Here is a 57,671-nt window from a genome sequence, read left to right on the forward strand (position 1 = left end):
CACCCGGGAGAGTAAGTCGTTGCCACCCTTTATTATAGTCCTTGAGTCCTCAAAAAACTTAAGGACTTTTTTTATGCCCTTTATTTTTTTGAAAATATTTAAAGAGATTAAGCTATTTTTTGACTTTCAGTATAAAGCCCTCTCATTTCATCTTGCTTATTCCAGTATTCAACTCTTTGCATGTATGATACATTGATGGCGAAGAAGTTGTACTCCTCTTCTACAATCCCTCTAATTAGATAGATTGCTTTGCCTTTAAAATTATGTTTTTTGATACTATTTGGAAAATGAATGGTGTCTATCCAATCGCCATGTTTGTCCATGAATGTCCCAAAGTACATTCGTTCATTTTTTACTGTACGGGTATTTTTATAGGTCACTAGATAGCCAATTATTTGAACTAGATTTCCTTTATTTTGAGGGATAGACTTAGCCTTTATTGATTTTAAGTGTTGATCCTTGGGTAACAGAAACGGTGAGTGGAGTGGGAATTCATAAGCTTCGAGTTGGTATAGGAGCTCTTCTCTCCTGTTAGCAGATGCTAGATCGGGTAAAACTTTATCTTCAAAGGTGTCTTTCTTGAAAAGTGCGTGATGTTTGACTATTGGGTCTTGAGGGAAGCTCAATCTATAGTTTGATTCCCATAGGAGTTGCTCTTTGGTTTTGCCAGTGAATCTGAATGCATCTATTTTTATCATGATTTTAAGTTGATCTGGTTGAATCTCAATACGCTTCATGAAGTCATGGAGTGAGGTAAATGAGCCATTGATGTTCCTTTCATGTAGAATCTGCTTCTTAAGTTCATCTCGGATAAACTTCAGATGTGCAAAGCCTAAGTAGATAGTTTTGTCTATAAGAAGGGTGTAGTATTGACTAATATTGATGTCTACTGATTGGATTTGTGCTCCTAGTCTTTTGGCTTCGTGTATATAGAGTTCGGTGTGATAGAAGCCGCCAAAATTATTAATCACTGCAACCATAAACTCAAGAGGGTAGTAAGCTTTAAGATACAGGCTTTGGTAGCTCTCTATAGCAAAAGAGGCAGAGTGTCCTTTGGCAAATGAATATCCAGCAAAACTCTCAATCTGTCTCCATACTTCAGTCGTCTGCTCTAGTGGACGCTTTTTCTTAGCGGCATTTGAAAAGAAACTGTTTTTTACACGCTCAAATTCTTCTCGTGATCTAAATTTACCACTCATACCTCTGCGCAGGATATCTGCAGCGTCTGGATCTATTCCTGCAAAGTGATGCGCTACTTTGATCACATCTTCTTGGTATACCATGACACCATAGGTATCTGGCATGAGTTCCCACATGATATCGTTTCCTTTAATGCCTGTTTTTTTGAATTCGCGATGTCGACTGATGTACTCTCTCATCATTCCAGATCTAGCGACTCCTGGTCTAATGATCGAGCTAGCAGCAACTAAGCCAAGGTAGCTGTCGTCTTGAAGTTTACTCAGGAGCATGCGCATGGCAGGAGATTCTACATAGAAGCAGCCGATTGTTTTTCCCTCTCTGAGAAGTTCTTTTATCTTTTCATCTTGTTTGAATCGATCTACATCATTGATGTCTATTTCAATATTTCGATTCTTCTGGATGATATCTAGTGATTCTTTGATATGGCCTAATCCGCGCTGACTTAAGATGTCAAACTTGTGTAGGTTGATCTCATCTGCCGTGATCATGTCAAAGTTAGATATAGGGAAACCCTTAGGAGGATAGTCCAATGCAGTATAATCATAAATGGGGTCTTCGGATATCAAAATACCTCCTGCGTGGATGCTCAGATGACTTGGCAGATCGGTGATGAACTGTGCATATTTGGCTACTGTGGTACTGATCTGATCAGGGAGTGGTTGGTTATCTTTATGTAGCTGAATGATATTCTCTATGTCCTCTTTGGGTAGACCAAATACTTTGGCTAACTCCCGAAAGGAAGAATTGGTCTGGAAAGTATTGTGCGTAGCCAGTAAGCATACATGCTGACTATGTGGGCTATTATACTTTTGAAAAATATATGAGATGACTTCATCTCGGTCTTTCCATGAAAAGTCAATGTCAAAATCTGGCGGACTATCTCGGAATAAGTTGATAAAACGCTCGAAGTATAGATCAAGCTCGATGGGATCCACATTGGTGATTTCTAGGCAGTATGCTATGACACTATTGGCACCGCTACCGCGTCCTACATGGTAAAATCCCCTGCTTTTGGCATATCGGACTATGTCGTAATTTATCAGGAAATAGGCGACAAAGTTTTTCTTAATGATCAGATCAAATTCTTTCTCTATTCTCTCACGTACTATGGGAGTGATGACCTTGTACCTTTTGAGTGCGCCTGCCTCTGTGAGCATTCTGAGTTGACTGACGTCTTCTTTTTCAGAGGCTGTGAAGTACTTCTTGTTTTTGAGTCCTTTGAAGTAAAATGAAAAATGGCATTGTTCTATGAGCTGCTGCGCATTAGTGAGTAAAAAGTGGTATTGGTCATATTTTTTGATCAGCTCTGGATAGCTCAGAAATTGATCAGAGATCTGTCCCTGATCCATTTTGTTAAGTTGGCTGAGTAGAATATTTCCATCGATGCATCTGAGTAGTCTGTGGGCATTGAAGTCCAGCTGGGAGGTAAAAGTGACTGGATGTAAGAGTACTAGTTTGTGCGTGTGGTGTTTCCACTGGGAGCGGTGTAGGTGATTGAGGTCTTTGAAGCTTACTCCAATATATTCATTTTCTCTGAGGTGAAATACGCTTTCAGAAAAGGGGTATATAATGAATGTGTCTTCCATCTCTGGCGCTCTATTAGGCACAGCTTGCTTGGTTTGATTGAGTAAGGAAAGGTGTTTGTTGAGTTGATGATATCCTCTAGGAGACTTGGCTATGCCGATATATTTTTGCTGTGAGCCATTTCTAAAATCTATACCGATGACAGGATGAATACCTGCAGCATAGGCTGCTTTGATGAAGGGGTATACGCCAGCGGTGCAGTTGATGTCGGTGAGTACTAGGGCATCTATTTTCTTTTTGACAGCTTCGTTGATGAGCTGTGGGATGCTCATGACACCATACTTGAAGCTAAACTGGCTATGACAATTGAGATACATATTGATTAAGCGCTTATTCCGTTGAATGGGTTGAAGTTTTTGCGAGGGATATGCATGCTTATAGCTCTGCAGATGGTTTTGTCACCATACTTTCCGTTGAGTTTATCCATAGCTTGATAAAGCCGTATCTGCTCTACAGTGTCTTCAAAGAGATTGATTTGGTAGTTGCCATGTGTCAAGCTACTAAATCTGACCCCGATGAGTCTGATGAGTAGTCGTCTGTTATGCAACTTGCGAAAGAGGTCTTTGACCACTGAAATGATAGTATGATCTGCCGATGAGAAGCCGATGCTACGCTGCTGACTATGTGTGCTAAAATCAGCATATTTGATCTTGACACTGATACATGAGGTGAGTAGGTTTTCTCTACGGAGTTTGCTAGTGAGCTGCTCGGTCATGGCTACAAGTACTGATTCTAGTAGCTTGATGTCGATGGTGTCTTGCTCGAAAGTTTCTTCTGTAGAGAGTGATTTTCGTTCTGTATATGGGACTACAGGACTGTCATCTATACCGTTGGCTCTTTCCCACATCATCAAACCATTTTTACCAAAGGCACTTTTCATCAAGTCGGGCTGTAGGTTTTGCATGGTATGGATGATTCTCACGCCCATGACATAGAGTGTATCAGCTGTTTTGGGTCCTATCATCGGGATTTTATCGACAGGAAGTGGTGCTAGAAATGTTTTTTCAGTGCCATAGGGTACATACCGTTCATTATTTGGCTTGGCTAGTCCTGTAGCGATCTTAGATACTGTTTTGTTTGCTGAGAGTCCCATGGATATGGGTAAACCACTTTCTTTGATGATACGCTGACGGAGTTCTTGGGCCATCTTCATGCTGCCAAAGAACTTGTCCATCCCGCTATAGTCTATGTAGAATTCATCAATGGATGACTTTTCAAAAAGAGGTACTTGCTCTGAGATGATCTGGGTGATTTCTTCAGACTTTTTAGCGTATTTATCAAAATCACCTCTGACAGAAACTAGCTGTGGACAGAGCTGTGAAGCCATACGCATAGACATAGCAGAGTGCACGCCAAATGCTCTGGCCTCATAACTGCAAGAGGCAACTACTCCTCGATCTCCTGTTCCTCCTATCGCTAGTGGCTTGCCTATGAGGGAGCGATCATGTAGTCGCTCCACAGACACGAAAAATGAATCCATGTCCATATGTACTATACTTCTCCCCTCTGCCATCTTTTTATTTGTTTATTATATTTACAAATATATGATAAAATAATTAACACAAATCTATAACTTTGGTTTTGAAAAGAAAAAGCTTTTTGTCAGTTGTTGACTCATATATATTTGCCATATGACCATGATACATGCTAATCTCAAGATCCTCAGAAAGCAAAAAGGCATCACACAAGCAGCTATAGCTGAGGCCGTGGGGGTGAGTCGCTCACAGTGGGCGGGCTATGAGCTGAATATCAATCCTCCCTTAGAGGTATTGGTGCGGATTTCGGACTTTCTCACGGTGTCTATTGATACACTAGTGCGAATAGATCTGAGTAAGTTTTCAGAGACTAGATTAGCAAGTATGCTCGATGATCAGTCGAAGATCAGTGGTGAACATATTAGAGTTTTAGCCACTACAGTAGATCATAGAGGGCATGAACAAATTGAGATGGTGCCTGTCAGAGCTAAGGCCAGCTATTTGGCGGGATTCGCTGATCCTGAGTATATCAGTGAGCTTCCTAGGTTGAGTATTCCGTTTTTACCCCAAGGAAAGAAATATCGAGTCTTTCAGGTAGATGGAGACTCTATGCTACCTATACCAGATGGCGCCTATATCGTGTGTGAGTATGTCGAAAACTGGCAGAGTATACAGGATGGAGAAAAGTATGTCATCATCGCGGCTAATGAGGGGATCACGTTTAAGATTGCATATAATCACATCAAGTCAAAAGAAGAGATTCTTCTGTGTTCCTCTAACCCGATTTTTGCGCCCTTTGTCGTGCCTATTCGATCAGTGTCTGAGGTATGGAAGTATAAGTTGGTGATGGCTGAGCATCTGGGATAATTGATTACTCACCTTCCTATATATAAATGGAGAGGTGAGTATTGTTTATCCTATATCAGTTCGCTTAGTGCCTGCATAGAGTTCGTATTTGAGCAGCCTACAGTCGATAGTACCGTTGAAAAACTCTATCCTGCGACTCGCTTTTAGACCTATTTTTTTAGCCAAATCCAGATTTCCTGTAAATATGGCACCTGTATAGCCTGCACATTTTTGCTTCATAAAATCCCCGATAGCCTTATAAGTAATCTCCAGCTCCTCGGTCTCTCCAAGTCGCTCTCCATACTCAGGGTTCATGAAGAGGATGCCTGCCTGTCCCTCAGGGATCTGTGTCTCGCTGAAGTCACAAACCTCGAAAGTGATCAAGTGATCTACACCTGCTACGAGTGCATTTTTCTCAGCATTTTCTACTGCTAGCGGATCGATATCAGAAGCGATGATGACAGGGCAGTTCTCCTCATTGATTTGCTTTCTGATGCGTTCTTTTTCTTTATAAAAAATCTCCTCATCATATCCGATCAAATGCATAAAAGCATAGTTGGATCGGTATAAGCCAGGGACTCTGATAGAAGCCAGCATGGCTGCTTCGATCGCCAGTGTACCTGATCCGCACATGGGATTGATGAAGGGAGACTTCATATCCCATCCTGATGCCATGACAGTAGCTGCGGCAAGTGCTTCTAGCATAGGGGCTTTGCCAGGGATCTTTCTGTAGCCATGCTTAGCGAGTGTTTCGCCTGACGTATCTAGGAAAAGTTCGGCAAAGTCATCCTTCCAGTATAAATGGATGACAGCTCCCAAGAGCTCAGATCCAGAGTCGGGTCTGCTACCAGTCTTGTCTCTAAAGTAGTCAGCTATGGCATCTTTGACTTTGACATTGACAAATAGCTCGTTGTTGATGCTGGGATGGTTGACATTAGAGGTTACAGAGAAGTAGCCATCTTCAGCGATGAGTTGTTCCCAAGAGATTTTCTTGAGGTCTTTGTATAGATCTTCTGGGCCATTGAGGCGAAGGGTTTTGATCGAATAGAGTACTTGACTAGCACATCTCAAGTTTAGGTTGAGTTTGATACAGTCGGTGACAGTTCCAGAGAGTTCTACTCCTGTAGGAAATACTCTCGTAGGAGTGAAGCCAAGTGCTAGGACTTCTTGCTCTAGAGATGGAGCTAGCCACCTATTGCAGGTGATGATGATTTTAGCTGCTTTTTCAAATACTTTCATAGGAGGCAAAGCTAAGAAATAATGCGGAGATGCTTGGCTTTTATGTGCTTTAGGGGAACAATTCACTCAATAAAGAGCTTGATATAAAGGATACTTTTTAAAAACAAATGAAGCAAATAGGCATTATTGGGCTAGGTTGGTATGGATTACCACTGGCAAAGCATTTATCACAAAATGGCTACGAGGTAAAAGGAACTGTCACTAGTGCAGAAAAACAAACACAACTTTTGGCTGATGGTATAGAGACTGTTTTACTCAAGATGGTCCCACATCCAGAAGGAGTAGCTTTTCATAGTGTATTTCAGTGTGAGACGATTATCATTAATATTCCTCCGAGATCGAGAACGGCTACGGAGACTTTCTATCCAGAGCAGATGAAGTACTTGAGGCAGTTGCTTGAAAATGGTCAGGCGAAGCATGTCATTTTTGTATCGGCTACTTCGGTCTATCCAGATGCGGGTCAGGTGGCTACAGAATCAGATCCGCTTTCGCTGGATAATACTGGTAATGAGCCCATGCTACAAGCTGAGCAGATCATCTCTTCCAGTGAAAGCTATCAGACGACTATCTTAAGATTTGGAGGCTTACTTGGCTATGATCGCATTCCTGGGAAGTATTTTGCTGGCAAGGAAGTGCAAAATACTCACCTCAAGGTCAATTACATTCATAGAGATGACGCTGTGGCTTTTACAGAGTGGGTTATCAAGCACAACTACTGGGCTGAGGTAGTGAACGTAGTATCTCCTCTCACACGCACACGTGCAGAAGTCTATCTACACAATGCGACTAATTTTGATTTTGCTGCTCCTATCATCAAATCAGGAGGCAATGAGTTAGGTAAATATATCTCTCCTGAAAAAATAAAATTATTGGATAATTTCCAATTTAAGTATCCAGATCCACTGCACTTTTATTTTGAACCAAAGAATTAATCGAATATAGATTACTGGTTTATCTTTTGTAAAACTTAGTTAATATATAATTGATAAAAGCTATCAATGATTCTGTTCTTATTTTATTAGGATTTCTGTTTGGTAATTAATTCAATATCAAATGAATTTGCTTAAACGGTTATACAATTTTCAATAATGTTAAGACTTTGTTAAATTTGACTTCCAAATAACACCTCAACACATAATGGATAAATACTCATATATCTCAAATGCTCATGGAGCTTATATAGACGAGCTCTACAAGTCGTACAAGGCTGATGCAGGCTCAGTAGACGAGACTTGGCAGAAGTTTTTCGATGGATTCGACTTTGCTATCGCTCAGTATGGAGAGGGTGGTGCACCAGTTTCTAATGGCTCGGTCAATGGTACTGTGTCAGATATAGGTGATCTGCCTAAAGAGATCAAAGTCAGAGCGCTGATTCATGCTTACAGAAGCAGGGGTCATCTAAAGTCTAAGACTAACCCTGTCAGAGAGAGAAGAGATAGAAGAGCTTTATTGGATATTTCAGACTTTGGTTTGTCAGAGGCAGATCTCAAGAGTGAATTTGAAGCGGGAAATGAGATCGGTATTGGCAAAGCTAGTTTGCAGAAAATCATAGATTCTCTTAAATACATTTATGAAGGTTCCATTGGCTTTGAGTATCTCTACATCAGAGAGCCTGAGATCTTGGATTGGTATAAAGAAAAAGTGGAGAAAGATTCACTTGCTTTCAAGCCAAGTACTGAGGGTAAAAAGAGGATATTATCTAAATTGAATGAAGCGGTAGTTTTTGAAAACTTCCTTCACACAAAATATTTGGGTCAGAAGCGCTTCTCGCTTGAGGGTGGAGAGAGTACGATCCCAGCACTTGATGCGATGATCAATAAAGGCGCAGAACTAGGCGTCAAAGAGGTGATGATCGGTATGGCTCACAGAGGTCGTCTAAACGTCTTGGCCAATATCATGGGTAAGACCTATGAGCAAATCTTCAATGAATTTGAGGGAACTGCCATCCCTGACTTGACTATGGGTGATGGAGATGTGAAGTATCACATGGGCTTCTCTAGTGAGGTTGAGACTCCTTCTGGCAATAAAGTGAATTTGAAGCTTGCTCCTAACCCTTCTCACTTGGAGGCAGTCAATCCTGTTGTTGAGGGATTTTTGAGAGCTAAGATGGATTCCCAGTATGATGGTGATGGCAAGAAAGTATTGCCTATCTTGATCCATGGTGATGCAGCTGTCGCAGGACAAGGTATCGTATATGAAGTCACGCAGTTTGCAGGCTTAAAAGGCTACAGAACGGGTGGTACGATCCACTTTGTGATCAACAACCAAGTTGGCTTCACCACTGATTTTGATGATGCGCGTACATCTATCTATTGTACAGATATCGCTAAGCTCATCGATGCACCAGTGATCCACGTCAATGGTGATGATCCAGAGGCAGTAGTGTTTAGTGTCAATCTAGCGATAGAGTTTCGTCAGAAGTTTGGTAGAGATATTTTTATTGACATGGTCTGCTACAGAAGACACGGCCATAATGAGTCAGATGAGCCTAAGTTCACTCAGCCATCATTGTACAATGTCATCTCTAAGCATCCAAATCCAAGAGAGGTATATAATAAGAAGCTGATCGACCGTGGTGATGTAGATGCCAAGCTTGCTGATCAGATGGATAAAGAATTCAGAGGCTTGCTTCAGGATAGATTGAATATGGTGAAGCAGAAGCCACTTCCTTACAACTATCAGCCATTAGAAAAAGAGTGGCAGTCACTTAGAAGAGCTAAGCCTGAGGATTTTGAAAAATCTCCAGAGACAGCCATCAGTGAAGCTGCAATCAAAAAGGTATCAGAAGCTTTGACTTCTATTCCAAAAGGGTTTAAGCCGATCAAACAAATAGATGCACAGATCAAGCAGCGTAAAGACATGTTCTTTAATACTAAAGAACTTAACTGGGCTGCGGCAGAGCTTTTAGCTTATGGCTCACTTTTATTAGAGGGCAAAACGGTAAGAATGTCTGGTCAAGACTGTCAGCGTGGTACTTTTTCACATAGACATGCTGTGATCCACGATGCGAATACTAATGAACCATACAACTTCCTTCAGAATCTAAAAGATAGCAAAGGTCAGTTCTATATTTATAACTCACTCTTGTCAGAGTTTGGGGTGATGGGCTTTGAGTATGGCTATGCCATGGCTAATCCTAACGCCTTAACGATCTGGGAAGCACAGTTTGGTGACTTTGCCAATGGTGCTCAAGTGATGATCGATCAGTTCATCTCTTCTGGAGAGTCTAAGTGGCAGCGTATGAACGGCATGGTGCTTCTGCTCCCACATGGCTATGAAGGTCAGGGTCCTGAGCACTCTAATGCCCGCCCAGAGCGATTCCTACAGCTATCTGCTGAGTATAATATGGTCGTGGCTAATATCACGGAGCCATCTAACTTCTTTCACTTACTGAGAAGACAGCTTACTTGGGAGTTTAGAAAACCATGTGTTGTGATGTCACCAAAGTCACTTTTGAGACATCCTAAGGTAGTTTCTCCAATGGAAGAGTTTACTAAAGGAGGCTTTAGAGAAGTGATTGGAGATACTTATGCTGATGCCAAGAAAGTAAAAAGAGTATTGCTTTGCTCAGGTAAAATCTACTATGACTTACAAGAAGAGCAAGAGAAGAATAAGCGTAAAGATGTTGCGATTGTAAGAGTGGAGCAATTGCATCCATTCCCTAAAACTCAGATCGAAGCTGAATTAAAGAAGTATAAAGGTGCTGAAGTCTATTGGGTACAAGAGGAGCCTGAGAACATGGGCTACTGGAGCTACATAGCGAGGGTATTTAGGTCTCAAGCGATGGATGTGATCTCTAGAAAAGCGAGTGCCTCTCCAGCTACAGGATATGGAAAGATGCACGCTAAAGAGCAAGAGGCTATTATCAATAAAGCATTTGATGTAAAGTAATTTCCCCTGAGACCATTCTAAGGGGTGGTCTGGGTTTCATTTTATAAATTCATGTAAAATAAACCTTGAGCAATAGCTCGGGGGTAAAAAGAAAAAATATGAGCTTAGAAATTAAAGTACCAACAGTAGGAGAATCGATCACAGAAGTTACGATCGGTCAGTGGTTTAAAAAAGATGGTGACCATGTAGAGATGGATGAGGTCATCTGTGAGTTAGAGTCAGACAAGGCTACTTTTGAACTCAACGCAGAAGCTGCAGGAACGCTTAAGATAATCGCAAAAGAAGGAGATACGCTAGAAATAGGTGCTGTCATCTGTGAAATCGATGAGAGCGGCTCTACTGATAAGTCTGCAGATAAAAAATCTGAAGAAAAGTCATCAGAGACTAAGTCATCTTCAGAAAGTAAGTCTGATAAAAAATCAGGGGGCGCTACTGGAGAGGTCAAAGAAATGGTCGTGCCTACTGTGGGGGAATCTATCACAGAAGTGACATTAGCTACTTGGCTCAAGAATGATGGCGATATGGTAGAACTTGATGAGATCATCGCTGAGGTAGACTCTGACAAGGCTACTTTCGAACTTCCTGCTGAGGGTAGAGGTATCTTGAGACATGTGGCTCAGGAAGGTGACACCCTAGAGATAGGAGCAACTATCTGTAAAATTGAACTAGTAGAAGGTGATGCGCCTGCTGAGAGTAAGTCTAGCGCTAGCAGTGAGTCTGCGAGTGCTTCTTCTTCAAAGAATAGCAAGGACACCTATGCTTCAGGCCATGCCTCTCCAGCTGCTGCTAAGATTTTGGCAGAAAAAGGGATAGATCCTAAAGAAGTCAAAGGTACTGGTGTAGATGGTCGCATCACTAAGGAAGATGCTGAGTCAGCTCAGAAATCAGCTCCTAAGTCAGCCACTAAGGCTGAAAGTAAGTCAACGGAATCTTCAGCTCCTCAGGTGTCAGGTGATAGAAATCAGCGCAGAGAAAAGATGACTAGCCTGAGAAAGACCATCTCTAAGCGTCTTGTTTCTGTCAAAAATGAGACGGCTATGTTGACTACATTTAATGAAGTCAATATGAAGCCTATCATGGACTTGAGAGCTAAACACAAAGATGCTTTCAAAGAAAAGAATCAAGTAGGTCTTGGCTTTATGTCATTCTTTACAAAGGCAGTATGTGTAGCTCTCCAAGAGTGGCCTGCTGTCAATGCGTCTATCGATGGAGATGAGATTGTTTATAATGATTTCTGTGACATTTCTATTGCTGTGTCAGCTCCTAAAGGTCTGGTAGTTCCAGTGATTAGAAATGCAGAGAAGCTTTCATTTGTAGAGATTGAAAAAGAAGTTGTCAGACTGGCTACAAAAGCGAGAGACAATAAATTGACGATTGATGAGATGACTGGAGGTACATTCACATTGACCAATGGAGGTATCTTCGGTTCTATGATGTCTACACCGATCATCAATGCTCCTCAGTCTGCTATCCTAGGTATGCACAATATCGTGGAACGTCCTGTTGTGGAGAATGGTGAGATCGTGATCAGACCGATGATGTATCTAGCGCTTTCTTATGATCATAGGATTATCGATGGTAGAGAGTCAGTGAGCTTCCTAGTTCGTGTAAAGCAGCTATTAGAAGATCCATCTAGACTACTTTTGGGTGTTTAAGCCTATCTAAATCAATGTTTCAAACGCCTCTTTAAAGGCATAAAATATAGAATATTATGACATATGATGTAATCGTAATAGGTTCAGGACCTGGGGGATATGTAGCCGCCATCAGAGCTGCTCAGCTTGGGATGAAGACGGCTATTGTAGAGAAATATCCAACTCTAGGTGGTACTTGTCTCAATGTGGGCTGTATTCCCTCGAAGGCACTTTTGGACTCTTCAGAGCATTATCACAATGCGGCTCATACTTTTGAAACGCATGGGATCAATCTTAAGGATCTTAAAGTCAATTTGAAGCAAATGATCGCTCGTAAGGACGATGTGGTCAAGCAAAATGTGGATGGTATTCAGTTTTTGATGAAAAAGAATAAGATCGATGTACATCAAGGTCTTGGTTCTTTTGTTGATAAAAACACCATCAAAGTGACTAAGGACGATGGTAAGTCAGAAGAGATCACTGGTAAAAATATCATCATTGCAACAGGTTCTAAACCAGCTAATCTGCCATTTATTGAGCTAGATAAGGATCGTATCATCACTTCTACTGAGGCTTTGAAACTAAAGGAAATCCCTAAGCACATGATCGTGATCGGTGGTGGGGTGATCGGTATGGAGCTAGGCTCTGTCTATGGTCGTCTAGGTGCCAAAGTGTCTGTAGTAGAGTACATGGATGGTATCATCCCTACTATGGATAAGACAATGGGTAAAGAACTTCAGAAGTCACTAAAAAAACTTGGTTTTGATTTTTACCTCAAACACAAAGTCACAGGCGTCACTAAGAAGGGGAAAGAAGTGACTGTAGTGGCAGAAGATAGCAAAGGTGAGAAAGTAGAGATCAAAGGAGACTATGTATTGGTATCTATCGGTAGAAGACCCTACACAGACGGACTCAACGCTGAGGCTGCTGGAGTGAAACTCACTGAAAGAGGTCAAGTAGAAGTGAATGATCACCTACAAACTAATGTATCTAATATCTATGCGATAGGTGATGTGGTCAAGGGTGCAATGCTTGCTCACAAAGCTGAGGAAGAAGGTGTCTTCGTAGCAGAGACTATTGCTGGTCAGAAGCCACATATCAATTACCTATTGATCCCAGGCGTAGTATATACTTGGCCTGAGGTAGCTTCTGTAGGTTATACTGAGGAGCAACTCAAAGAGAAAGGCATTAAATACAAGGCAGGTAAGTTTCCGTTTATGGCTTCAGGTAGAGCTAGGGCGTCTATGGATACTGATGGTCTGGTCAAAGTATTGGCAGATGCTAGTACAGATGAGATACTTGGGGTACATATGATCGGTCCACGAACTGCAGATATGATCGCTGAGGCAGTAGTTGCTATGGAGTATAGAGCGTCTGCTGAAGATATCGCTCGTATGTCTCATGCACACCCTACTTATACGGAAGCTTTCAAGGAGGCATGCTTAGCTGCTACAGATAATAGAGCGCTACACGTATAATTAGATTTTGATAAGCACTTTAATAAAAATGCTACCTATTATGAGGTAGCATTTTTTGTTAATACACTTTATGAAAAGTTTATTTTGCGGCTACAGCTTCTATCTCTATGAGTAGGTCTGGATTAGCCAATTTGTAAACACCTATAGTAGAGCGTGCTACTTTGTTAGGATTTTCTTCATTATTGAAGTAGCGACTGTAGACATCAAACCATGTTTGCCAGTCTATATTTCCTTCGGAATCGGGCGCTAAGTAGACTGTCAAGAAGATGACATCTTCTAAGTCAAAGTCTTTTTCAGCAAGTGTGGTTTTAATACGCTCTAGCGTGCTGATGGCTTGCTCTTCTAAGTTGCCATAGCGAGCTGGATCTCCTACCGCTGCTGTTGTATCTTTTACAGAAGCTACTAATCCACTGGTATAAAATAGTTCCTTATCTGTAGGAATGTATACACCTCTTAATATAGAGGAGCTTGGATTGTCAATTCTTTCTACTTCTGCAGTTGTTTTTTTATCTCCGAGTTTGTTGTGTTCGTACTTAAGTGAACATGCAGAAAATAATAAAGCGGAGATGGCTAAAAGTGTAATGTTTTTCATTTTTGATAGATTAGATGAAGTAAATTAAAAAGGGAGGATGTTCTTCCTCCCCTTTTAGGTAAATTAATTTCCAGTGTAGTCGTCCCAGTTTAGTTCAGACTGTGGATGAGGAAATTGTCTAAAGATAACACCATTGTCGTAGCTAGTTGGGATATCGGAAAGTCTATTATACCTTCTAGCATCTATCCATCTATGACCCCAAGGCTCAGCCCAAAGAGAGTATCTTCTTTGGAATAGAATCTCATCTATTAAGGCCTCTTGGCTAACGGTGCCAGTATAGTCCCCTAATCCTGCGGCATTTCTGATCACATTGATTGCTTCAACTGATTCAGTAAATTGATTTAATCTTGCATGTGCTTCTGCCTTGATTAGGATCAACTCTTCGTTTCTAATGAAAGGTATGGCCTCCGTGTTTGCTCCCCATCTATTGTCTTGGTGTGTAGCTGTAAGTGTACCACCATCTGAAGAAATTGTTACTGCTTCATCTCTTTCGAAGAATTTTTCAGCTACACGAGTGTCACCAGGAAGCGCATCATCTAGCATAGATGGATGTACTACGATGATTGTGTTTGTCGCAGCATTTCTTGGATAGAATAATGGGTTAAATGCATCTGGTGGAGCGCCATATGGGTGACTTGGGCCAGCATTGAGGTCACCATCTAAATCCATGAATGACTCATCTAATGCATCCAATGCATCCTGCCATTGCTCTCTATAGATAGAGATTCTAGCTGCAATGGCCCTATTGACTTGTCTCAAGGCAGCATTAGTTGTAAAACCAGTAAAGCCAGGAGTTAATCTAAAAGGGAAATCCCCAGAGGCAGCAGCTAAGTCAGCTGCACCATCATCTAATATTCCCTTAGCATATGTCAGTGCTTCTTGATAAGATACATAAGGACCTGGATTAAGTGGATCGTCTACATCTATACGGATGCCATTGTCGTAGACAAAGTTAGCAGGGATCATAAACTGATATCCTTGTATCGTCTTGGCAAAACCTGATACGGCACCTCTATCAGCAGTAGTTAATACAGATGCGTTTTCAGCAGCTGAAATAAGTACAGAGGCTTGTTTGATAGCTTGATAAGGAGCTGCATATGAACCTCCACCAGTAGCGCCAAATCCAAAGTAGGAATTGTCTGGTACACGGCCATTTTGACCAAGCCAGTCTGTCTGGAATCTTGGGTCAGAGCCATTAAAATACCACACTTCTCTACCAAAGGTATTCCAAGCTTGACTGACATTGGTGACATAACCACGGTGGCGTGCCTCAAGACCAGTTATGAGAAATTGTATTTGTTCTCTAGAGGCGTTGTTACTGACACTTTCTACCGATGGGTTATTAGGGTCACTGATGTCATCTAGATCTAAAGGATTACAGGCCAGCACTGCTGCTGAAGCGAATAAGCCTATGAGTAATTTATTGATGTTATTTTTCATGATTTTTTTCTTTAGGATCTATTAAAAATCAATGTTGATATGGAAGAATATCCTTCTTGGCGTTGGATAAGGGGCGATATCTACGTTATTAGCTAGTGCTGCAGCACCAAAAGTAGAAGTCTCTGGGTCGTATCCTTCATAATCTGTGATGAGTAGTAGATTATTTGCAGAGGCACCTACTCTGATTTTCTGTACTGCTCCATCAAATAGGCCAGAAGTGAAGCTATTAGGAAGTGTATAATACACACCCACTTCTCTTAGCTTAATGAAAGAGGCATCTTGTACCCATCTACCAGCATTGTTGTATGGGGCAGGTTCTCTTTGTCTTCCGTTTGGCACACCATCATTGTTGTCATCACCAAACCAGCCAGCAGTAGTACCACCGCCATCAGTGAGGAAGTTAGTTAAGTTGATGTTATCGCCACCTTTTTTCCAGTCAAACAACCAAGTAATATCTAGGTTCTTAGCAATATTGATAGAGTTGAACCAAGATAGGTTGAAGTCTGGCTGTGCGTCTCCCCAGATTGTAAATCCACCTGGCACGCTAGTATCTACTGGCGTTCCTACGATCGTTGTAGGGGCAAAACCTTCTGCGATCATGTATGTACCTAGTCCAGAACCAAAGGCGCCAGTTAAATAGGTAGGAATTCCGAGTCTAGTGATCAAAGCCTCATTTTTCCACCACATCACGCGAGAGAACCATCTCATTTTGGCATTGTCTACTATGACAGCCGAAAGGGCAAGTTCGATACCTTTGTTTTCTAATTCAGCTTCATTGCTAGGTGTTGTATTAACGCCTGTTGCAGGTGATAAATTAAGGTTTTGGATGTTATTTTGCGTAGTCTTGATATAGTATGTAGCTTCTAAATTGATTCTATTATTTAGGAAGCCTGCATCGATACCGAATTCCAATTCTTGAGCAGTTTCGGGTAAGATGGATGTATTTCCTATAGCAGTAGAGACTACAGATCCTAAAAGTCCACCAACATTAGCTCCACCAAGTGGTGTAAATGTAGCTCCAAAACCTACGGGGCCAGCAGTTTCGCCATAGGCAATTCTAGGCTTCAATTGTGACACGGCTCCCACATTCCAAAAGTCAAAATTTGCAACGTTAACTGCTAATGATGCTCTAGGGAATGCATAGAATTGGTTATTATCTCCATTCAAGGTAGACTTATCCCATCTAATACCTACTGTACCGATGATTTTATCATCATAGTTGGCTTCTTGTTGTACGAATACACCAGCTTCTTGTACTTCAGAGAAGAATTGCTGATCGATAGATTGGATGGTCGCTTGTTGTATATTTCGCTGACCAGGAGCAAGTCCTCTACCTCTATTGAATAGACCATTATTATTGAAGTCTAGTCTTACAAGACCAGCTGTGGAGTTCATATTTACTTGACCAATATTCCAGTTGTAAATAAATGCTGCTTGTAAGTTTGTATTAAAACTTTCTTGCTTGCCCCAAATCACATCACCAGGGTTAGCCGAGGCTCTCTGAGACTGCAAAAACTCAGGAAGGTAGATGAGTGTGGTATTTTGAAGGAAATCAAGACCCCCATTTAATTGAAACTTAAGGAATGAGGTATTGCTTTTATAAAGATCAACATCAAGAGTAAATGATTGGATGAATCTATTGACCAATGAGTTGTTGACGGCATTGTCTGTCAAAGCAATAGGGTTTTCTGCAAAATATGGGTTATTTGGATAGATTCCCTGCTCATTTGGTCTTAAGTCAAAATAGTTAGGCGTGTAAGCTATGGTATAACCAATACTGGCACCAGTATTATTTTGGTTACCTGTGAAACCTCTGTCAGAGCTAGACCTTACATAGTTAGAGCTGACACCTAATCTGATACTGTTAGAGATTTTTTGGTCTATATTGGCTCTGATGGTATATCTTTCAAAACCAGTGTTTTTTACCGTACCGTCTTCATTCGTTACCCCTGCAGACACGAAGAATTTGGTGTTATCATTTCCACCATTGATCGATAGTCGGGTATTTGTAAGCAAGGCAGTATTGTTGTAAAAATAATCCTCATAGTCAATGAAGTTGCCGTTAGCAGCTGCAAAACGATCTCTTTCTAAAAGTCTTCTTGTATTATTTGAGGCATAGAATACATCGATCTTTTCATTGCTCCAGCCATCTACTCCTAGAAGTCTAAGTGGTTGGGCAAATCCGATGTCTTGTGCAAGTGATACATTCGTTCTTCCAGAAGCACCTCGCTTGGTCGTGATGATCACTACACCTGCATTAGCTCGTGTACCGTAAATAGCGGCAGCAGATGGACCTTTGAGTACTTCTATAGACTCAATGTCAGCAGGGTTGATATCTGCAAGCCTGTTAGAACCATCATCTTGATTGGAAGCTCCAGCACCACTGGCAGAAGCTCTACCTGTTCTTTGGAAGGAGTTGTTGATATATACTCCATCTAGGATAATCAATGGCTGAGAGGCTCCTTGTAAGCTAGATAGACCTCTGAGTTGGATTGATAGACCTCCACCTGGAGCACCACCATTTGAACGGATATTGGCACCAGCTACTTTACCGTATAATGCACCATCTGTCGTTTGGATTGTGGTAGTTCCTGTAAGCTCTCTAGCGGATACAGATGATACTGAATTGGCTAGGTTACTTCTTTTGACTGAAGAGGCAAGACCTGTTACAACTACCTCTTCGAGGTTTGTAATGTCTTCTCTCAGAGCTACATTTAAGTTTGTATTGCTATTTGGGCCAACTTGAAAAGTTTGGCTTGTGTAACCTAAAAAGGCTACTACAATAGTTGCATTGTTATTATTTGGAACTTCTAAGGAGAATCGGCCATCATCATCAGTGATAGTTCCAAGTGTTGTTCCTCTAATTCCGACATTTACTCCGAATAGTGGCTGAGAATTACCTGCATCGGTAACTCTACCTGTCACTACATACTGAGCAAATGTCCATCCCGTACTTCCTATTATGAGTAGGCATACGAGGCTCATTTTGAAAATGTGCTTCATGGTGTTTGGATTTAAATGATACATCTAAGGTTTTATTTTAAAAACCTGTAAAATTTAGATAATAAATATGGTGTATCAAACAATATGAAGCTAAAAAATCAGGGCATAAAAAAACCACGTTAACAAAACGTGGTTTTTCAAACAATAAACCCAAAATCCACTATGGATTACCTTTTAATTGAGGCAGCTTTGATACATTCTCTTTCTACTTCTTCGAAAGTTCTGATCGCTTCCTCAAATTTATTCATGTATAGTTGCACACTTTTAAGATCTACGCTCTTTATAATTGGTGCTGCTGTGACTGTTTTGAAATTTAACATACCCCGAAAAAGTTTAAGTTTTTACTTTCTTAGCAAAGTATGTGCCATTTTGACTTTTCAAGGTAGCTATTAATAAAAAACACCCTCCAGCAAGCCGAAGGGTGAAAAATAAGGGTGAAGGACGGGGTTCGAACCCGCGACCTCTGGATCCACAAACCAGCGCTCTAACCAGCTGAGCTACAATCACCATTTAATTGGAGTGCAAATGTAGCTTTAAAGTGTGTTCAAGTCAATGAAATTTGATAAAAAATATCACCTTTCAAAACGTAATCTTGCACCTTGCTGATTTTCATCAAATTGGCCTTCTGCATAAGCAAGATGTCCGCTGACGATCGTGTGAGTTACTTTAGATTTGAACACTTGTCCTTCGAATGGAGACCAGCCGCATTTGGATAATACATTCTCTCTGCTCACCTCCCATGGACTGTCTAGGTCTACTAAAGTCAGGTCTGCATGGTAGCCAAGTCTGATGAATCCACGTTTTTCCACCTGATAGATGGTGGCTACATCATGAGACATTTTTTGGGCGATCATTTCTAAGCTGATTTTCCCTTGGTGGTGGAGTTCTAGCATCGCTACGAGCGCATGCTGTACGAGTGGCCCACCAGAAGGAGCTTTGAAGTAAGTGTTGTCTTTTTCGGCTAGAGTGTGTGGGGCATGGTCTGTCGCGATGACATCTATGGTGCCGTCTTTGACAGCGGCTAGGATGGCATCTCTATCACTGGCTTTTTTGATCGCTGGGTTCCATTTGATCAAGGTTCCTTTGGTCTCATAGTCTTCCTCAGAAAACCACATGTGGTGGATGCAAGCCTCTGCGGTAATGCGTTTTTCTGTGAGGGGTAGTCTATTGCTGAAGAGGCTCAGTTCTTTGGCTGTACTGATGTGTAGTACGTGCAGTCTTGTGCCATACTTTGATGCGAGGTCTACTACAAACTTAGAAGCAGCATAACAGGCTTCCTCTGATCGAATATGCGGGTGGTATTTGATTGGGATGTCCTCTCCAAACTGTGTTTTGTACTGCTCGGCATTGGCAGCTATGATGTGGTCGTTTTCACTGTGGATGGCGATGAGGTGCTTACACTCTTTGAATATTTTTTCTAAGGCTTGCTCATTGTCCACTAGCAGATTACCTGTTGAAGAACCTTGGAAGATTTTGACTCCACAGACTTTTTGAGGGTCTAGCTTCTTTATCTCGTCCAAGTTGTCATTGGTGGCACCTAGATAAAAAGAGTAGTTGGCTAGAGAACGCTTGGCTGCGATGGCATATTTCTCTTCGAGTAGTTCTATGGTAGTAGTGGAGGGAGTGGTATTGGGCATCTCCATGTAGGAAGTGATGCCTCCTGCTACAGCAGCTTTGGCTTCGGTATAAATCTCTGCTTTATGGGTAAGTCCTGGTTCTCTGAAGTGTACTTGATCATCTATCACTCCTGGGAATAAATATTTCCCCGTAGCATCTATATGGGTATCAGCCTCTTCTTTAGGGATGTTTTTGGCTATTTTAAAGATCAATCCATTTTTTACCAACACATCAGCTGAAGATACTTGGCCTTCATTTACTATATTTGCATTGGCAATTAAAATACTCTTCATAAAGCTTCATTTTAGTTTTCCTAAAATTAGTGAAATAAGACTTTTTCACGAAACTTTCTCAAATTCCCTTTTTACCATGGCGACTCCAATAGAAAAATTTTCAGACTTTAAGATCAATAAGCAACTCCTCAATGCGGTAGAGGATTTGGGCTATGACCAGCCTACCCCTATTCAGCAGAAGGCTATTCCTTTGATCTTGGCGGGTCATGATCTGCTTGGGATAGCACAGACAGGGACTGGGAAGACGGCTGCTTTTGTGCTGCCTATCTTGATGAAAGCTAAATATGCACAGGGAACAGAGCCAAGAGTGCTGATCCTAGCGCCTACAAGGGAGCTTGTGATGCAGATAGAAGAAAATATTCGTGAGTTGGGTAAGTACACGGATCTCCGCTATGTGAGCTTGTATGGAGGATTAGGGCCTAAGACACAAATAGAGATCTTGGAAGCTGGGGTAGATATCATCATTTCTACTACTGGGAGGTTTTTAGACTTGTATAGAAAAGGTAAAATACCTGTAAAAGCTATCCGAACCATGGTGCTGGATGAGGCGGATAAGATGATGGATATGGGCTTTTTGCATCAGATCAAATCTATCTTAGAGATCATTCCTACTAAGCGTCAAAACTTGCTTTTCAGTGCTACTTTTCATGAGAAAGTGGAGAAGTTGAGTGAGGAGTTTTTGGAGTTTCCAGAGAAAGTAGAGATCGCTCCTCAGGCTACTACTACAGACACCATCGAACAAAGTCTCTATATGGTGCCTAACTTCAAGACTAAGGTAAATGTATTGATGCATTTGCTGGAAGATGAGCAAGCATTTAATCGGGTGATCGTCTTTGTCAAGACTAGAAAAGTAGCTGAGAGTCTCTTTAAATACTTAGTCAGAAAGCTGCCTGAAGATCAAGTGAAGGTGATCCATGCAAATAAGGGTCAAAATACTCGGATCAATTCAATGGAGGCATTTAAGGAAGGCAATGTACGCTTGCTAGTGGCTACCGATGTAGCTGCTAGAGGATTGGATGTGTCTATGGTCAGTCATGTGATCAACTTTGATGTGCCACTGATCTATGAGGACTATGTGCACAGGGTAGGTCGTACAGGTAGGGCTAATCATGCAGGTACTGCGATCACTTTTGTCAATGATGCAGAGGCCTATCACCTAGGTCAGATTGAGCAGTTGATCCGAATGAAGATACCAGTGGTGGAGATCCCTGAGGCAGTCGTGATCGAGAAGACGCCATTTGATGAGCAACAGTTGATCTTAAGAGAGATCGATGATCAGAAGAAGAAGCTTGATCCTGATTTTAAGGGCGCTTTTCATGAGAAAAAGGCGAGAGAGTTTACTCCTTCTAAAAAGAATGCTAGGGGTACTGATCCAAATAGCCAAAAGAATAATAGAAGAGGTAATACGAAGCGAGGTAAGCCTATCAAAGGAGGGCAGAGTCCAACCGGCCGAAAGATTAAGAGAAGTAAGTAATTAGTAGCTATAAAAAAAGGGTCCCTATGTTTTGGAGACCCTTTTTTTATAGTGTTGTCTTTTGATTATCTCGCTGGACGTGTGTTTACTCTGTCTACTGGTGTTCTGTTTTCTCTATTGAGAAGATCCCAAGCTGTGAAGAAGACTAATTTTGTTCTCTTGTTGAGGAGGTCAAACTCGATCTTTTCAATGGTATCTGTTACTTTGTGGTAATCATCGTGTACACCGTTAAAGTAGAAGATCACAGGGATGTTGTTTTTAGCGAAATTGTAGTGGTCAGATCTGTAGTAGAATCTGTTGGTATCATTTTCGTCATCATATCTGTAGTCTAACTTCAAACCTACATAAGTAGCATTGGCATAGTCGCTGACGATCTTCAAGTGAGAAGATAGCATCTCAGAACCGATCACGTATATATAGTCTTGGTTTTCTTCGTTTTTGTAGTTGTTATCTACACGACCGATCATGTCTATGTTGAGGTTGTTGATCGTGTTTTCTAGAGGGAAAAGCGGGTTTTCTGAGTAATAGCTAGATCCCAAAAGTCCTTTTTCTTCTCCTGTTACATTGAGGAAAAGCACACTTCTTCTTGGTCTGTCACCTGCATCTGCTGCTTTTTTGAAAGCTTCAGCGATTTCCATCACAGCAGCTGTACCAGAAGCATCATCATCTGCTCCATTGAATACATCACCGTTTGGTGCTACACCGATGTGGTCATAGTGAGAAGAGATCACAAGTACTTCTTCTTTTTTGTCTGTTCCTTCTATGAAGCCTACTACGTTTTCAGTAGGGATGGCAGTTTTTACTTTTTCTGCCATGTAGGTCACATTCTTTGTTTTGAATGCACCACCTTTAGCTGCCATGAGTGTCTCAGCATCTGTACCAAATAAGCCAGCCATACCAGCAGGGCTTACTAAGAATACTGGGAACTGCTCAGTAGGCCTGTCAAAGCCTAGTCTGCCTCTTGAGTTGAAAGTTGCATAACGCTCTACAGTCGTCTTGAATCTGTCTTCTTCTCCAATATTGACTACTACTACACCGATCGCGCCTTTTTCTTTGGCTAGGTTAGCTTTTGTGTTGTAGTTAGCACCTACAGAAAGGATCGCTACAAGGTTGCCTTTTACATCAGCAGCATTGAATTCTTCTTCAGAACCATTGCCTACAAATACTAGCTTTGCTTTGGCGGCTTTCTTGATGTCTGCATCACCTGCCATGATCAGGTCTTGGTCGATTTTAAGAGTTGTCTTACCGCTCTTGATATATACATCACCCCAAGCAGTAGAAGTCAAGTCAAAACCTTGTAAGTAAGTACCGCTTTTAGTAGGGTCTACTAGGCCAAGGCTTTTGTAAAAATTAGCAATATACTCGGCAGCCATTCTCTGGCCTTTTTTACCAGTATCTCTACCTTCCATCTCATCAGATGAAAGCACTGCTATACGCTCATAAAGGTCTTCATTTGTGATCGAGTTGGCGTATTTTATCGCTGTTTTGTCCTGTGCTTGCGCACCACAAAAAATTAGCGTTGCTCCTAACGCCAATAGTCCATTTTTCAACTTCATAGGATATGATTTTTAATTTTTTCACTAACCTATAAAAAAAATCCTCATGCACCTACACCGTTAGTGGAAAAGCTTGCTTGGATGTAGATAAATACTGTGTTTGGTAAACTATTTTTTAGCACAATTAATTATACCTTTGTGGCATTAAATAGAATATAAACCCAACTCAATCAGTCTACTATTTCCATTTATGAAAATTGATTTGAATCAATCCATCAAGTTCGAGAATCGCCATAACGGCCCTAACACTACAGAGATCCAAGAGATGCTTGATTTTCTCAAGGTATCCAGTGTGGACGAACTTATAGACCAGACAGTTCCGGCAAACATCAGGCTCACTAAGCCGATGAATCTGCCAGCTGCTCAGACGGAGACCGCCTTTTTGGCCGAACTAAAAAAGCTTGCTGCAAAGAATAAGATATTCAAATCATACATCGGTTTGGGATATTATAATACGCATGTACCTGGGGTGATCTTGAGAAATATCCTTGAGAATCCAGGGTGGTATACGGCTTATACGCCTTATCAAGCTGAGATCGCACAAGGTAGGTTAGAGGCTTTGATCAATTTCCAGACGATGGTCATGGAGTTGACAGGCATGGAGATCGCCAATGCCTCTCTACTAGATGAAGGTACTGCTGCGGCTGAAGCGATGACGATGCTTGCTGGCTCTAGAACGAAAGAGAAGAAGCAGGCAGACAAATTCTTTGTTGATGAGACATTGTTTCCTCAGACGATCGATTTGTTGAAGACTAGAGCGATCCCTGTGGGTATCGAATTGGTGATTGGTAAAATAGCAGAAGCAGATCTAACAGATCCTAATTTATATGGTATCCTCGTGCAGTATCCAAATGCAGAGGGTGAAGTAATCGATTACAGTAACCTAGTCGCTGCTGCTAAGGAGCAAAATGTATTGGTGGCCTTTGCCGCGGATCTGATGAGCTTGACGCTGCTCACACCTCCAGGTGAAATGGGTGCAGATGTGGTGATCGGTACGACCCAGCGTTTTGGTATCCCGATGGGATATGGTGGACCGCATGCGGCTTACTTTGCTACGAAGGAAGAATTTAAGAGACAACTACCTGGTAGGATCATCGGGGTGTCTATCGATAGACATGGCAATAAGGCCTACAGAATGGCACTACAAACGAGGGAGCAGCATATCAGAAGAGAGAAGGCGACTTCTAACATCTGTACGGCACAAGTGCTTCTCGCGGTGATGGCAGGTATGTATGGTGTGTATCATGGACCAAAAGGTTTGAAGAACATTGCCTTGAAGATTCATGGTATGGCGCAGTTGGTAGATAAGGCTGTACAAGCGCTAGGTTATACTCAAGTCAATAAGACGTATTTTGACACGATCAAAATTTCTATCGATGCTTCTACTCAGCGTACGATTCATTCAATCGCACTTGGTAGAGAGATCAACTTTAGATATGCAGAGAATACTATCTATATCGCAGTAGATGAGACGACTACTCTAGAGGACGTACAGGATATCGTATCGATATTCGCTGAGGTGGCTGGTAAGACAGTAGATGTAGCAGCTTTGGCTAAAGACATCACTTTGAATCTTCCTGAAAACCTTACCAGAAAATCGACTTACTTAGAGCATCCAGTATTTAACAGTTTCCATTCTGAGCATGAGATGCTTCGCTATATCAAGCGTTTGGAAGCGAAAGACCTTTCCTTGGTACACTCTATGATCTCTTTGGGATCTTGTACCATGAAGCTCAATGCCACTACAGAGATGATTCCTGTGACATGGCCTGAGTTTGGCAATATCCACCCATTTGCTCCTGTAGGACAGGCGGCAGGTTATCAGGAGATGTTTGCCAATTTGAGCTTGTGGCTTTCTGAGATCACTGGCTTTGCAGATACCTCTCTCCAGCCAAACTCTGGTGCACAAGGTGAGTACGCAGGTCTGATGGTGATCAGGGCTTACCACCAAAGCAGGGGAGATTTCCATAGAAATGTGGCGATCATCCCATCTTCTGCTCACGGTACTAATCCAGCTTCTGCAGTAATGGCGGGTATGGATGTCGTGATCGTGAAGTGTGACGAGCGTGGTAATATCGATATCGCTGATTTGAAAGAAAAGGCTGAGAAGCATAAGGAGAAGCTTTCTGCGCTGATGGTAACTTATCCTTCTACGCATGGGGTATTTGAAGAAGGTATCATCGAGATCTGTGACATCATCCATCAGTATGGCGGTCAAGTCTATATGGATGGTGCTAATATGAACGCTCAGGTAGGTTTGACTAGCCCGGGTAAAATCGGTGCTGACGTCTGTCACTTAAACTTGCATAAGACCTTCTGTATTCCTCACGGTGGTGGTGGACCTGGTATGGGGCCTATCGGTGTGGCTGCTCACTTGGCGCCATTCCTTCCAAGCAATCCAAATATCAAAACAGGTGGTGAGCAGGCGATCTCTTCGATCTCTTCAGCACCATGGGGTAGTGCAAGCATCTTGACGATCTCTTATGCATACATCAGATTGATGGGTGCTGAGGGTCTGACCAATGCTACTAAGATGGCTATCCTCAATGCTAACTATATCAAGAATAGACTAGAAGGTAACTTCAATATCCTCTACACAGGGGCTAACGGCAGATGTGCTCACGAGATGATCGTGGATTGTCGTTCGTTCAAAAACTTCGGTATCGAGGTAGAAGATATCGCTAAGCGTCTGATGGACTATGGATTCCATGCGCCTACTGTATCATTCCCAGTAGCTGGTACGCTGATGATCGAGCCTACAGAGTCTGAGACTAAGGCAGAGCTAGACAGGTTCTGTGATGCGCTTTTGAGCATCCGCGCTGAGGTAGCTGCAGTGGCAGAGGGTAAAGTAGATAAAGACAATAACGTCTTAGTCAATGCACCACATACTGCTGCTATTGCTTTGGCAGATGACTGGAACTATCCATACACTAGAGAGCAAGCGGTTTATCCATTGCCTTATGTGAAGTTGCAGGGTAAGTTCTGGCCGACTGTCGGCAGAATAGATTCTGCTTATGGAGATAGAAATCTCGTGTGTAGCTGTATCCCTACGGAAGCTTACGCAGAAGCTTAAGATAAAAAGTCCCACCTCAACCGTGGGACTTTTGCTTTATTCATCATTATTTAATGTGAGCGGCTGTGGCTTCATTTGATTGCCGCTTATATTTGAGGCTTGTAATACATCAATATTTAATTCTATGAAAAAATTGTTTTTGAGTTGCTTAGCGGTAGTGATCTCGCTACAGTCATTTGGTTGGGGTCAGACGGGTCACCGTGCTATCGGTCAGATCGCTGAGTGGCATTTAAATAAGAAAGCCAAAGCTAGGATAAAGCAGATCCTAGGAGCTGAGTCAGTCGCTATGGCGAGTGTCTGGATGGATGAGATCAGGTCTGATGAGGCTTATGATTATACCAATACTTGGCACTGGGTGACGATCCCTGATGGTCAGCAGTATGACAAGACAATCCAAGAAAAGGGCGGAGATGCCTATGAGGCAACTGTTCGTATCATCGAAGAGCTCAAAGCAGGTGGTTTGACGAAGGAAAAGGAGTGGGAATATGTGAAATTTCTGATCCACATGGTCGGTGACTTGCATCAGCCACTACACGTGGGTAGAGGCGATGACCGTGGAGGTAATAATGTTCGAGTTAACTGGTTTGGTCAGGCGACTAATCTACACAGCGTGTGGGATAGTAAGATGATCGATGGTAAAGCAATCAGCTATACTGAACTTGCGCAGCACCTCAATATGGCTGCTAGTAAGAACAAGATCAAGGAGTGGCAACAGGCTACAGTGGTCGAGTGGATGGCAGAGTCTATGGAGTGCAGACCGATGGTCTATGATGTGCCTGAGGATAAAAATATGGGTTATGAGTATAGCTATAAGTATTTCTCACTTGCAGAGGAGCGCATGCTTTTGGCGGGTATCCGTCTAGCGGGTGTACTCAATGAGATCTACGGCTAATCATTCAATTGGTCTTTTAACAAACGCTGTCTCTAGGTATCTGGGGACAGCGTTTTTTTATGGTGGCTGTTGGAAGTGGTCATGGTGAGTGCTGTATTTAGTTAGCAGGTAGCTGAGAGTTTGGATCCTGTTGCTGTGAGGTATGGCGTTGCTTGTTGAAATGGTGTGGTTACTATGCTATAAATGCTTCGGAGCTGGTTGCTGCTGTGCTGTTCATTTTATAGAAAGTTGACCCCCACTGGTACCTGCCTGTTGAAACTACTCAAAACCCATAGTTGATCCAATGTAAAGACTATGCTTAACGGGTCTAATACGGCTAAAGTACGGCTAAGATACGGCTATGATATGTTTATAAATAGTTAAAAAAAGGCTTCTAAAATTTTTTGTAAGGGTAAATTAATAGCATTTAAACATTAAATAATTTGCTTTTAATTATTTTTATTTTTTAATTAGACCTTCACCAAAATCTAATATCATGGCAAAACAAAGTGGTATCATGAGACTAAGAGGTCGTATTGGAGACTTTTTGTTTTACAAAATGGGCAAAGATTACTTTGTGCGAACGACTTCTAGATCCAATCGAAAGTTGAAAAATGCAAAGGGTGTGAAGCAGGCAAATCGGGAATTTGCACATGCTTCTCAAGTGGCCAAAAGGCTTAGGAATTCGATCAGTCATCTGCTGGGTCATCTGGTTCATGGGCGGTTTTCCTCTCAGTTGACAGGGAAGCTGCAGCGGATCATGGCAACAGATCCAGTGCATCCAAAGGGGGAGCGTCAGGTGAGTTATGGCGATGTGTCTTTGTTGAAAAGCTTGGAGTTTTTTAAAGGTAAGTCTGCTGATTATATCATGTCTTGGCTGCCAGAAGTAGAGCATGAGGGCAGTATGATGCGTGTGCGCTATTCGGACCATATCAATAAGATACCGCCAGGAGCTACGCACTACACCTTGTCGCTACATGCGCTGTATTTTGATGAGTATGGCAGTTTCGATGAGTTAATCGATCTCAATGAACCAGACTATATGCCTTATATCCCTTATGAGCGAAAGGGGGCTCCAAAGTTTTTCACGCATGAGTTGGATGTGCATTCAGTCTTTTCTCCTACGGAGCGGCCGATCATGGGCTTGGTCTTGTGTAGGTTGACATCGTATAAGTTTGTCAATGGTCAGTATGACTTGCTGGTAAGCGGTACTGCGATGCACATTTTAGATGCTAAGGTTTATCAAGGGGAGTAGTACTCCCCTTTTTTGGGGTGTTGGAAATGAGGGAGATTTATTAGATATTAGAATGACTTAAATACTTTTATTTTATGAGTGAGCTTGAAATTTTTATTGCCACCGAACAACCCGAGACATGTTCAAGATGTGGTATTAGGACTAAAATTTTGTTAGAAATTGATAATATGCAATACCACCAATGCTCTTCAATAAGCTGTGGTTTCGAGTTTATTTTAGAGTTCGAAGTTGATGTATGAAGCAGGGTCAAAAACTTTGGACTAGGGAGGAATTGATTTTAGCAATAAATCTTTATTGCAAATTGCCTTTTGGAAGACTGCATAGACAAAACCCTGAGATCATTAATCTAGCTGATTTAATTGGAAGAACTCCAAGTTCTGTCGCTTATAAACTTGTTAATTTTGCGAGTCTGGATCTGAGTTTAAAAGCAAGAGGAATAAAAGGGGCTACAAATGCCAGTAAACTTGATGCGGAAATATGGAATGAGTTTTTTAATAATTGGGATAGCCTCCCTTATCTAAGTGAAAAGCTTTTAGCAAACCTTAAGCAAACTACCTTAGAAAAGCTCAATGATATACCAGATGTTGAATTGCCAAAGGAAGGTAAAATGAGAGAACAAGTGATTAAAGTTAGAGTTAATCAGTCATTTTTTAGAAGATCAATTTTAGCTTCATATAATGACACGTGTTGTATTACGGGGATTCAGCAAAAGGAATTTTTAATTGCAGGTCATATCAAACCTTGGAGTATTGATGAAAAGAATAGATTAAATCTTCAAAATGGAATTGCGATTAATGCACTTCATGATAAGGCTTTTGAAACTGGTTTAATGACGATCACAACAGATTATAAAATCAAGATTTCATCACTGTTATTTAAGCAAAAGAAATCTGAGTCTGTAGAAGAATATTTTTTGAGGTATCATAATAAAGACATGATTCTTCCTTCAAGATTCCTTCCAGATGTCAACCTATTAAAGTATCATAACGAGTTCTGCTTTAAAGAATAACCCTTTTGAAAGAGGATTATATATTTTATTTTTTGTCTATCACTACCTCTCTGACCGCGCTGTTTACTATACGCGATAAGTCTCTCAATTCTGCATGTTGTCTCCGCTTTCGTCTTCGAAGGTTTGGTGGCTTTTGATGACGCGTTCGTACATTTTGATCTGGGAGTAGCGGAGGTAGAGGCCATAGAGGATGCCTCCTACGAGTGCTTGGACGATGAATCTCACCAATCCTGAGACGTTGAAATAGCTATCCATGAGCGCTTGAAATGAAAAGACGCCATCCATGATCAGGGTGACTACGGGTGTCATCAGGGCGACTAAGATACCAAATCGTAAGATACCATATTTGAGTACATACTTGTATTTGGGGATGTCTTTGATCTCTTGCAGGCGGGCTTCGGCTGTTTCTTTTTTCATCATGGTGCTAAAATAAACAATCCCCTGTAAAAGGGGATCATTTTTTATACGTTTACGTGTCTTTCGGCATGGTAAGATGAGCGTACCAGTGGACCTGACTCTACATACTTAAGTCCTCGTTTGAGGCCTTCTTCTCTGTAGTGATCAAACATATCTGGGTGGATAAATTCTGCCACTTCGATGTGCATCTTAGTAGGCTGTAGGTACTGTCCTAGCGTGAGGATATCGCATCCATGTGCAGCTAGGTCGTCCATGGCCTTGTACACTTCGTCTTGCGTTTCTCCTAGTCCGAGCATGATACCGGTCTTGGTACGCTGACCAAATTCTTTGGTGCGCTTGATTTGCTCTAAGCTGCGCTCATACTTGGCCTGCGGTCTTACTCTTCTGTAGAGTCTCTCTACGGTTTCCATGTTGTGAGAGACTACTTCCTGCCCTGCATTGATCATGTGGATGAGGGCATCCCAGTTGGACTTCACGTCTGGTATAAGTGTTTCTATGGTTGTCTCTGGGCTGAGTTTTTTGGTTTCTACTACAGTATTGTGCCAGATCTCTGCCCCACGGTCTTTGAGTTCGTCTCTGTTGACAGAAGTGAGGACTGCATGCTTGACCCCCATGAGTTTGATCGCTTCGGCAACTCTTCTTGGTTCGTCTGTGTCATACTCAGGTGGACGACCAGTGGCTACTGCGCAGAAGGAACAGCTTCTTGTGCAGACATTACCTAGGATCATAAAAGTAGCAGTACCTGCTCCCCAGCACTCGCCCATATTGGGACAGTTGCCACTTTCGCAGATGGTGTGCAGCTTATATTGATCGACTAGTTTTCTTACTTTGGCATATTCTTTACCAACAGGAAGCTTCACTCTCAGCCAGTTAGGCTTCTTAGTGCGTTGTGTTTCCTCTTGGGATATTACTGGCAATTCAATCATGTGTTTCTAATTTGATGCGAAATTACGGAAATGGTCTTATAAACCCAATTTCCCTTTATTTTCTCAATCCGTAGTATAGTGAGATATAAACAGAATGAAAGACGCTTCGGTTCTGTGCGGTAGGCACAAGTACGATTTCTTGAGGAAAAGCTTCGATCATATAGCCTGCTTCTACACCGGTCACGTTGGTTTTGAAGGTGCCGAATTCGAAGGCTAGCCCTACTTTTGCATGTGCTCCTACTTTGATTTCTGACTCTCCTAATCCTTGGAATATGCGGCCTGGCCCAAGTACTTCTCCTCTGTTGTCATGAACAGAAGGATCGAAAGGTACGCGCTCAGAGTCAAATCGAGAAGTGGCGTAGTCTATGTAGTATGGAGATACAATTCCAAAGGTAGGTCCTGCGGCTCCTATGGCACTTACTTGGACGCCTTGCTGTGGAGCTTTCCTGAAAAGGATGAGCTCTCTACCGTAGTGTGGTCTGATGCTGTAGAGGTAGTTTTGCTTACCCCAGATGTAGGTATTGCCCAAGAAGGAAGTGTATCTCACTTCTTTGGGATGCTTGACATTAGAAAGTTCTAGTCCGAAAACATGAAACATGTTGTCATCGATCATTCTAGAATGTCTGATAAAAAGCCCGCCAATGAGTCCCCCATTGGTGTTTTTATTTACTCCATATACTGTCTCAGTGACATAGTCATAGTCTATGGTCTGTGCCTTGGCACTTAGGCTAAGGATCAGCGAGCAAAAGAGCAAATAACTTACCTTTCTAAACATTAGGTATTCAGTTTTTTATTAAAATTACACACTAATCATTAAACTCAAAAATAAGCGACTAAGTTTTATGGCAACAGCAAAAGCAACCTATTTAGGCAATCTTCGCACGCAGGCGACTCATATACAGTCTGGGACGGCTATCATCACGGATGCACCTACTGATAATAATGGTAAAGGAGAGGCATTTTCTCCAACAGACTTGGTCGCTACAGCCTTGGGTAGCTGCATGGTGACCATCATGGGAATCGTAGCTGAGCGTGATGGGATCGATATGTCAGGGCTTAGTTGGGAGGTGACTAAGGTGATGTCTGCCAATCCACGTAAAATCTCGAAGGTGACGATTCACTTCACGTGGCCTCAGCCACAAGCGAGTACTGAGCAGCTTCAAAAACTCAAAAATGCTGCCCGTACTTGTCCTGTAGCTTTGAGCTTGCATCCAGATTTGGAGCAGGATATTCATTTCAACTTTTAAGCTGATTATCAATTTGTTGGCCCTGTCGGAGAGATTTGACAGGGCTTTTTTTATTTTTGGAATATTTTTCATCCCTGCTGTAGCGTAAGAGGGTAAGGCTGCGTCTTCTTTATATGACAAATAGTCTTCTCAGGCTATGGCTCAGCTAGCTTTTTATTTTGGAAGATTTGGAACATCACTTAGTCGAAGCATGTAAATCGGGCGATGCGCGCGCTATGGAAAGGCTGTACAAGCACTTTTATAGCTATGCGATGTCTGTGGCTTTGCGCTATGCACATTCCAAAGATGAGGCAGGCGAAATCATCAATGATTCCTTTATGAAGGTCTTTGATAAGATCGATCAGCATGATCCACGCAAATCTCTCAAGGCTTGGCTGAGACGGATCATTGTTAACACAGCCATAGATTACTATCGCAAAAATGTGAAGCATTATGCCCTGATGGAGATAGAGAAGGTGTCTGTGGAGGTAAAGGATGAAAATGCTATCGATCGACTCAGTGCACAAGATATCATGGATATGATGGGGCAGCTGCCAGACCCCTATCGGGTGGTCTTTAACCTGTATGAAATAGAAGGCTATACGCATCAAGAGATCGGGGAGACGCTGGGGATTCCAGCCAGTACCTCAAGGACTTATTTGAGTCGAGCCAAACAAAAATTGAGAACACTCTGTGAGCTAAAGTTTAGCGGGAAATATGAAGGAGCCATTTGATAAAAAACTTAGTCAAAAGATAAAGGCTACATACGAAGCCCTAGAGACGCCTTTTAATGAGGCGCACTGGACAGCTATGCAGCAAAAGTTAGCTGCTAAGCAGCAGCGTAAACGTAGGGTGGCTTTTATCTGGTGGCTGTCAGCTGCTAGTTTGACTGCTTTATTTGCGGCTATTGGTTTGCGCTATTTTGCAGAAGAGCAAATGCCTCTTTCGCGTCCTATGGCAACTGCCGTCAATCCTAGCAGTGAGCAAGTCATCGATTCTGTAGAAAGAGAGGGTATTGACTCAGCTACTGAAGCTTTTACAGCTTCTAGTGACCAGCCAAACATCCTGCAGCCTACTGCAATAGCTAGTCGTACTGTAACAAATCGTGAGATCGATCAGTCATCTCCTCATCGTGTAAACGAGGTGACTAAAGAAAGATTATTGGCTTTATTTTCTTGGGAGCCGAAGATAGATTTTAGGGATATATCTTCTCAGCTGGCGGCTTGGGTAGGTGATAGCTTTGTAGAAAGGTCAAAGGCCAATAAACCTGAGATATTGCTTGCACAAGAAACGGAGAAGACCCCTGAGGAAGCGGAAGCTGCTGCGGAGGAAGTCATCGCTAAATGGCTCGAAGAGGGTGATGAGCCAAAGGAGAAAAAAGATAAGCGCCCAGTCAAGCTTGGTGTGATGGTCGCTCCTCAGTCTGTACAGAATATTGCTGGGGGACAAGCCAACTGGAACATGAGTGCGGGACTGGCTTCGGAAGTGAAGCTAACGAAGCGACTTTCGGCAGATATCGGGGTGGTCTATGCGCAGCAGGAGATGAGACTCGATCCTGATGATAATATGCTTCGAAACGCGCTAGCTAGTGAAGCAAGGTTTAATACCCTAGATAGTCGATCAGCTCCTTCTGAGATTAGTCAAGTAGTGGCGATTTCTGGTTTTGATATTCCGATCAATTTACGCTACAGTATTTATCAGCAGGAAAATAAGCGACTGTATGTCTCTTCTGGGCTTTCTTCTCTGGTATATTTTGAGGAAAAAAATAAGACGACCATTACTAATCCTGTACCAGTGACTAGTAATGTAGGGCTGTTTTCTTCTCAAGTATCCGCTGCACCCGCAGTATTCCAAGAAGTAGAGCAGGTGAGTGATTTTGATACTTTCCAGCCTTTTCAGTTGATCAACCTGTCATTTGGCTGGGAGCAGAAACTCAAAAACGGGACTTCTTTGACTCTTGAACCTTATTATAAATTACCTATTGGAGATATGACCAATGCTCAGCAGCGTTTTGGGATAGGTGGACTCAATTTACGCTTTGATTTAGATCTCCAGAGAAAATAATTTTAAGATTAGATTGGTTGTTTATTAAGACCATCGATCTTATCGGTGGTTTTTTTGGCACTAAACTAGTTGCATATACCTTATATTTATCGTCTAGACCGAAACAACATTTTATATTAATCCAAATACGCATGAAATTGACTAATAAATTATTTGCTTTGATAGCCTTAGCGGGCATTATCGGCTTGAGTTCTTGTTTGAGAGATTTAGAAAGTGATGCTGAGAAACTGCAGCAGCAGGACAATAAGCGATTGGCAGACTTTATCAGAGATAATAATATCACCGCTACTTTTGACCCTACAGGCTTTTACTACAGTGTCCTGACAGACAATCCAGAGGGCGATACCATCGCTAATAACGATATCTTGGGTATTTACTACACGATGACTGATCTGAGTGGAACTCCGATAGATACTTATCAAGCTTCTAATGGTTTGCCAAAACTTTTTCAGGTGACCGACAGTAGTATTTTACCTTTTGCGCTCAATCTCGCAGCAGGTTTGATGAAGGAAGGAGAGACTTACAGGCTGTATATTCCTTCATATTTGGCCTACGGGGAGAATAGCTTTGAAGGCTTGCCTGGCAGAACCAGTTTGATCGTAGATCTAACCATAGCAGAAAAGCTTTCGCTTGAGGATGTAGCGGCACGAGATGAAGAGGCTATCTTGGCTTTTATCGCAGAGAATGAATATGAAGGCGTGGAAGAAGTCGCTCCGGGCGTCTACTTTCAAGTCTTAGAAGCAGGAGAGGGAGATTCGGCAGCGGTAGATCAGCTCTTAGATGTGCGCTATGAGGCTTTCTACTTTGATGATTTTCAAGTGGCGGGCAGCGTATCTCCTGTGACTATCCGTGTAGGTAATGAGAGCACACTCTTGGGCTTGAATGAGGCGTTTCAGTATATGAATAGAGGGCAGAAAAACCGTGTCATTTTGAGTTCTGAAAAGGCTCATGGAAAAGGATTACAAATCATCCCTGAGCGTCTCAGAGAGGTGCTATTTAACAGAGGGCTGATCTCTACCAATGTGCGCGCTTACGAGCCGATTGTGTATGAGTTTGAAGTTTTGAACGTTCGCTAGTTTTATCTAAAAGCTTTTGAATCCCTAGTCGATATGATTTCGGCTAGGGATTTTTTATTTGGGGACTTCGATGTGAAAAGTACTTCCTTCTTCTTGGTCTGAGGTTACCCAAATTTTGCCATGTAAGTTGTCGATGATTTTTTTACAGATGGCTAGTCCTATTCCGGTGCCGCTAAACTCATCTTTGGTATGGAGTCTTTGGAAGAGGACAAATATTTTGTCAAAGAACTCTTGCTCTATGCCGATGCCATTGTCTTTGATCGAAAGCCACCAGTGGTCGGAAGTTTCTCCTCCAGTCACTGTAATGTGCGGTGCAATGTCTTGTCTACGATACTTTATGGCATTGGAGATGAGGTTTTGGAGGACTTGCTGCATAGGTGCTTTAGAGATCGTGACAGTCGGAAGTGCAGCTATTTCTATTTTTGCTTTGCTTTCATCAACAGCCGTCTTATTGAGTTCTATGACTTCAGCCACTAGTTTTTCAAGTGAGATTAGCTCTTTTTTATGCTCTTTTTTGCCCACTCGCGAGTACTCTAAGAGGTCTTGGATGATGGCACGCATGCGCACCGCACCATCCACTGCAAAGTAGATATACTGCTGTGCTTTTTCATCCAGTTGATTTTGGTACTTACGTTCTAGCTGCGTGAGGAAGCTGGTAACCATTCTCAGTGGCTCTTGGAGGTCATGAGAGGCTATGTAGGCAAATTGCTCCAGTTCTGCATTAGAGGCAGCAAGCTCTGCAGCATTTCTCTTGAGCTCTTGGTTGAGTTCATTGAGTTGGTTTTCATAGGTTTTGCGGAAAGTGATGTCCTTGCCATATCCAAAGACCAGTTGCTGGCCTTCTAGTAGGATGGATGAGCTCCAACTTATCCAGCGGATATCTCCCTCTTTGGTGAGGTAGCGGTTTTCAAAGCTGACAATGTTATTTCCATTTTTGATAGAGTTCAGAATTTGATCTGAGGGATTATGATCATCTGGATGGATGAAATGGTTCATTGGCTGACTGAGCAGTTCTGCTTCGGTATAGCCGAGTATTCTATGGAAAGCGGGGTTGACTTTTTTGAAGTATCCATCCAAGCCCGCAATGGTGAGCAAGTCTGGAGAGTAGTTGAAAAACTTTTTGAGCTCATCCTCACTCTTTTTGCGCTCTATGTCTAGTGATATCTGAATGCTGATCTGCTTCATGAAGCGCTTGAAGTCATTGTTGACATCTACTGCCTCTGGATGTAAGAATGTAAATACGCCAATCACCCGATCCTTGAATAGAATAGGAAGCCCTACTGCGGTGTTTACTCCGATCTTTTTGGCATGTGCCTTTCTTCTAAACTTAGGGTGGTGGGTGATGTCTTCATAGACTGTGAGAGATTTGTCTTGCCAAGTTTGGCCTACTAGTCCTTGTCCTATTTTGAAATTAGTTTTTTGATCCTCTAGGAAAATGGCGCTCTTTTCATCTTTGGCCCATGAGCCACTGAGTAGGATCTCTTGGTGGTCTAGTGCTGTGAGCCAAGCCTCTCCAAATACAAAACCCAACTCCAAAGAAATGATGCTTAGAACTTCTCTGAGGGCATCATGAATTTGCTCATTTTGTCCCAATGCAGTTATGATTTGAAAGATCAAGTTTTGTTCTCGCTCCCTCTTGTGAAGGAAAGTTACGTCTCTGGAGATACCTACTACACCAACTGTTTGCCCTACACGATCTTTAAGTGGCAGTTTGGTCGTGAGGATGTGTTGTTTCTTACCATTTTTGGTGATAAGGGTTTCTTCTCTGTCAAAGATGCCTTTACCTGTTTTAAGGATTTGGATGTTGTCAGCGATGTATTTCTCAGCAACTTCTGTTGGGAGAAATTCAAAGAGTGTTTTGTGAAGCGTTTCTTCCTCAGAATTTACTCCCATGAGCTTGAGGATGGCTTTGTTGTTGACCACGTGCTTGAGAGACTGATCTGTGACGTAGACATAGTCAGGAATATTGTCTATGATAGCGCGTAGGATATTTCTTTCACCTGCGATTCTATTTTCTATTTGTCTGCGCTCAGTGATGTCTTGAAAGATGCCATAGAGTTTTTCGGGGTGGCCATTTTTGTCAAAGATCACTCTTCCCTGAGATCGGATGTCTCTGATGCTACCGTCCGGTCTGATGACTCTCTTTTCGATGTCATAAGGAGCACCTGTTTGGATAGAACGCTGCACAGCTTCATTGGCACGTGGCTGATCATCTGGATGTATGCTCATAAAGGCTGCATCTGCTGTACTAGCGATACCCCCTGGCTCATAGCCAAGTATTCTGAAAAATTCATCCGAGAAAATACAATCTCCTGATTTGAGGTCATATTCCCAGCTACCTACGTGAGAGATGCGCTCTGCTTCATTGAGCAGCTGTCTGTTTTTTTCTAGTTCCTGTTCTGCTTTTATTTTTTCTGTGACGTCATTTAGTAGGACTATGCTGGCACGTACTCCCATGTAGTCGATGATCCTTCCTGTGATGTCAAAAAAGATGATACGGCCATCTTTGGCTTGGTGTCTCCATATCTTTTGGTGAATCGCTTTGCCATAAGCTTCCTCTGATCGGGTGGCGTTTTCGATCTCTGCAATATCTTCTTGTGGGCGAATGTCTTTGATTGTCAGTTGGAGGAACTCTTCTTTGGTGTAGCCATATTTGTCTAGTGCGGCAGCATTGCACTCCATGATTTGGAGCGTTTTAAAGTTGTAGATGAAAAGCGGTATTGGATTGCTATCAAAGATATGCTTGTATTTTTCCTCATTGGCTTTGAGGATTTTTTCATGGGTGCGCAGGGCGGTGATGTCTGTGGCTACGCAGTACATGCACTGATTGGCAGCGTCCCAAGTGGAGGACCATGTATGGATGACAATACTACCGTCTTTTTTGATGTAGCGGTTTTCGTAGTGTACGAAGTCTTCTCCTTTTGTCTTGCGCGTAGCGACATCAGCAGTTCTCGACTTGTCCTCCTCATGTACTAAGTCTAGGAAATGCCTCCCGATGAGTTCTTCAGGGGTATATCCCCATACGATGGTGGAGGCATTGCTCACGTAGGCAAATATGCCATTAGCATCTATGGTACAGACTACATTGAGTGATTGTTCCAGTATTTTTTGTAAATGCGGGGCATCAGGCTGAAGGCCATGGATCGCTGACATAATAGTAAAATTAGGCACTGTTAATCCTTCCTAATTTTAGAAAAAAATAACTAATCGGAAAGCTTTATCAGATTTATAAAATTAAAAATCAGCATTTGGGATTTTTAATGCATATAGAAAGCATTGTAATCCGTTTTATCAAAATAAAATAGGGGAGCACTGCTATTACTTTAGACGAGCATATACTTTGAGCGTTTCATCCGGGAAATAAAGCTCTAGATAGGGCTTGATCACTGATTTTTGAAGTGATTGTGCTTTTTCTTGGATCAGTTCATCGATCTTGCCAGGGTGTGGTCTCACGATCGGGTGAGAGGTAAGCTCTACTACGATCCACTCTGCTGCCTGAAATGTCTTTTGTTCTAAAGTATCAGCGGGCGCTAAAGGTGCTAGTTGTCCTATGAATAGCTGCGTACTATCGCTATCATCGTTTGGCTCAAGGTAGTAGATCGTACAGAGTGCATCTGCTTTTCCAGCGGCTACGGACTTTTGGAAAGTTTTGAACAATTCAGCAATGGCTTCATCTTTTTGCTCGCCAGTATAGGTGATGCCCTCTGCTTGAAGGGTAGTATTTTCTACAATGGTAATACTTGGAGTATCAAAGCCTCCTAGGTATGCGTAAATGATACCTGCTACAGTGAGTAAGCTGAGAATGAGGTAGAGGTTACGTTTTAGATTCATGATCAAAATATATATCTAGCACCGACAGCCGCTTGAAATCTCATGGGACCAAATCGGTCGATTATTTCAAGGAAAAGACTGGTTTCGAAGTATAGGGTGACAGGTGCTGTAGGGATTTCATAGCCTAATCCGAGGATACTCTCTATACCCATGTCGATGTTGGTGATGGTCTCTCGGGTCTGATTGGGGAGTGGTTCTGTGAGGTTTTCGTAGAGATAGTCCACATTGATAAACCTCACCTGTCCTCCGAAGCCGTAATACCAGCTGAGTCCTTCTAAGTCTGTTTGTTCATACAGGTCTTGATGAAATACATATCGTCCCTGCATAGAGGAAGAAGAAACGACATTGTGGCCTTGATAGCTGAAATCGTCAAATCTAGGGTCGTCTAGAAAGGCATTTCGGTAGTAATTGGCTTGTGTACTGCCAGAAGTACGGCCTATGATGAGTTCGAGTGCTGAGCCATCTCCCACATAGTATTTGTAACTGAAACCTAAAGGATCGCCAAGTCTTAAACCCAGAGAATGTCTCTGGGCAAAGCTAGCATTGGCTGCCAAGAAGCAGATCAAAAAAATGGCACCTATTTTAAAAAGTTTCATTACAGAATATTTTTTCTAAATATAGTTAAAATCTCTAAACTACTTCTTTGAACTGCATCTGATGCAATTGTGCATAGAAGCCATTTTGCTGGAGGAGTTCCTCGTGTTTGCCCATTTCTTTGACTTCACCTTTGTGCATGACGACTATTTTATCTGCTTTTTGGATAGTCGATAGCCTGTGTGCGATGATCACAGAAGTTCTGCCTTTCATCATCTTTTCGATGGCTGACTGGATCATCTCTTCCGTCTCTGTATCTACTGAGGATGTAGCCTCATCTAGCACGATGATCTCAGGATCATAGACGATAGCTCTCACAAAGGAGATCAATTGTCGCTGACCGACAGAGAGAGTAGCTCCTCTTTCCATCACATTGTAGTCATAGCCACCGGGGAGTTTGTCTATAAACTTATCAGCTCCTACAAGCTTGGCTGCTGCGATCACTTGCTCTCGGGTGATATCTGGATTACCTAACGTGATATTTTGGTAGATCGTATCGGAAAAAAGGAAGACATCCTGTAAGACTACGCCTATATGGCTTCTTAATACACCTAATTCATAGTCTCGGATGTCATGCCCACCCACATAGATGTGTCCTTTATTGATTTCATAAAATCTACTGAGGAGGTTGATGATGGAGGACTTACCAGCACCTGTAGCTCCTACCAGAGCGAGTGATTCACCAGTCTTGATGTCTAGGTTGATGTCTTTGAGGACATACTCTTCGTCATTGTATGCAAACCATACGTTCTCTAACTTGATGTCTCCAGATATTTTGGTTGGCTTGAGTTTGCCATCATTTTGGATATGCTCTTCACTATCGAGTAGTTTGAGGATTCTAGAAGAACTCACAATACCGAGTTGTAAGGTGTTGAATCTATCAGCGATCATGCGGATAGGTCTGAAGAACATCTGCAAATACATGATGAAAGCGATCATGATCCCTACAGTCACTTCATAGTTGAGTACACTGCGAGCGCCCCACCAGATCACAAGTCCGATCCCGATGTACTGGATCATTTCCGCTACTGGGAAGTAGATGCTGTAGTAGAGTACTGATCTCAGGTTGGCTTTTTTATGCTCGTTGTTGATGTCTTTGAACTTCTGTGATTCTCTCTTTTCTCTGTTGAATATCTGTACGATGTACATCCCTGTGATGTGCTCTTGGAGGAATGAGTTCATGTTAGAGACAGCATTTCTCACATCGTTGAAAGCTACTTTGATTTTTTCCTTAAACACATAGGTACTGAGCAGTAGTAGCGGGAGTGTACACAAGCTGATCAGGGTGAGCTTCCAGTCGGTGTAGAACATGATACCGAGGATAAAGACCAGTTGGAGTAAGTCACCAATGATGGCCGCTAGACCTTCGCTGAATACATCAGATAATGTCTCGATATCAGAGATATTGCGCGTGACTAACCTACCGATCGGTGTGTTGTCAAAAAACTTAAGTCGCATCCTTGTCAGGTGATTAAAGAGCTTGATGCGCATGTCTCTGATGATGACTTGGCCAATCCAGCCAGAATAGTAAGTATGGAGGAACTGCACGATGGCTTGTACCAGTAAAAGTCCTATCAGTAGATAGATCATCCAGATCAAGCCTTCAAAATCTCCAATGGCCACATGGTCATCGATGGCTTTTTGGATATAATAAGGACGCGTAGGGGCCAAGACCGCCAGTGCGATGGTCAGGAATACTAAGAAGTAGAATTGGAGATTGTAAGGTCTGATGTAGTCGTAAAGCTTACGCAACACCTTCATGTCTACTATTTCTCCACTTTTGATATCTTGTTCCAATGTACGTTCAGCTTTTAAAATATGTCTGTTGGATATGTCACCTTGGTCAGGAAAAGTCCCTCAGGGGGCACTGATCGGCCTGCTTTTTTTCGGTCTTTGGCTGCTAAGATAGCTTGAAAATCTTCGACTTTGAGTTTTCCTTTGCCTACTTCTAAGAGTGTACCTACAATGGCACGCACCATACCTCTGAGAAAACGATTGGCCGTGATATTAAATATCAATAAGTCCTCTTTTTGTTCCCAATAAGCCTCGGTGATTTTACAATCAAAGGTGTAAACGCTTGTCTTTACCTTGCTGAAGCTTTCAAAATCTGTCCAAGATAGCAATACTTTGGCTGCTTCGTTCATGGCAGCGATATCTAGCGATGCATTATTGAAGTAACACAGATTATGCAAAAAAGGATTTTTCTCCTTAGAAATAAAGTACTGATAGCTTCTGTCCAGTGCGCTAAATCTCGCGTGAGCATCGTCTTTGACAGGGAAGATTCGAGCTATATGGATGCTTTCAGGTAGGAGTTTGTTGAGTTTAAAGCAGAGTTGATCTGTATCGATCGCTTCCTCGAGGTCTATGTGGACAAACTGCTGTTTGCAGTGCACCCCTGTATCTGTTCGGCCGCTGGCTGTGGTAGTGATCTCTGTTTGTAGCAAAGTAGAGAGGCATTTGTTCAGCTCACCCTGTACTGAGTGTGCATTGTGCTGGACTTGCCAACCATGAAAATCTGTTCCTCTATAGGCTATCTCCAGAAAATATCTCAAAGTCTTCTTTTTTGGACAAAGATATTCAATCTCTACTAGTAGTGAAACTGATCAGCGAATATTCCCTGTAGCATGGGAGAGATTTTCTAATTTGTTTTTTTTGGGCGTTATTTGTCAAAAATTCACACAACATGATTCAAAGACTTCAAACGATTTTCTTATTTATCTCGGCTTTAGCCGCTGGTCTGTTTTTATATTTTCCTACTTGGACCAAGATCAGCTCAGATGAGCAGACTAATCTCAGACTCAATGCTTACAAACTGGTAGAGACCGACATGTCTAACTTGGAAGCTACGACAGTAGTGAATGAGCAGAGTGTGATCTACATTGCGATTTTGGCAATGTTGGCTATGATTTTGGCTTTGTATTCTATATTTCAGTTCAAAAATAGAATCAGACAGATGGCTATTGGCTTGGCCAATACATTGATCTTAGCGGTGGTACTTGGACTTTCTTTTTATCATGCTTACCAAGCTAATCAACAGCTAGAAGGTCCAGATGGAGTGTTCCTATTAGGCTTTTTTATGATTCCTGTGGCGATGATCGCCAATACGATGGCCAATAGATTTATCCGAAAAGATGAGAAATTGGTCAGATCTGTTGATCGTATCAGGTGATCAAGGTATCTCAAAGCATTAAAAAATCCCTAAAGTGAAGGCTTTAGGGATTTTTTGTTTGTGGAGATTTAGAAAAATCTAATTCCGATCGTAGGAATGATGGTGTCAAACCCATCTGTAAAGATCATACTGGTTTTGATTTGCATATTGCCATAGAAGGTAAAAGCATATGCTGCTCGGAAAGTATCTCCTATGAAAATCGGCCCTTCTTCTTTGAGCAAATAACCTACTGAGATGGTATTGCGTCTGGCAGGTGGTAAGAAGCCAAACTCAAAGTTTACAAAGGGATTGGTGTGGACATTGATGCCCGTCTCTCCTGTTTTTGGTGTAAAGAGAAAGGTATTCGTCAGTGAGAGACCATAGGTGGTGTAGGTCATGTCATAAGTAGCTCTAAAGCCAATCTCTGGTGCAAACTCACCTCCTAAGTAGTCTAGTCCAAGCGGAAACCCAAGGGTGATGGCTCCTTTTCTTGGGGTGTACTTTTTATTAAAGTAAACTTGAGCATCTCCTGGAATCATCCAGTTGGGATTGAGGTGATAATATAGTGTCTCACCTTCTGGGAATTTGGTGGCGTTTTTCAACCCAGTTTCAAAAGCTTTGATCACTTCTTCTCGATCGGATTTTTCTGGGTTGAAGACACTGATGACTTTACCGCCATTGGGTAGTTCAAATTTGACCGTGTCTGTGAAGTAAGTAGGATTGTTTTGAATCCAGCGCTTAAAGGAGATCAGGTATTTGGGCGTTTTGACCCCAAGATCTTGTGCGATGGCCCATTGTCCGAGGCACATAAAGGAGAGTAAAAGAATGATTTTTTTCATGATAGTGATTGATTAAGGGTTGAATAATTTGACCCTCGCGCGTGAGTCTTTTGGTGTATATACAGTGGGGTTTTCTAAGCGGGCTGTGATGGGCATCACGCTCACTAGAATAGTGACTTCTCGTTTATATCTTTCAAAGGCTTCTTGCACCGCTATTTCTTCCGCGGTGAGCGGAGGTAGCGTCATGTCCAAAAGCTTTTTAGGCTTTTGATCTTGCCAAGCAATCATAACAGTAGTCGTGCTAGTGATCGCTCTTTCCTTGACTACTGGGATTTCAGCCATACTTTTTTCTGGTAGGCTAGGAGTTGCTAGTGATGCTAGAGGCAATGTTGCTTTTGAAATATTAGTCCTTTGATTTTGAGGTATTTGCTTATTGATCTGATTATTGGATCGTTTTGTGAGCTCTATGTTTTCTTCGCTTTCTTCTTTCTTATCCTCAGATACTACAGGCATGTTTGTATTCAATGGTGTTTCGACTGTAGTGAGTATATAATCAGCAGAAGTTGATGCAGGTGTTTTTAGACCAATCCATAATCCTATCAACAATATCCCTGCTGCGGCATAAGGCCACCAGATGAGTTTTCGTTCTTTGGCTGCAATCGCTTTGCTGATCATCATCCAAGTATCTTCTGAAGGGACTCTCACAGGCAAGTCATCCGCTACAGCCGCTACTTGTGCATCCAGCGTCTGTTGCTGCTTGATGCCCTCCCAAAGTGTGGCTTTGGGTTGGTGTGAAGGAAGCTGATATGGTTTATCTTTTTTCATGCTTGAGTTCTTTGTTGAGCAGCTCTTTTAGGAGCTTTTTGGCATAGTGTAGTTGTGACTTGGAGGTGCTTTCTGTGATCTGAAGTAGCTTGGCAACCTCTTGGTGTGTGTAGCCTTCTACTTCAAACAAGACAAATACTGTACGAGCACCTTTGGGTAGTTGGGCGATGGCTTGGTCTAGCATCTCGCCATCTATCCAGCCTTCTAACATCTCTCCGCCTACTTCTACTACTGTCTCCAAACTTTCATGGAGCTGCATTCCATTGATTTGTTTGAGTGCTTTTCTGATCATGATCTTTTTGATCCAAGCTCCCAAGGTACTTTCCTGTCTGAACTTGCTGATGTTTCTAAAGACTTCTATGAAGCCTTCTTGCAAGATGTCATTGGCTAGGTCATAGTCATAGGACATGCGATAGACTAGGTTGAACATGGCTACTTTATACCGCTCGAATAGTTCGAACTGTGCTTGGCTGTCATTTTCTTGACAGGCTTTGATCAGTTGATTTTCTTGCGGGTAGATTTGTTTCATATACACACTAAAGAGTGGATAAAGCCTCAAAAGGTTGGAATGCCTCCTTAAAATCGTGTAAAATTTTATAAGGTCTATGATTTGCCTTTGTAAAAGCGGAATTTTTTCTTCTAAAAACCGTTAAATTGGTATGATGAAGATCAGTAAGAAAGAATTTGCCGCACTCACGCTGAGAGATAAGATTGATGTATTGTATCAATTAGGCACATTCGTGACCAATATTCGCTACTATGGCTACAAGGTCAATCTTTATTTACTGTCTACTTTTTATGTGGAGGTCTTTTACAATCACAAAAAGGATTTGATTGAAAAAATAGAGTTTCTACCTCAAAATCATTCCAGACACAAGTTTTACTCAGATCAGATCAAGTTGCCTCTGGACCTTGTCGATTAAGCTTGGCTGAGTTGAAGGAGCTTTTGGTGGGCTTTTAGCACTTGAGGGATGATCAGACTTTGGTCATCATTTTTGATGATCAGTTGTGCAAGTTTAGCAGCTTCTTTAGGATCAATTTGTTGTGCAATGATCTGTTTGATCTGCGCTAAAGTTCGGTGTGTATCTCTAAACATCACTCGAGTGATTCGCACACTTTCGGGAGCAGTGACGAGGATCATCTGATCAAATGATTGATAGCTGCCTGTTTCAAAAAGTAATGCTGCTTCATTGAGGACGTATGGGCTGTTTTGGTGTTTGGCCCACTCGCTAAAATCAGCTCTGACAGCAGGATGTACCAGTTGGTTGAGTTGAGCGACTGCCTCTGGGTCTCCAAATACCTTTTGAGCAAGGTATTGATTGTTTAGCTTGCCTGATGGGTCATAGGCATCCACACCAAATTTCTCTTGTATGGCTTTCTTCAATGCTTCACTTTCCTGCATTAGCTTTTTAGCTTGCTTATCAGACTCGTATGAGGGGATGCCGAGGATATTAAATATTTTGACAACGGTACTTTTGCCACTGCCGATACCACCTGTGATGCCTACTTTGAGGGGCTTATTGCTCATTGGTGACTTGAAATGTGTTTCTTTCAAACTGTACATTTTCCAAAAAAGCAGGTTTCCTTCTCAGTTTGGGTCTGAGGATGGAGTCTTCTTTGATGAGTTCAAAGTCTAGGATAGCTTCCAGTGTGAGCGTCTTGAGTTGCTTTACATCATCTTCTCGAATATTGTAAGTGATGTTGATGGAGCTATCTGCTGGATCGGTATATATTCCTTCAGGGAAATTGACTCTTCTGAGTTTAATTCTTTGAGAGCCTTCGAGTAGTTCTACTACTTCAAATTGCACATTGACCGTGTTTTGCTCCCAACTAAGTCTGGCATTGTCATAGTCAGGAAGTGCTACCTCTTTATCAAAATTAGCCTTTAAGTTTTTTTCGTTATCAAGCTGTAAAACATAGTTTGGCGCTATTGCTTCAAGAATCGATTGTGGACCTCTCAGTTTGACGGTGTTTGGCTTGATGTTGATTTCACCTTTGAGGAGGAAGTTTTTAGCAAGCAAGATGCTACTTGTATCTATGCTAAGCTGGATGTCTTTAGTAATGATAGGTTCTAGATAGATATCTATGGTATCTGTATAGATGCGATTGAGTGCGGTGGGTGCGATCTCCGCTTTTATTTGATCCTCTAGGTCTCTTCCTAGGATGTATTTGGTTCTTTCTGGGTTGTTGATTGTCAGGACGATCGGATTATTAGATCTTCTAAAGCCTCTTTTGAAGAGGTCCCAACCGCTTCCAGAAACTTCTATGCGGACTTTGTCGGTAAACTTATCAGTTGGTACAAAGAGGGAGTCATTGTACTCATATGTGATGGGATAATCTAGGTTTGTGGTATAGTCAGGCTTATTGAGTGCACTGAAAAACCAGAAAGTGGTAGATGCTATGAGACATAGCACTACCACTTTTAGTTTGTCTTTACTCAATCTTTTGAATGAGAAAAGTGAGGTAAATATAGTTTTGACTATACTCAATTTTACTTCGTGTTTTTCTTAGTGAAATCTAAAGACACGGCAGATTTTTCAAAAGTTAGCTTCATTCCTTTGTCTACTTCCAAAGTGATGGTGTCAGTATCTACACTGTACACTTTACCATGAAGACCTCCTATCGTAACGACTGCATCTCCTTTTTTGATAGCTTCAATGAAGTTTTTCTGATCTTTTTGCTTCTTCTGTTGTGGTCTGATCATGAAGAAGTAGAAAATGATCGCGATACCTCCAAAAAGGAGTAAGTTTCCCATCCAAGGATTGGCTGGTGCAGCATCTGCTTGTGCTAATATGAAATTTAACATGTTGGTTGTTTTATCTTTTTACGGGTCCTGTTGTTTGTATTTGGCTATTTCTAGGAGTCACGAAGCCTTTGACACTTAGTCTATTTACTGCTGGAGCAGTATTAGATGTCACTGTTACGATTGGGCTTTGCTGATTTGGCTTTCCAGTAGAGTTAAATTCTACTTTGATCTCTCCTTTTTCACCTGGTTTGATAGGATTTTTAGACCAGTCAGGTACTGTACATCCGCAGCTTGCAGAAGCATTAGAGATGATGAGGTCTTTGTCTCCCGTGTTGGTGAAGGTGAAAGTATGCTTCACGACTGTACCTTCAGGTACTGTGCCGAAGTCATAGACTGATTGGTCAAAGGTGATGTTAGTGATATTGCCTGATGTGACAGCTGTTTGTTGTGGCTGTGCAGCTTGCAGGTTAGGATTAGCAACAGGTGTTCTGCTTGATTCTAATCTAGCGAGTCTGTTTTCTAATTCTTTGATCTTTTGGTCTTTCTCTGCGTCATTTCCGCATCCAAAGGCTCCCAAAGTAAGTGCAAGGAGCGGTGCTATCCAGTACTTTTTCATGTTAGTCTACTTTGTTATTGATTTGGTTGATCAAGTTTTCTACATCATTGAGCAGGGTTTCTGCTTTTGATTTGGCATCAGAGATGACCTTATTGCCCTCTGATTTGGCTTCGCTAAAGCTCAAATCTTTGTTAGAGATGAGTTTCTCGATAAGTTCTTCTAGGTCTTCCTTATACTTAGAGAGTTGATAAGTCAGTTTGTCTCTCGTATTGGATCCTTTGTCAGGGGCAAATAGGATACCTATGGCTGCGCCAGCGGCTGCACCTGTCAAGAATGCTATCAGGGTGTTTAATGATCTGTTCATATTGCTATTATTTATTGTCTAATAATCCACGTCCACTTTTTCTGATTTTTCCTGCCTTGTCTAGCTCGGCAGAGAGTACATCTAGGAGTCCATTGATAAACTGCTTACTCTTAGGTGTACTGTAGTTTTTAGAAAGCTCAATATATTCATTTATGGTCACTTTTACGGGAATACTGTGGAAAAACTGCATTTCCGTGAGCGCCATATCCAAAATTATCCGATCTGTCGAAGCAATCCTATCAAAATCCCAGTTTTTAGTTTTGGGCGATATGAGGGCTTTATTGATCAATCTATTTTTAACAGTTTCGTCAAAGATGTCTTCAAAAAACTGCTTGTCTTCTTCCCAATTTTGAGAGATTTCTGGTAGTTCAAAATCATCTGGATCTATGTCTGGCGCATACCATTTGATGATGTTCGCAGCTAGACTTTTGGTGATGCTTTTGTTTTCTGCCCAGTTGATGTCCATGCTTTGGAAGTAGTCCATGATGGCGTCTACTTTAAAGATGATTTTCTTCACTAAGTGAATCGCGATCTCTTGATCTTGCTCAAAAGTAGGTGCGTCCAATCTGGCATACGTTAAAAAGGCCTCATCAGTTTTGACATAGTCCTTGTACCAAGACTTGACCAAGTCCCTATCATCAGCCCAAGAGATATTGCGTCTGACCATCTCTGCTTTGAGTGATCTACTGTTGTTGATAAAGTGGACGATTTTGTTCTGATGTAAATTGAGGCTGATTGGTTCTGCTGTACTTTGAATTCTCGAGCCTTTGAGTCTTTTCTCATTTTCCTCATAGACCATTTCTGCAAATTCTGCTAACAGGAGCAGGACTTTCATGTACAGTGAGGGGATGTTCTCGGCAGCTGAGAGCATGTTGTGTCTGAGGTATTCGAGGTCTTTTTTGTTTTGTTTGTGGTAGTAGTTGAGTGCGTCTATGACGGCAGTTCTGATCTCTGGGGTCTTGGCGTCTTCTAGTAGAAGTTGTTGGAGATCATGATTTTTCTCGAAGAGCTGCTTGGCTATTTTGCAGTCAGCTTTGAGTTGTACGCGATCTTGGGGTTGCATAGAGTTCAAGTCTGGCTTGAAAGCATCATCTATGAGCTCTTTCGCGAGGTTTTTATTGGACTCTCTACATTGATCGTAGGCAAAAAGGCTTTGCATCGCCTTAATTCTGAGGGTACGTCTATTTAGCATGTTTTATTATAAAGAACGTTTTGTCTCTAGAGACTTGAGTGACTGCGAGAGAAACCAATCTCTCGCAGTATGTTTTTATTAGTAAGAAAGTTTTACTTTGCCCATGTCATTGATTCTCTTCAATGCTAGCTGCATCGCAGCTTCCTGAGCAGGTATGTTTTCTTTTTCTGCTTTATTTAAAATGTCTAAGCAAGTATCGTAGATTTTTTCAGTTTGTGCGTAAGCCACATCTCTGTTGTATCCACCGATGAATTCTGCATAGACGTTGATCACACCACCTGCATTGATCAAGAAATCAGGCGCATAAGTGATGCCTCTGTCCATTAGCATCAAACCGTGCTTTTGGTCATCTTTCAATTGGTTGTTGGCAGCACCCGCTACTATCTGCACTTTTAGTTGAGGGATCGTCTCATCATTAAGTGTAGCTCCTAGCGCACATGGAGCGTAGATATCTGCATCGAAGCTGTAGACATCTGCTGGATTGATTGCTGTCGCACCAGTAGCTTTGGCTACTTGCATGAGTTTATCTTCGAAGATATCCGTCACAAATACTTGTGCACCTTCTTTGATAAGTCTTTCTACTAGGTATTTACCTACTTGACCTACTCCTTGTACGATGACTTTTTTGCCATTGAGTGAGTCGTTGCCATATACTTTTTTAGCACTGGCTTTCATCCCTAGGTAAGTACCATAAGCTGTCACTGGTGAAGGATCTCCTCCGCCACCTCTTGTTTCTGGTAGACCAGTTACGTGCTTGGTTTCCATCGCCATGTATTCGATGTCACTTGTCTTCATGTTGACATCTTCGGCAGTGATGTATTTACCACCAAGGCTATCTACGAAGCGACCAAATCTTCTCAAGAAAGCTTCATTCTTTTTCGCTGGATCACCGATGATGACTGCCTTACCGCCTCCTAGGTTGAGACCTGAGATCGCATTTTTGAAAGTCATTCCTCTAGAAAGTCTGAGTACGTCAGTGATTGCTTCTTCATCAGAGGCGTAGTTCCACATTCTAGTACCGCCTAGCGCAGGGCCTAAAACAGTATTGTGGATGCCGATGATGGCCTTGAGTCCGGTAGGCTCGTCATAACAGAAAACTAGCTGTTCATGTCCAAGAGAAGTGATTTGTGCAAAGACACCATCTTGCTTCACTTTTTCGATAGCATTTATCTCTACCATTTAATTAAAGTTATTAGTTTATGTTACTTTTGGGTTTACTTGCGGAAAGATCAGATCTTATGATCAAAGAAGGTTTAAAAGGCAATGCAAAATTAACTTTTAAAACCAGTTTTTCCAATGCAATTTTAATAGTATTCAGAAACCTAACAAGCCTTTTAGAGGTTTTTATTCAGTGAAAGAACTCGCTAGACTCAATAAGTATCTTTTGAAATATAAGGCCTATCTCCTCTTGGGGATACTATTTACGGTCTTGTCTAATATTTTTGCAATTATTCCTGCTCAACTGGTCAGGTATTCAATAGATTATGTGGTTGAAAATTTCGCCTTTTTTAACCTCTTTGAAGGCTTTTCGATTCAAGAAAATTTTAGGGATGCCTTTCTACTCTTCGTAATTTTATTTGGTGCATACATCATTTTCATGTCCTTCGTCAGAGGATTCTTTCTCTTTTTGGTCAGACAGACAATTATTGCTATGTCTCGGCATATCGAGTTTGACATGAAAAATGAGATCTATGATCACTATCAGAAGCTGCCTTTGAGCTTCTACAGAAAGAACAGTACGGGTGATCTTATGGCGCGTATCACCGAGGATGTGAGTAGGGTTAGGATGTACTTAGGGCCTGCCATCATGTATGGGGTCAACCTGCTCGTTTTGTTCCCGCTGGTGATTGGTGTGATGCTCTCTATCAACGTAGAACTAACACTCTATGCGTTGATTCCACTGCCGATACTTTCTTTAAGTATCTACTTCGTCAATAACCTGATCAATGAGCGTTCTGAAAAGATCCAAAAGAGCTTGTCAGGACTTTCTACTTTTGTGCAGGAGGCTTTCTCCGGTATCAGGGTCCTCAAGGCTTTTGTGCGTGAAGAGGACATGGGGCGTAAGTTTGCAGATGCTTCTGAGGACTACAAAGTCAAGTCTATCAGGTTGACTAAAGTTAACTCGCTTTTTTATCCGCTCATCATGGCATTGATTGGACTCAGTACTATTTTGACTATTTATATTGGTGGTAAAGAGGTGATCGAGGGTGCTATTGGTTACGGTGTGATCGCTGAGTTTATCCTATATGTGAATATGCTCACATGGCCAGTGACGGCTCTTGGCTGGGTGACGTCCATTATCCAACGTGCGGCAGCATCTCAGGCGCGTATCAATGAGTTTATGGAGACGGAGACAGACATCATTTCTGTCAAGAAAATTAAGCCTCCTATCGTAGGTGAGATCAAGTTTGAAAATGTCAGCTTCATCTATCCAGACTCTGGCATCAAAGCTTTAGATAATGTCAGCTTTAGCGTAGGAGAAGGAGAAACTTTAGCGATCATCGGGACGACTGGTTCAGGTAAGAGTACTATTGCTAACTTGGTGACTAGGATGTATGATGTCAATACTGGTCAGATACTCATAGATGGTCAAGATATCAAAGATTATGATATCGAGTATCTGAGAGGTCAGATGGGTTATGTACCACAAGATGTTTTCTTATTTTCTGACTCTATTGGAAATAACATCGCTTTTGGCTTAGATGAGACCGAGATGGAGCGCGTCAGTGCTGCTGCTAAAGATGCTGATGTGTATGATAATATTGTAGACTTTCCTAAGGGCTTTGAGACGAAGCTAGGGGAGCGAGGCATCACTCTCTCAGGTGGTCAGAAGCAGCGTGTGTCTATCGCACGTGCTATCGCTCGAGAACCCAAAATAGTCTTGCTCGATGACTGTCTGTCTGCAGTGGATACCAAGACAGAAAATGCCATCCTCAATAGTTTGGCTAAAGTAATGAAGGGAAGGACTTCTTTGATCATTTCGCATCGGGTGTCATCGGCCAAGTTGGCTGATAAAATCATCGTCCTAGATGATGGCAAGATCGTAGAGGAAGGCACTCATAAGTCGTTGCTTGCTAAGAAGGGTGTCTATCAAGAGCTTTATGAAAAGCAATCTCAACAACCTGCGGAGACTTTATAAATGTGTGATAAAAAAAGGGCTGCTTTCGTGAGAAGGCAGCCCTTGATTTTTTTTATAGGTCAAACTTGATTCCTTGTGCTAGTGGCAAGGAAGCTCCATAGTTAATCGTATTGGTTTGTCTGCGCATGTAAGCTTTCCAAGCATCTGAGCCAGATTCTCTTCCACCTCCGGTTTCTTTTTCTCCCCCAAAGGCACCGCCTATCTCCGCTCCTGAAGTACCGATATTGACATTGGCTATGCCACAGTCAGAGCCTGCATGTGATAGGAATTGTTGCGCTTCTCTCAAGTTGAGGGTCATGATGGCTGAAGAAAGCCCTTGAGGCACGGCATTTTGCATGGCGATGGCCTCTTCTAGCTCGGTATATTTCATGAGATAGAGAATAGGCGCAAAGGTTTCGTGTTGTACGATCTCGAAGTGGTTTTCTGCTTCATAGATACAAGGTTTCACATAGCAGCCAGATTCATAGCCTTTGCCAGAAAGGACTCCACCTGCTATGACTTCTTCTCCACCTTCTAATTTTACTTGTTCAATAGCTTTGAGATATTGTGCTACAGCATCTGTATCAATGAGTGGCCCCATGTGGTTCTGTTCATCTAGGGGGTTACCGATTTTGATTTGCTTGTAAGCGTTGACTAGCTTTTCTTTGAAAGTGTCATAGATACTGTCGTGGATGATCAGTCTACGAGTAGTCGTGCAGCGCTGACCAGCAGTACCTACTGCACCAAATACTGCTCCGATGAGCGACATCTCTAAGTCAGCCTCTTTAGAGATGATGATGGCGTTATTACCTCCTAGTTCGAGGAGTGAGCGACCTAGTCTGCCAGCTACAGCTTGTGCGACCAATTTCCCCATACGAGTAGAACCTGTCGCAGAGACAAGTGGTATGCGTGTATCATTGCTCATGAGTTCGCCAATTTTAGCATCGCCTATTATGAGACCTGAGATGCCTTCGGGAAGGTTGTTTGCCTTAAGTACTGACTGGATGATTTGCTGACAAGCGATACCAGAGAGAGGTGTTTTCTCGGATGGCTTCCAGATACAGACGTCTCCGCAGACCCAAGCGATCATAGCATTCCATGACCAAACGGCTACTGGGAAGTTGAAAGCAGAGATGATACCTACAATGCCGATGGGATGCCACTGCTCATACATGCGGTGATTAGGACGCTCAGAGTGCATGGTCAATCCATACAGTTGGCGAGATAGCCCCACCGCAAAATCACAGATATCGATCATTTCCTGCACCTCTCCTAGGCCTTCTTGGTAGGATTTTCCCATTTCGTAAGAGACTAGCTTACCTAAGTCCGCTTTGTATTTTCTTAGTTCATCACCCATTTGGCGGATGATTTCACCTCTTTTTGGGGCAGGCACGAGTCGCCAAGTTTGGTAAGCATCTGCTGCGGTCTTTACGACAGTTTCATACGTTTCTTTGGAAGCCATTTGCACTTTGGCGATCAGCTTGCCATCTGCTGGAGAGTATGAGTTGATCCATTCTCCACTGCTTTTCAACCAAGTTTGTCCAGTAGAGCTACCAAGATTTTCTGCTTTTATACCAAGTGCACTGAGTGCTTTTTCTATACCAAATTGATCCATGTTATCCTGAGTTTTATGAAGGCGACAAGATAGTAAGCTCCCATAAAAAAAGCACCCATTTGGGTGCTTTTTATGTATGATTGATGTGTGCTCTTACTTAGAAAATCACTGGATAATAAACCTTCTGTCCGTTTGGATAAAGACCGAGTATCATGACTTTGCCATTAGCTTTTTGAAGGGCTGATTTCACATCCTCTGGCGTCTTGATCTCTGTCTCACCGATGTAAGTGATGATGAAACCTTCCTTGATGCCACTTTCCACCCAGTTTTCTGCCTTGAGTGAGTTGATGATCGCTCCACCCTCTATTTCTAGACGCTGTTTGATGGCAGCAGGCACCTCTTCAAATGTCGCTCCGCCAGCTTCTACCACTACTGGGACAGCTTTTTTGATGATTTTGGTGTCACCTTCCATGCTCTTTAGCGTTAGGTTGACTTTTTCAGGAGAACCTTTTCTCAAGAATTCTACTACGATTTTGTCTCCAGGTCTTTTTTGAGCGATAGCTTCTTGGAGTTCTGCTGTGCTATTAACCGCTTTACCCTCTATCTTTTTTACGATATCACCTTTTTTCAGTCCAGCTTCTTCAGCTGCACTTCCAGGATTGATTTCTACTAAGTAAACACCATTATAGCTATCGAAGTCCTCGTTAAACTCCTCTTCGATGTCTGCACTTAGGTCTACGATACGTACGCCTAGTAAGGCTCTTTGTACTACGCCATATTCTTTGAGGTCTTCCACTACTTTGCCTACGATAGAGGATGGCACTGCAAAAGAATAACCATTGAAAGTACCCGTTCTGGTAGCGATGGCGGTATTGATACCGATGAGCTCTCCCGCGAGATTGACCAGTGCGCCCCCGCTATTGCCAGGGTTGACTACGGCATCTGTTTGGATAAAGGATTCTATCGATAAGTTGTTTTCTGATCTCAGGATATTGATGTTTCTAGCCTTGGCGCTGACGATACCTGCTGTCACGGTAGAGTTGAGATCAAAAGGATTACCTACGGCTAATACCCACTCACCGATGCGGACATTGTCAGAATTGGCTAGTTTGAGATATGGAAGCCCCTTAGCCTCTACTTTGAGCAAAGCGATGTCTGTGTTAGGATCAGCACCGATGACTTTAGCGTCATATCTTTTATTGTTGGATAAAGTGATCTTTACATTAGAAGCATTTTCGATCACATGGTTATTGGTCACGATATAGCCATCATTAGAGATGATCACACCTGAACCCGTTTGTGCTCCAAAGCCTCTAGGCATTGGCTGTTGACCTCTTTCGCCCTCTCTCAGACCAAAGAACTCTTCCCAAAACTGTGGCACTTGGCTTTCTGGCCCACTACTTCTTGTACGAGAAACAGAAGACACCACATGCACTACTGCTGGAGTCACTAGTTCGGCTGAAGACACAAAGTTTAAGCCCTCAGGCACGGTATAATCAGTATCTTTAAGTAAGCTGGTAAAGCGTGCTGTTTGGTCAGCATAAAAGGTGGCGTTTCCCTCTCCCTCGTTCTTGAAAAACTGTACGCTACCAGCAGCGAGTACTCCACCGAGGAATGCTGCTAATAAAATGCCGATGAAAAACTGTCTTTTACTAATCATAATTCAATCTTTGATTTACACTCTTTAAAACGACTAATTAACGAAGCTGTTTCTAAAATTAAGCTTTTATTCTGAGAGTTTTAACTTCTTTTAACGTCAAAAGGCGGGATATGCCCGCCTTCATTTATGCTATACTGATTTGAGTTGATTTGACTCGTTTTTGATCTTTTGGTAAGTTGATTTGCAATATACCTTCCTGATAGCTCGCACTGATTTTTTCGATGTTGACATCATCAGGGATGTAAAAGGATCTGCTGAACGCGCCAAATTGCGTCTCTACACTGTGATAGTTTTTGTCTTTTTTTATCTCTTCAAATTTACGCTCGCCTGAGATCGTCAGTCTACCATCGGTCAAGTCTATCTTGAAGTTTTCTTTTTTCATCCCAGGGACTGCTACATGGATTTCATACGCCTCTGAGTTTTCCGCGATGTCTACTGAAGGGCTAAATTTAGCGGTCTTCGTAGTGATCGTATCGTTGAAGATTCTGTCTAGCATCATGCCGATAGAGGTAGGCATGGTGTCTTGAAGTGAATTATATTTGATCATGCTCATGGTTTTAATTTTTTTAATGTTAAAATTCAAAGTTTATAGCTGATCAGGTAAATCTGAAAAAGTGTACCAGTCCAAAAATCAGGATAATTTGATGACAAAATGTCTTGATTTTAAGAATTTAACGGGTTTTAAAAGACAATATGTCATTTTATGAGTACTACTACCAATTGGAAAGCCCTGCTGGGTCCAGGAATATTGTTTGCAACTACCTGTATTGGAGTATCCCACTTGGTGCAGTCCACACGCGCAGGGGCTGACTATGGCAACTCCCTTTGGTGGATCATCATACTAGCCAACTTACTCAAGTATCCTTTCTTTGAGTTTGGCTCTCGCTATGCCGCAGTCACAGGTAGGTCACTGATCGCAGGATATGCAGCTCATAAGCGCTGGTGGCTGGTCATGTATTTTGTGCTGATGTTGATCACGATGTTTACGGTGACTGCGGCAGTGTCTTTTGTGACCGCGGCTATGGTGGGTCAGTTTATCGGTTTGGCGATCGATCCTGTATTGCTTACGGGACTATTGCTAGCTGCGGGAATCATTCTTTTGCAAGTGGGCAAGTTCAAAAGTTTAGATTTTTCAGCGAAGGTTATTACGATCGTCTTGACGATAACCACTTTGGTGGCTTTTGTGCTGGCACTGGGTCAGCCGAGTCAAGCGAATACACTTACAGTAGACCAGTTATTTAGTGATGGTAGTGTACTCTTTATCGTAGCTTTGATGGGATGGATGCCTACTGCGCTGGATCTTTCTAGCTGGAATAGTCTCTGGACAGTGGAGAAGATGCAAAGTATGATCGAAAAGCCCACGGTCAATCAGGTACTCAAGGAATTTGCCTTAGGCTATGTATTGTCAGCAGTTATGGCTTTGCTCTTTATGGTGATGGGAGAGAGGATGTTTTTTGGCAAGGGCGTCATCTTGTCGGATAATTCGGTAGTCTTTGCCGGGCAGATTGTCTCGATCTATACTGAGGTCATCGGTGCCTGGGTATATCCTATCGTGTCTATTGCAGCTGCTACGACCATGATCGGCACCATGCTGACGATCTTGGATGGCTACTCTCGGGCAAGTGTGGAGGTGGTGAGCCTACTTGCCAGACGAACCAAAGCCTCTATTTATAGTGATGTCTTGGCTAAAGTATTACTTTCAGGTGTGGCCATGGTCATCGTAGCAGGTTTCAGCACGCGGATGAAGTCACTGGTAGATTTGGCAACTAGCATTAGCTTTTTGATCGCCCCATTTATTGCTTGGATGAATTTAAAGTTGGTTTTTGGTAGAGATATCCCAGTCGAACATCGGCCGGGAAGGTTTCTGCAAGTGCTCAGTGCGTTAGGGTTGATCTTCTTGATAGGCTTTAGTATTTGGTATTTGTGGATATTATTTAAAAATTAATTGACTGAAAATGAGCCTAGAATTGTCAAGAAAGGCTTTTTGTCAAAGTTTTTTTAAGTTCCTGTTTTGACTTTAAAAATAAGCCTTCTATATTTGCATCACATTAAGCGAAAGGCTTG

General features: G+C 42.2%; 47 protein-coding genes and 1 tRNA gene. 18 read left to right on the top strand and 30 right to left on the bottom strand.

All coding sequences use genetic code 11. The features are described 5' to 3' along the window. Positions 1–107 precede the first annotated feature (107 nt). Both I5349_RS10750 and dinB read right to left on the bottom strand, forming a co-directional pair. Positions 108–3,101: a DNA polymerase III subunit alpha gene (locus tag I5349_RS10750; RefSeq protein WP_226390778.1), complete on the bottom strand. Its 2,994-nt coding sequence runs from the start codon at positions 3,099–3,101 to the stop codon at positions 108–110. A 5-nt stretch (positions 3,102–3,106) separates the two neighbouring features. Next, complete coding sequence (gene dinB, locus I5349_RS10755) at positions 3,107–4,297, bottom strand: DNA polymerase IV (protein WP_226390779.1); 1,191 nt, start codon at positions 4,295–4,297, stop codon at positions 3,107–3,109. Positions 4,298–4,415: 118 nt separating this feature from the next. Here dinB and I5349_RS10760 point away from each other — a divergent pair, with 118 nt between their 5' ends. Next, the gene (locus I5349_RS10760; protein WP_226390780.1) at positions 4,416–5,126 is read left to right on the top strand and encodes an XRE family transcriptional regulator; all 711 of its coding nucleotides are present in this window, start codon (positions 4,416–4,418) and stop codon (positions 5,124–5,126) included. A gap of 45 nt (positions 5,127–5,171) precedes the next feature. Here I5349_RS10760 and I5349_RS10765 read toward each other — a convergent pair whose 3' ends face one another. Continuing rightward, positions 5,172–6,344, bottom strand: a complete 1,173-nt coding sequence (locus I5349_RS10765) for a THUMP domain-containing class I SAM-dependent RNA methyltransferase (protein WP_226390781.1) — start codon at positions 6,342–6,344, stop codon at positions 5,172–5,174. Positions 6,345–6,451: 107 nt separating this feature from the next. Here I5349_RS10765 and I5349_RS10770 point away from each other — a divergent pair, with 107 nt between their 5' ends. The 4 genes from I5349_RS10770 (at position 6,452) to lpdA (ending at position 13,347) form a co-directional block, all read left to right on the top strand. Then, positions 6,452–7,276: an NAD(P)-binding domain-containing protein gene (locus I5349_RS10770; protein WP_226390782.1), complete on the top strand. Its 825-nt coding sequence runs from the start codon at positions 6,452–6,454 to the stop codon at positions 7,274–7,276. Between the two features lie 205 nt (positions 7,277–7,481). Further along, positions 7,482–10,235 carry a 2-oxoglutarate dehydrogenase E1 component gene (locus tag I5349_RS10775; protein WP_226390783.1) on the top strand — a complete coding sequence of 918 codons (2,754 nt, stop codon included), beginning with the start codon at positions 7,482–7,484 and terminating at the stop codon, positions 10,233–10,235. A 98-nt stretch (positions 10,236–10,333) separates the two neighbouring features. Beyond that, positions 10,334–11,890, top strand: coding sequence for a 2-oxoglutarate dehydrogenase complex dihydrolipoyllysine-residue succinyltransferase (odhB, locus tag I5349_RS10780; protein WP_226390784.1), 1,557 nt, complete (start codon positions 10,334–10,336; stop codon positions 11,888–11,890). Positions 11,891–11,946: 56 nt separating this feature from the next. Then, positions 11,947–13,347: a dihydrolipoyl dehydrogenase gene (gene lpdA / locus I5349_RS10785; RefSeq protein ID WP_226390785.1), complete on the top strand. Its 1,401-nt coding sequence runs from the start codon at positions 11,947–11,949 to the stop codon at positions 13,345–13,347. A 79-nt stretch (positions 13,348–13,426) separates the two neighbouring features. On the opposite strand, the gene I5349_RS10790 is transcribed toward lpdA, so the two are convergent. The 5 genes from I5349_RS10790 to I5349_RS10810 all read right to left on the bottom strand — a co-directional run bounded on the left by I5349_RS10790 (position 13,427) and on the right by I5349_RS10810 (position 20,292). Continuing rightward, the gene (locus tag I5349_RS10790) at positions 13,427–13,939 is read right to left on the bottom strand and encodes a RidA family protein (RefSeq protein ID WP_226390786.1); all 513 of its coding nucleotides are present in this window, start codon (positions 13,937–13,939) and stop codon (positions 13,427–13,429) included. A gap of 63 nt (positions 13,940–14,002) precedes the next feature. Then, entirely contained in the window at positions 14,003–15,379 is a 1,377-nt protein-coding gene (locus I5349_RS10795) for a RagB/SusD family nutrient uptake outer membrane protein (protein WP_226390787.1), read from the bottom strand. Between the two features lie 21 nt (positions 15,380–15,400). Next, entirely contained in the window at positions 15,401–18,382 is a 2,982-nt protein-coding gene (locus tag I5349_RS10800) for a SusC/RagA family TonB-linked outer membrane protein (RefSeq protein WP_226390788.1), read from the bottom strand. A 432-nt stretch (positions 18,383–18,814) separates the two neighbouring features. After that, a tRNA-His gene (locus I5349_RS10805) sits at positions 18,815–18,890 on the bottom strand. Between the two features lie 64 nt (positions 18,891–18,954). Continuing rightward, complete coding sequence (locus tag I5349_RS10810) at positions 18,955–20,292, bottom strand: dihydroorotase (protein WP_226390789.1); 1,338 nt, start codon at positions 20,290–20,292, stop codon at positions 18,955–18,957. A gap of 76 nt (positions 20,293–20,368) precedes the next feature. On the opposite strand from I5349_RS10810, the gene I5349_RS10815 reads away from it, so the two are divergent. Next, a complete protein-coding gene (locus I5349_RS10815; RefSeq protein WP_226390790.1) occupies positions 20,369–21,766 on the top strand; it encodes a DEAD/DEAH box helicase in 1,398 nt (465 codons plus the stop codon). Between the two features lie 65 nt (positions 21,767–21,831). On the opposite strand, the gene I5349_RS10820 is transcribed toward I5349_RS10815, so the two are convergent. After that, the gene (locus I5349_RS10820) at positions 21,832–23,322 is read right to left on the bottom strand and encodes a M28 family peptidase (RefSeq protein WP_226390791.1); all 1,491 of its coding nucleotides are present in this window, start codon (positions 23,320–23,322) and stop codon (positions 21,832–21,834) included. A gap of 190 nt (positions 23,323–23,512) precedes the next feature. On the opposite strand from I5349_RS10820, the gene gcvP reads away from it, so the two are divergent. From gcvP to I5349_RS10840, 4 genes are all read left to right on the top strand, one after another. Next, on the top strand, positions 23,513–26,395 hold the full coding sequence (gene gcvP / locus I5349_RS10825) for an aminomethyl-transferring glycine dehydrogenase (RefSeq protein ID WP_226390792.1): 2,883 nt from the start codon (positions 23,513–23,515) through the stop codon (positions 26,393–26,395). 124 nt (positions 26,396–26,519) lie between these two features. Beyond that, positions 26,520–27,287 (top strand): S1/P1 nuclease, encoded by a 768-nt coding sequence (locus I5349_RS10830; protein ID WP_226390793.1) that lies wholly within the window; start codon positions 26,520–26,522, stop codon positions 27,285–27,287. Positions 27,288–27,762: 475 nt separating this feature from the next. Then, positions 27,763–28,521, top strand: a complete 759-nt coding sequence (locus I5349_RS10835; protein WP_226390794.1) for a hypothetical protein — start codon at positions 27,763–27,765, stop codon at positions 28,519–28,521. 235 nt (positions 28,522–28,756) lie between these two features. Continuing rightward, positions 28,757–29,530 carry an HNH endonuclease gene (locus I5349_RS10840; RefSeq protein WP_226390795.1) on the top strand — a complete coding sequence of 258 codons (774 nt, stop codon included), beginning with the start codon at positions 28,757–28,759 and terminating at the stop codon, positions 29,528–29,530. A gap of 84 nt (positions 29,531–29,614) precedes the next feature. On the opposite strand, the gene I5349_RS10845 is transcribed toward I5349_RS10840, so the two are convergent. From I5349_RS10845 to I5349_RS10855, 3 genes are read right to left on the bottom strand one after another with little or no spacing between them, the layout of a single operon-like run. Further along, positions 29,615–29,950, bottom strand: a complete 336-nt coding sequence (locus tag I5349_RS10845) for a hypothetical protein (RefSeq protein ID WP_226390796.1) — start codon at positions 29,948–29,950, stop codon at positions 29,615–29,617. A gap of 41 nt (positions 29,951–29,991) precedes the next feature. Further along, positions 29,992–30,873, bottom strand: a complete 882-nt coding sequence (lipA, locus tag I5349_RS10850) for a lipoyl synthase (RefSeq protein ID WP_226390797.1) — start codon at positions 30,871–30,873, stop codon at positions 29,992–29,994. A 55-nt stretch (positions 30,874–30,928) separates the two neighbouring features. Further along, positions 30,929–31,648 carry a hypothetical protein gene (locus I5349_RS10855; protein ID WP_226390798.1) on the bottom strand — a complete coding sequence of 240 codons (720 nt, stop codon included), beginning with the start codon at positions 31,646–31,648 and terminating at the stop codon, positions 30,929–30,931. A gap of 67 nt (positions 31,649–31,715) precedes the next feature. Between I5349_RS10855 and I5349_RS10860 the strand changes: the two genes are divergently transcribed. The 4 genes from I5349_RS10860 (at position 31,716) to I5349_RS10875 (ending at position 35,239) form a co-directional block, all read left to right on the top strand. Next, positions 31,716–32,120 (top strand): OsmC family protein, encoded by a 405-nt coding sequence (locus I5349_RS10860; RefSeq protein WP_226390799.1) that lies wholly within the window; start codon positions 31,716–31,718, stop codon positions 32,118–32,120. A 158-nt stretch (positions 32,121–32,278) separates the two neighbouring features. Next, entirely contained in the window at positions 32,279–32,833 is a 555-nt protein-coding gene (locus I5349_RS10865; RefSeq protein WP_317194245.1) for an RNA polymerase sigma factor, read from the top strand. Next, on the top strand, positions 32,817–34,163 hold the full coding sequence (locus tag I5349_RS10870) for an outer membrane beta-barrel protein (RefSeq protein WP_226390800.1): 1,347 nt from the start codon (positions 32,817–32,819) through the stop codon (positions 34,161–34,163). The genes I5349_RS10865 and I5349_RS10870 overlap by 17 nt, the downstream gene beginning before the upstream one ends. Before the next feature lie 131 nt (positions 34,164–34,294). Beyond that, entirely contained in the window at positions 34,295–35,239 is a 945-nt protein-coding gene (locus I5349_RS10875; RefSeq protein WP_226390801.1) for an FKBP-type peptidyl-prolyl cis-trans isomerase, read from the top strand. Between the two features lie 54 nt (positions 35,240–35,293). On the opposite strand, the gene I5349_RS10880 is transcribed toward I5349_RS10875, so the two are convergent. The 5 genes from I5349_RS10880 to truA all read right to left on the bottom strand — a co-directional run bounded on the left by I5349_RS10880 (position 35,294) and on the right by truA (position 42,216). Then, the gene (locus tag I5349_RS10880) at positions 35,294–38,392 is read right to left on the bottom strand and encodes a PAS domain S-box protein (RefSeq protein ID WP_226390802.1); all 3,099 of its coding nucleotides are present in this window, start codon (positions 38,390–38,392) and stop codon (positions 35,294–35,296) included. Between the two features lie 165 nt (positions 38,393–38,557). Next, positions 38,558–39,070, bottom strand: coding sequence for a hypothetical protein (locus I5349_RS10885; RefSeq protein ID WP_226390803.1), 513 nt, complete (start codon positions 39,068–39,070; stop codon positions 38,558–38,560). Between the two features lie 2 nt (positions 39,071–39,072). Further along, entirely contained in the window at positions 39,073–39,666 is a 594-nt protein-coding gene (locus I5349_RS10890; protein WP_226390804.1) for a hypothetical protein, read from the bottom strand. 34 nt (positions 39,667–39,700) lie between these two features. Beyond that, positions 39,701–41,425 carry an ABC transporter ATP-binding protein gene (locus tag I5349_RS10895; protein ID WP_226391086.1) on the bottom strand — a complete coding sequence of 575 codons (1,725 nt, stop codon included), beginning with the start codon at positions 41,423–41,425 and terminating at the stop codon, positions 39,701–39,703. Positions 41,426–41,475: 50 nt separating this feature from the next. Continuing rightward, a complete protein-coding gene (truA, locus tag I5349_RS10900; protein WP_226390805.1) occupies positions 41,476–42,216 on the bottom strand; it encodes a tRNA pseudouridine(38-40) synthase TruA in 741 nt (246 codons plus the stop codon). A 131-nt stretch (positions 42,217–42,347) separates the two neighbouring features. Between truA and I5349_RS10905 the strand changes: the two genes are divergently transcribed. After that, complete coding sequence (locus tag I5349_RS10905) at positions 42,348–42,833, top strand: DUF4293 domain-containing protein (RefSeq protein WP_226390806.1); 486 nt, start codon at positions 42,348–42,350, stop codon at positions 42,831–42,833. A gap of 68 nt (positions 42,834–42,901) precedes the next feature. On the opposite strand, the gene I5349_RS10910 is transcribed toward I5349_RS10905, so the two are convergent. The 3 genes from I5349_RS10910 to I5349_RS10920 are packed head-to-tail and all read right to left on the bottom strand — an operon-like array spanning position 42,902 to position 44,945. Then, positions 42,902–43,651 carry a hypothetical protein gene (locus tag I5349_RS10910; protein WP_226390807.1) on the bottom strand — a complete coding sequence of 250 codons (750 nt, stop codon included), beginning with the start codon at positions 43,649–43,651 and terminating at the stop codon, positions 42,902–42,904. Positions 43,652–43,663: 12 nt separating this feature from the next. Beyond that, positions 43,664–44,416: a hypothetical protein gene (locus tag I5349_RS10915; RefSeq protein ID WP_226390808.1), complete on the bottom strand. Its 753-nt coding sequence runs from the start codon at positions 44,414–44,416 to the stop codon at positions 43,664–43,666. Then, positions 44,403–44,945, bottom strand: a complete 543-nt coding sequence (locus I5349_RS10920; RefSeq protein ID WP_226390809.1) for an RNA polymerase sigma factor — start codon at positions 44,943–44,945, stop codon at positions 44,403–44,405. The genes I5349_RS10915 and I5349_RS10920 overlap by 14 nt, the downstream gene beginning before the upstream one ends. A 130-nt stretch (positions 44,946–45,075) precedes the next feature. Here I5349_RS10920 and I5349_RS10925 point away from each other — a divergent pair, with 130 nt between their 5' ends. Next, positions 45,076–45,339 (top strand): hypothetical protein, encoded by a 264-nt coding sequence (locus tag I5349_RS10925; RefSeq protein WP_262895394.1) that lies wholly within the window; start codon positions 45,076–45,078, stop codon positions 45,337–45,339. Here I5349_RS10925 and coaE read toward each other — a convergent pair. The 7 genes from coaE to I5349_RS10960 form a co-directional block, all read right to left on the bottom strand. Next, a complete protein-coding gene (gene coaE / locus I5349_RS10930; protein ID WP_226390810.1) occupies positions 45,336–45,944 on the bottom strand; it encodes a dephospho-CoA kinase in 609 nt (202 codons plus the stop codon). The genes I5349_RS10925 and coaE overlap by 4 nt on opposite strands. Further along, the gene (locus tag I5349_RS10935; protein ID WP_226390811.1) at positions 45,934–46,905 is read right to left on the bottom strand and encodes a YbbR-like domain-containing protein; all 972 of its coding nucleotides are present in this window, start codon (positions 46,903–46,905) and stop codon (positions 45,934–45,936) included. The genes coaE and I5349_RS10935 overlap by 11 nt, the downstream gene beginning before the upstream one ends. Before the next feature lie 2 nt (positions 46,906–46,907). Then, positions 46,908–47,222, bottom strand: a complete 315-nt coding sequence (gene yajC / locus I5349_RS10940) for a preprotein translocase subunit YajC (protein WP_226390812.1) — start codon at positions 47,220–47,222, stop codon at positions 46,908–46,910. Positions 47,223–47,232: 10 nt separating this feature from the next. Beyond that, positions 47,233–47,778, bottom strand: a complete 546-nt coding sequence (locus I5349_RS10945; protein ID WP_226390813.1) for a DUF1573 domain-containing protein — start codon at positions 47,776–47,778, stop codon at positions 47,233–47,235. A gap of 1 nt (position 47,779) precedes the next feature. Continuing rightward, positions 47,780–48,082 (bottom strand): YtxH domain-containing protein, encoded by a 303-nt coding sequence (locus tag I5349_RS10950; RefSeq protein WP_226390814.1) that lies wholly within the window; start codon positions 48,080–48,082, stop codon positions 47,780–47,782. Between the two features lie 7 nt (positions 48,083–48,089). After that, complete coding sequence (nusB, locus tag I5349_RS10955) at positions 48,090–49,274, bottom strand: transcription antitermination factor NusB (protein WP_226390815.1); 1,185 nt, start codon at positions 49,272–49,274, stop codon at positions 48,090–48,092. 78 nt (positions 49,275–49,352) lie between these two features. Continuing rightward, positions 49,353–50,453, bottom strand: a complete 1,101-nt coding sequence (locus tag I5349_RS10960) for a Glu/Leu/Phe/Val family dehydrogenase (RefSeq protein WP_226390816.1) — start codon at positions 50,451–50,453, stop codon at positions 49,353–49,355. A 172-nt stretch (positions 50,454–50,625) separates the two neighbouring features. On the opposite strand from I5349_RS10960, the gene I5349_RS10965 reads away from it, so the two are divergent. Next, a complete protein-coding gene (locus I5349_RS10965; RefSeq protein WP_226390817.1) occupies positions 50,626–52,413 on the top strand; it encodes an ABC transporter ATP-binding protein in 1,788 nt (595 codons plus the stop codon). 52 nt (positions 52,414–52,465) lie between these two features. Here I5349_RS10965 and amaB read toward each other — a convergent pair whose 3' ends face one another. The 3 genes from amaB to I5349_RS10980 form a co-directional block, all read right to left on the bottom strand. Then, the gene (amaB, locus tag I5349_RS10970; protein WP_226390818.1) at positions 52,466–54,007 is read right to left on the bottom strand and encodes an L-piperidine-6-carboxylate dehydrogenase; all 1,542 of its coding nucleotides are present in this window, start codon (positions 54,005–54,007) and stop codon (positions 52,466–52,468) included. Positions 54,008–54,104: 97 nt separating this feature from the next. Beyond that, positions 54,105–55,607 (bottom strand): S1C family serine protease, encoded by a 1,503-nt coding sequence (locus I5349_RS10975; protein WP_262895395.1) that lies wholly within the window; start codon positions 55,605–55,607, stop codon positions 54,105–54,107. A gap of 124 nt (positions 55,608–55,731) precedes the next feature. Continuing rightward, entirely contained in the window at positions 55,732–56,154 is a 423-nt protein-coding gene (locus I5349_RS10980; protein ID WP_226390819.1) for an Hsp20/alpha crystallin family protein, read from the bottom strand. Between the two features lie 156 nt (positions 56,155–56,310). Between I5349_RS10980 and I5349_RS10985 the strand changes: the two genes are divergently transcribed. Continuing rightward, entirely contained in the window at positions 56,311–57,552 is a 1,242-nt protein-coding gene (locus tag I5349_RS10985) for an NRAMP family divalent metal transporter (RefSeq protein WP_226390820.1), read from the top strand. Positions 57,553–57,671 lie beyond the last annotated feature (119 nt).

It is taken from the genome of Penaeicola halotolerans (assembly GCF_016464625.1).
Classification (GTDB): Bacteria; Bacteroidota; Bacteroidia; order Cytophagales; family Cyclobacteriaceae; genus Penaeicola; species Penaeicola halotolerans.

Excerpts from the sequence above, each read along its gene's own strand:
- I5349_RS10950 (WP_226390814.1), bottom strand. The coding sequence starts at position 48,082 with ATGAACAGATCATTAAACACCCTGATAGCATTCTTGACAGGTGCAGCC.
- I5349_RS10770 (WP_226390782.1), top strand. The coding sequence starts at position 6,452 with ATGAAGCAAATAGGCATTATTGGGCTAGGTTGGTATGGATTACCACTG.
- I5349_RS10795 (WP_226390787.1), bottom strand. The coding sequence starts at position 15,379 with ATGAAAAATAACATCAATAAATTACTCATAGGCTTATTCGCTTCAGCA.
- I5349_RS10830 (WP_226390793.1), top strand. The coding sequence starts at position 26,520 with ATGAAAAAATTGTTTTTGAGTTGCTTAGCGGTAGTGATCTCGCTACAG.
- I5349_RS10765 (WP_226390781.1), bottom strand. The coding sequence starts at position 6,344 with ATGAAAGTATTTGAAAAAGCAGCTAAAATCATCATCACCTGCAATAGG.
- coaE (WP_226390810.1), bottom strand. The coding sequence starts at position 45,944 with ATGAGCAATAAGCCCCTCAAAGTAGGCATCACAGGTGGTATCGGCAGT.
- I5349_RS10920 (WP_226390809.1), bottom strand. The coding sequence starts at position 44,945 with ATGAAACAAATCTACCCGCAAGAAAATCAACTGATCAAAGCCTGTCAA.
- I5349_RS10800 (WP_226390788.1), bottom strand. The coding sequence starts at position 18,382 with ATGAAGCACATTTTCAAAATGAGCCTCGTATGCCTACTCATAATAGGA.
- I5349_RS10905 (WP_226390806.1), top strand. The coding sequence starts at position 42,348 with ATGATTCAAAGACTTCAAACGATTTTCTTATTTATCTCGGCTTTAGCC.
- amaB (WP_226390818.1), bottom strand. The coding sequence starts at position 54,007 with ATGGATCAATTTGGTATAGAAAAAGCACTCAGTGCACTTGGTATAAAA.
- gcvP (WP_226390792.1), top strand. The coding sequence starts at position 23,513 with ATGAAAATTGATTTGAATCAATCCATCAAGTTCGAGAATCGCCATAAC.
- I5349_RS10835 (WP_226390794.1), top strand. The coding sequence starts at position 27,763 with ATGGCAAAACAAAGTGGTATCATGAGACTAAGAGGTCGTATTGGAGAC.
- I5349_RS10870 (WP_226390800.1), top strand. The coding sequence starts at position 32,817 with ATGAAGGAGCCATTTGATAAAAAACTTAGTCAAAAGATAAAGGCTACA.
- I5349_RS10945 (WP_226390813.1), bottom strand. The coding sequence starts at position 47,778 with ATGAAAAAGTACTGGATAGCACCGCTCCTTGCACTTACTTTGGGAGCC.
- dinB (WP_226390779.1), bottom strand. The coding sequence starts at position 4,297 with ATGGCAGAGGGGAGAAGTATAGTACATATGGACATGGATTCATTTTTC.
- I5349_RS10855 (WP_226390798.1), bottom strand. The coding sequence starts at position 31,648 with ATGTTTAGAAAGGTAAGTTATTTGCTCTTTTGCTCGCTGATCCTTAGC.
- I5349_RS10960 (WP_226390816.1), bottom strand. The coding sequence starts at position 50,453 with ATGGTAGAGATAAATGCTATCGAAAAAGTGAAGCAAGATGGTGTCTTT.
- odhB (WP_226390784.1), top strand. The coding sequence starts at position 10,334 with ATGAGCTTAGAAATTAAAGTACCAACAGTAGGAGAATCGATCACAGAA.
- I5349_RS10975 (WP_262895395.1), bottom strand. The coding sequence starts at position 55,607 with ATGATTAGTAAAAGACAGTTTTTCATCGGCATTTTATTAGCAGCATTC.
- nusB (WP_226390815.1), bottom strand. The coding sequence starts at position 49,274 with ATGCTAAATAGACGTACCCTCAGAATTAAGGCGATGCAAAGCCTTTTT.
- I5349_RS10860 (WP_226390799.1), top strand. The coding sequence starts at position 31,716 with ATGGCAACAGCAAAAGCAACCTATTTAGGCAATCTTCGCACGCAGGCG.
- I5349_RS10910 (WP_226390807.1), bottom strand. The coding sequence starts at position 43,651 with ATGAAAAAAATCATTCTTTTACTCTCCTTTATGTGCCTCGGACAATGG.
- I5349_RS10980 (WP_226390819.1), bottom strand. The coding sequence starts at position 56,154 with ATGATCAAATATAATTCACTTCAAGACACCATGCCTACCTCTATCGGC.
- lpdA (WP_226390785.1), top strand. The coding sequence starts at position 11,947 with ATGACATATGATGTAATCGTAATAGGTTCAGGACCTGGGGGATATGTA.
- I5349_RS10985 (WP_226390820.1), top strand. The coding sequence starts at position 56,311 with ATGAGTACTACTACCAATTGGAAAGCCCTGCTGGGTCCAGGAATATTG.
- I5349_RS10775 (WP_226390783.1), top strand. The coding sequence starts at position 7,482 with ATGGATAAATACTCATATATCTCAAATGCTCATGGAGCTTATATAGAC.
- I5349_RS10890 (WP_226390804.1), bottom strand. The coding sequence starts at position 39,666 with ATGAAACTTTTTAAAATAGGTGCCATTTTTTTGATCTGCTTCTTGGCA.
- I5349_RS10750 (WP_226390778.1), bottom strand. The coding sequence starts at position 3,101 with ATGTATCTCAATTGTCATAGCCAGTTTAGCTTCAAGTATGGTGTCATG.
- lipA (WP_226390797.1), bottom strand. The coding sequence starts at position 30,873 with ATGATTGAATTGCCAGTAATATCCCAAGAGGAAACACAACGCACTAAG.
- I5349_RS10880 (WP_226390802.1), bottom strand. The coding sequence starts at position 38,392 with ATGTCAGCGATCCATGGCCTTCAGCCTGATGCCCCGCATTTACAAAAA.
- I5349_RS10875 (WP_226390801.1), top strand. The coding sequence starts at position 34,295 with ATGAAATTGACTAATAAATTATTTGCTTTGATAGCCTTAGCGGGCATT.
- I5349_RS10885 (WP_226390803.1), bottom strand. The coding sequence starts at position 39,070 with ATGAATCTAAAACGTAACCTCTACCTCATTCTCAGCTTACTCACTGTA.
- I5349_RS10790 (WP_226390786.1), bottom strand. The coding sequence starts at position 13,939 with ATGAAAAACATTACACTTTTAGCCATCTCCGCTTTATTATTTTCTGCA.
- I5349_RS10925 (WP_262895394.1), top strand. The coding sequence starts at position 45,076 with ATGATGAAGATCAGTAAGAAAGAATTTGCCGCACTCACGCTGAGAGAT.
- I5349_RS10810 (WP_226390789.1), bottom strand. The coding sequence starts at position 20,292 with ATGAAGAGTATTTTAATTGCCAATGCAAATATAGTAAATGAAGGCCAA.
- I5349_RS10840 (WP_226390795.1), top strand. The coding sequence starts at position 28,757 with ATGAAGCAGGGTCAAAAACTTTGGACTAGGGAGGAATTGATTTTAGCA.
- I5349_RS10760 (WP_226390780.1), top strand. The coding sequence starts at position 4,416 with ATGACCATGATACATGCTAATCTCAAGATCCTCAGAAAGCAAAAAGGC.
- I5349_RS10845 (WP_226390796.1), bottom strand. The coding sequence starts at position 29,950 with ATGATGAAAAAAGAAACAGCCGAAGCCCGCCTGCAAGAGATCAAAGAC.
- I5349_RS10895 (WP_226391086.1), bottom strand. The coding sequence starts at position 41,425 with ATGAAGGTGTTGCGTAAGCTTTACGACTACATCAGACCTTACAATCTC.
- yajC (WP_226390812.1), bottom strand. The coding sequence starts at position 47,222 with ATGTTAAATTTCATATTAGCACAAGCAGATGCTGCACCAGCCAATCCT.
- I5349_RS10915 (WP_226390808.1), bottom strand. The coding sequence starts at position 44,416 with ATGAAAAAAGATAAACCATATCAGCTTCCTTCACACCAACCCAAAGCC.
- I5349_RS10815 (WP_226390790.1), top strand. The coding sequence starts at position 20,369 with ATGGCGACTCCAATAGAAAAATTTTCAGACTTTAAGATCAATAAGCAA.
- I5349_RS10820 (WP_226390791.1), bottom strand. The coding sequence starts at position 23,322 with ATGAAGTTGAAAAATGGACTATTGGCGTTAGGAGCAACGCTAATTTTT.